This window comes from Nonomuraea muscovyensis (assembly GCF_014207745.1).
Taxonomy (GTDB): domain Bacteria; phylum Actinomycetota; class Actinomycetes; order Streptosporangiales; family Streptosporangiaceae; genus Nonomuraea; species Nonomuraea muscovyensis.
The window spans coordinates 2376087-2432673 of sequence record NZ_JACHJB010000002.1 but is presented as its reverse complement, the minus strand read 5'-3'; the positions used below and the strand labels follow the sequence as shown (position 1 = coordinate 2432673).

54 protein-coding genes (2 of these 54 only partly in view) are annotated in these 56587 nt (G+C 73.0%); 37 read left to right on the top strand and 17 right to left on the bottom strand.

From position 1 onward, the window contains the following. The 4 genes from FHU36_RS28020 to FHU36_RS28005 all read left to right on the top strand — a co-directional run. Positions 1-1740, top strand: the 3' portion of a protein-coding gene (locus FHU36_RS28020) for a hydantoinase B/oxoprolinase family protein (RefSeq protein WP_185086781.1). The gene continues 87 nt to the left of window position 1, outside the view; 1740 of the gene's 1827 nt are visible here — the last part of the coding sequence; its start codon lies off the left edge, out of view; the stop codon is at positions 1738-1740. Positions 1741-1985: 245 nt separating this feature from the next. Beyond that, positions 1986-2870 (top strand): Gfo/Idh/MocA family protein, encoded by an 885-nt coding sequence (locus tag FHU36_RS46545; protein ID WP_185086780.1) that lies wholly within the window; start codon positions 1986-1988, stop codon positions 2868-2870. Between the two features lie 186 nt (positions 2871-3056). Then, a complete protein-coding gene (locus FHU36_RS28010) occupies positions 3057-4073 on the top strand; it encodes an NAD-dependent epimerase/dehydratase family protein (RefSeq protein WP_185086779.1) in 1017 nt (338 codons plus the stop codon). 74 nt (positions 4074-4147) lie between these two features. Further along, positions 4148-5170, top strand: coding sequence for a dihydrodipicolinate synthase family protein (locus FHU36_RS28005; RefSeq protein WP_312891873.1), 1023 nt, complete (start codon positions 4148-4150; stop codon positions 5168-5170). Positions 5171-5204: 34 nt separating this feature from the next. On the opposite strand, the gene FHU36_RS28000 is transcribed toward FHU36_RS28005, so the two are convergent. Then, the gene (locus tag FHU36_RS28000; RefSeq protein ID WP_185086777.1) at positions 5205-6410 is read right to left on the bottom strand and encodes a helix-turn-helix domain-containing protein; all 1206 of its coding nucleotides are present in this window, start codon (positions 6408-6410) and stop codon (positions 5205-5207) included. A gap of 54 nt (positions 6411-6464) precedes the next feature. Between FHU36_RS28000 and FHU36_RS27995 the strand changes: the two genes are divergently transcribed. From FHU36_RS27995 to FHU36_RS27985, 3 genes are all read left to right on the top strand, one after another. Then, positions 6465-7670: a DegT/DnrJ/EryC1/StrS family aminotransferase gene (locus FHU36_RS27995; RefSeq protein ID WP_312891872.1), complete on the top strand. Its 1206-nt coding sequence runs from the start codon at positions 6465-6467 to the stop codon at positions 7668-7670. A gap of 85 nt (positions 7671-7755) precedes the next feature. Continuing rightward, positions 7756-8997: an extracellular solute-binding protein gene (locus tag FHU36_RS27990; RefSeq protein WP_185086776.1), complete on the top strand. Its 1242-nt coding sequence runs from the start codon at positions 7756-7758 to the stop codon at positions 8995-8997. Positions 8998-9043: 46 nt separating this feature from the next. After that, a complete protein-coding gene (locus FHU36_RS27985; RefSeq protein ID WP_185086775.1) occupies positions 9044-9910 on the top strand; it encodes a carbohydrate ABC transporter permease in 867 nt (288 codons plus the stop codon). A gap of 43 nt (positions 9911-9953) precedes the next feature. Here FHU36_RS27985 and FHU36_RS27980 read toward each other — a convergent pair whose 3' ends face one another. Continuing rightward, positions 9954-11138, bottom strand: coding sequence for an RNA-guided endonuclease InsQ/TnpB family protein (locus FHU36_RS27980; protein WP_185086774.1), 1185 nt, complete (start codon positions 11136-11138; stop codon positions 9954-9956). A gap of 146 nt (positions 11139-11284) precedes the next feature. Here FHU36_RS27980 and FHU36_RS27975 point away from each other — a divergent pair, with 146 nt between their 5' ends. Next, positions 11285-12145: a carbohydrate ABC transporter permease gene (locus FHU36_RS27975; protein WP_185086773.1), complete on the top strand. Its 861-nt coding sequence runs from the start codon at positions 11285-11287 to the stop codon at positions 12143-12145. A 27-nt stretch (positions 12146-12172) separates the two neighbouring features. Beyond that, positions 12173-13318, top strand: coding sequence for a dihydrodipicolinate synthase family protein (locus FHU36_RS27970; RefSeq protein WP_185086772.1), 1146 nt, complete (start codon positions 12173-12175; stop codon positions 13316-13318). 57 nt (positions 13319-13375) lie between these two features. Here FHU36_RS27970 and FHU36_RS27965 read toward each other — a convergent pair whose 3' ends face one another. Genes FHU36_RS27965 through FHU36_RS27955 form a run of 3 tightly spaced genes read right to left on the bottom strand, consistent with a single transcriptional unit; the run spans position 13376 to position 16887 of the window. Then, a complete protein-coding gene (locus FHU36_RS27965) occupies positions 13376-15343 on the bottom strand; it encodes an NHL repeat-containing protein (RefSeq protein WP_185086771.1) in 1968 nt (655 codons plus the stop codon). 54 nt (positions 15344-15397) lie between these two features. Continuing rightward, positions 15398-16114 (bottom strand): amidohydrolase family protein, encoded by a 717-nt coding sequence (locus tag FHU36_RS27960; RefSeq protein ID WP_185086770.1) that lies wholly within the window; start codon positions 16112-16114, stop codon positions 15398-15400. Beyond that, on the bottom strand, positions 16111-16887 hold the full coding sequence (locus FHU36_RS27955; protein WP_246502587.1) for an amidohydrolase family protein: 777 nt from the start codon (positions 16885-16887) through the stop codon (positions 16111-16113). The genes FHU36_RS27960 and FHU36_RS27955 overlap by 4 nt, the downstream gene beginning before the upstream one ends. An 86-nt stretch (positions 16888-16973) precedes the next feature. On the opposite strand from FHU36_RS27955, the gene FHU36_RS27950 reads away from it, so the two are divergent. Genes FHU36_RS27950 through FHU36_RS27935 form a run of 4 tightly spaced genes read left to right on the top strand, consistent with a single transcriptional unit; the run spans position 16974 to position 21675 of the window. Then, positions 16974-18950, top strand: coding sequence for an outer membrane protein assembly factor BamB family protein (locus FHU36_RS27950; protein WP_185086768.1), 1977 nt, complete (start codon positions 16974-16976; stop codon positions 18948-18950). 51 nt (positions 18951-19001) lie between these two features. Next, positions 19002-19658, top strand: coding sequence for an amidohydrolase family protein (locus FHU36_RS27945; protein ID WP_185086767.1), 657 nt, complete (start codon positions 19002-19004; stop codon positions 19656-19658). After that, positions 19655-20503 (top strand): amidohydrolase family protein, encoded by an 849-nt coding sequence (locus tag FHU36_RS27940; protein WP_312891871.1) that lies wholly within the window; start codon positions 19655-19657, stop codon positions 20501-20503. The genes FHU36_RS27945 and FHU36_RS27940 overlap by 4 nt, the downstream gene beginning before the upstream one ends. Continuing rightward, positions 20500-21675 (top strand): DegT/DnrJ/EryC1/StrS family aminotransferase, encoded by a 1176-nt coding sequence (locus FHU36_RS27935; RefSeq protein ID WP_185086766.1) that lies wholly within the window; start codon positions 20500-20502, stop codon positions 21673-21675. The genes FHU36_RS27940 and FHU36_RS27935 overlap by 4 nt, the downstream gene beginning before the upstream one ends. A 1-nt stretch (position 21676) precedes the next feature. On the opposite strand, the gene FHU36_RS27930 is transcribed toward FHU36_RS27935, so the two are convergent. Next, entirely contained in the window at positions 21677-22267 is a 591-nt protein-coding gene (locus FHU36_RS27930; RefSeq protein ID WP_312891870.1) for a uridine kinase family protein, read from the bottom strand. Positions 22268-22336: 69 nt separating this feature from the next. Between FHU36_RS27930 and FHU36_RS27925 the strand changes: the two genes are divergently transcribed. After that, positions 22337-23500: a CaiB/BaiF CoA transferase family protein gene (locus FHU36_RS27925; RefSeq protein WP_185086765.1), complete on the top strand. Its 1164-nt coding sequence runs from the start codon at positions 22337-22339 to the stop codon at positions 23498-23500. A 73-nt stretch (positions 23501-23573) separates the two neighbouring features. Then, entirely contained in the window at positions 23574-25067 is a 1494-nt protein-coding gene (locus tag FHU36_RS27920; RefSeq protein ID WP_185086764.1) for a carboxyl transferase domain-containing protein, read from the top strand. 88 nt (positions 25068-25155) lie between these two features. On the opposite strand, the gene FHU36_RS27915 is transcribed toward FHU36_RS27920, so the two are convergent. From FHU36_RS27915 to FHU36_RS46540, 4 genes are all read right to left on the bottom strand, one after another. Then, a complete protein-coding gene (locus FHU36_RS27915; protein ID WP_185086763.1) occupies positions 25156-25551 on the bottom strand; it encodes a UCP033725 family protein in 396 nt (131 codons plus the stop codon). Further along, complete coding sequence (locus tag FHU36_RS27910; RefSeq protein ID WP_312891868.1) at positions 25548-25994, bottom strand: hypothetical protein; 447 nt, start codon at positions 25992-25994, stop codon at positions 25548-25550. Before FHU36_RS27910 ends, FHU36_RS27915 begins: the two co-directional genes overlap by 4 nt. A 133-nt stretch (positions 25995-26127) precedes the next feature. Continuing rightward, entirely contained in the window at positions 26128-26925 is a 798-nt protein-coding gene (locus FHU36_RS27905; RefSeq protein WP_185086762.1) for a carbon-nitrogen hydrolase family protein, read from the bottom strand. Continuing rightward, positions 26885-27838 carry a DUF418 domain-containing protein gene (locus tag FHU36_RS46540; RefSeq protein ID WP_185086761.1) on the bottom strand — a complete coding sequence of 318 codons (954 nt, stop codon included), beginning with the start codon at positions 27836-27838 and terminating at the stop codon, positions 26885-26887. The genes FHU36_RS27905 and FHU36_RS46540 overlap by 41 nt, the downstream gene beginning before the upstream one ends. Positions 27839-27916: 78 nt before the next feature. Here FHU36_RS46540 and FHU36_RS27895 point away from each other — a divergent pair, with 78 nt between their 5' ends. Next, entirely contained in the window at positions 27917-29083 is a 1167-nt protein-coding gene (locus tag FHU36_RS27895; protein WP_185086760.1) for a pyridoxal phosphate-dependent aminotransferase, read from the top strand. A gap of 1 nt (position 29084) precedes the next feature. On the opposite strand, the gene FHU36_RS27890 is transcribed toward FHU36_RS27895, so the two are convergent. Beyond that, a complete protein-coding gene (locus FHU36_RS27890) occupies positions 29085-30194 on the bottom strand; it encodes an FUSC family protein (RefSeq protein ID WP_185086759.1) in 1110 nt (369 codons plus the stop codon). 127 nt (positions 30195-30321) lie between these two features. Here FHU36_RS27890 and FHU36_RS27885 point away from each other — a divergent pair, with 127 nt between their 5' ends. Further along, the gene (locus FHU36_RS27885) at positions 30322-30861 is read left to right on the top strand and encodes a TetR/AcrR family transcriptional regulator (protein ID WP_185086758.1); all 540 of its coding nucleotides are present in this window, start codon (positions 30322-30324) and stop codon (positions 30859-30861) included. On the opposite strand, the gene FHU36_RS27880 is transcribed toward FHU36_RS27885, so the two are convergent. Further along, positions 30854-31618 (bottom strand): alpha/beta fold hydrolase, encoded by a 765-nt coding sequence (locus FHU36_RS27880; RefSeq protein ID WP_246502916.1) that lies wholly within the window; start codon positions 31616-31618, stop codon positions 30854-30856. The two genes, FHU36_RS27885 and FHU36_RS27880, sit on opposite strands and share 8 nt — an antisense overlap. A 249-nt stretch (positions 31619-31867) precedes the next feature. Between FHU36_RS27880 and bar the strand changes: the two genes are divergently transcribed. Next, the gene (gene bar / locus FHU36_RS27875) at positions 31868-32962 is read left to right on the top strand and encodes a barbiturase (protein ID WP_185086756.1); all 1095 of its coding nucleotides are present in this window, start codon (positions 31868-31870) and stop codon (positions 32960-32962) included. A 76-nt stretch (positions 32963-33038) separates the two neighbouring features. Here the strand turns inward: bar and FHU36_RS27870 are convergent, their stop codons facing one another. Next, positions 33039-33749: a B3/B4 domain-containing protein gene (locus FHU36_RS27870; RefSeq protein WP_185086755.1), complete on the bottom strand. Its 711-nt coding sequence runs from the start codon at positions 33747-33749 to the stop codon at positions 33039-33041. Positions 33750-34025: 276 nt separating this feature from the next. Here FHU36_RS27870 and FHU36_RS27865 point away from each other — a divergent pair, with 276 nt between their 5' ends. The 6 genes from FHU36_RS27865 (at position 34026) to FHU36_RS27840 (ending at position 38981) form a co-directional block, all read left to right on the top strand. After that, positions 34026-34556, top strand: a complete 531-nt coding sequence (locus FHU36_RS27865; RefSeq protein WP_185086754.1) for an SseB family protein — start codon at positions 34026-34028, stop codon at positions 34554-34556. Between the two features lie 90 nt (positions 34557-34646). Then, positions 34647-35282: a prepilin peptidase gene (locus tag FHU36_RS27860; RefSeq protein ID WP_185086753.1), complete on the top strand. Its 636-nt coding sequence runs from the start codon at positions 34647-34649 to the stop codon at positions 35280-35282. 59 nt (positions 35283-35341) lie between these two features. After that, positions 35342-36523 carry a chorismate synthase gene (gene aroC, locus FHU36_RS27855; RefSeq protein ID WP_185086752.1) on the top strand — a complete coding sequence of 394 codons (1182 nt, stop codon included), beginning with the start codon at positions 35342-35344 and terminating at the stop codon, positions 36521-36523. Beyond that, positions 36523-37035 carry a shikimate kinase gene (locus FHU36_RS27850; protein WP_312891967.1) on the top strand — a complete coding sequence of 171 codons (513 nt, stop codon included), beginning with the start codon at positions 36523-36525 and terminating at the stop codon, positions 37033-37035. Before aroC ends, FHU36_RS27850 begins: the two co-directional genes overlap by 1 nt. A 49-nt stretch (positions 37036-37084) precedes the next feature. Further along, positions 37085-38164, top strand: coding sequence for a 3-dehydroquinate synthase (gene aroB, locus FHU36_RS27845; protein ID WP_185086751.1), 1080 nt, complete (start codon positions 37085-37087; stop codon positions 38162-38164). Between the two features lie 55 nt (positions 38165-38219). Next, entirely contained in the window at positions 38220-38981 is a 762-nt protein-coding gene (locus tag FHU36_RS27840; protein WP_185086750.1) for an SGNH/GDSL hydrolase family protein, read from the top strand. A 92-nt stretch (positions 38982-39073) separates the two neighbouring features. On the opposite strand, the gene FHU36_RS27835 is transcribed toward FHU36_RS27840, so the two are convergent. After that, the gene (locus FHU36_RS27835) at positions 39074-39772 is read right to left on the bottom strand and encodes an ABC transporter ATP-binding protein (protein ID WP_185086749.1); all 699 of its coding nucleotides are present in this window, start codon (positions 39770-39772) and stop codon (positions 39074-39076) included. Next, positions 39769-40833: an FtsX-like permease family protein gene (locus FHU36_RS27830; protein WP_185086748.1), complete on the bottom strand. Its 1065-nt coding sequence runs from the start codon at positions 40831-40833 to the stop codon at positions 39769-39771. Before FHU36_RS27830 ends, FHU36_RS27835 begins: the two co-directional genes overlap by 4 nt. Before the next feature lie 212 nt (positions 40834-41045). Between FHU36_RS27830 and FHU36_RS27825 the strand changes: the two genes are divergently transcribed. Further along, positions 41046-42245, top strand: coding sequence for a sensor histidine kinase (locus FHU36_RS27825; RefSeq protein ID WP_221496603.1), 1200 nt, complete (start codon positions 41046-41048; stop codon positions 42243-42245). Beyond that, positions 42242-42865 carry a response regulator gene (locus FHU36_RS27820; protein ID WP_185086747.1) on the top strand — a complete coding sequence of 208 codons (624 nt, stop codon included), beginning with the start codon at positions 42242-42244 and terminating at the stop codon, positions 42863-42865. The genes FHU36_RS27825 and FHU36_RS27820 overlap by 4 nt, the downstream gene beginning before the upstream one ends. A 119-nt stretch (positions 42866-42984) precedes the next feature. Here FHU36_RS27820 and FHU36_RS27815 read toward each other — a convergent pair whose 3' ends face one another. Beyond that, the gene (locus tag FHU36_RS27815) at positions 42985-45039 is read right to left on the bottom strand and encodes an ATP-dependent DNA helicase (RefSeq protein ID WP_185086746.1); all 2055 of its coding nucleotides are present in this window, start codon (positions 45037-45039) and stop codon (positions 42985-42987) included. Positions 45040-45333: 294 nt separating this feature from the next. Between FHU36_RS27815 and FHU36_RS27810 the strand changes: the two genes are divergently transcribed. Together FHU36_RS27810 and FHU36_RS27805 are read left to right on the top strand one after the other, a co-directional pair. Then, on the top strand, positions 45334-46674 hold the full coding sequence (locus FHU36_RS27810; RefSeq protein WP_185086745.1) for a hypothetical protein: 1341 nt from the start codon (positions 45334-45336) through the stop codon (positions 46672-46674). A gap of 98 nt (positions 46675-46772) precedes the next feature. Then, positions 46773-48344, top strand: a complete 1572-nt coding sequence (locus FHU36_RS27805; RefSeq protein ID WP_185086744.1) for a Na+/H+ antiporter — start codon at positions 46773-46775, stop codon at positions 48342-48344. 28 nt (positions 48345-48372) lie between these two features. Here the strand turns inward: FHU36_RS27805 and FHU36_RS27800 are convergent, their stop codons facing one another. Continuing rightward, positions 48373-48630: a ubiquitin carboxyl-terminal hydrolase 14 gene (locus FHU36_RS27800; RefSeq protein WP_185086743.1), complete on the bottom strand. Its 258-nt coding sequence runs from the start codon at positions 48628-48630 to the stop codon at positions 48373-48375. A gap of 121 nt (positions 48631-48751) precedes the next feature. Between FHU36_RS27800 and FHU36_RS27795 the strand changes: the two genes are divergently transcribed. The 9 genes from FHU36_RS27795 to FHU36_RS27755 form a co-directional block, all read left to right on the top strand. Next, positions 48752-49513: an ABC transporter ATP-binding protein gene (locus FHU36_RS27795; protein ID WP_185086742.1), complete on the top strand. Its 762-nt coding sequence runs from the start codon at positions 48752-48754 to the stop codon at positions 49511-49513. After that, entirely contained in the window at positions 49501-50283 is a 783-nt protein-coding gene (locus FHU36_RS27790; RefSeq protein ID WP_185086741.1) for an ABC transporter ATP-binding protein, read from the top strand. The genes FHU36_RS27795 and FHU36_RS27790 overlap by 13 nt, the downstream gene beginning before the upstream one ends. Then, positions 50280-52139 carry an AMP-dependent synthetase/ligase gene (locus FHU36_RS27785; protein ID WP_185086740.1) on the top strand — a complete coding sequence of 620 codons (1860 nt, stop codon included), beginning with the start codon at positions 50280-50282 and terminating at the stop codon, positions 52137-52139. The genes FHU36_RS27790 and FHU36_RS27785 overlap by 4 nt, the downstream gene beginning before the upstream one ends. Next, positions 52136-53023, top strand: a complete 888-nt coding sequence (locus tag FHU36_RS27780; protein ID WP_185086739.1) for a branched-chain amino acid ABC transporter permease — start codon at positions 52136-52138, stop codon at positions 53021-53023. The genes FHU36_RS27785 and FHU36_RS27780 overlap by 4 nt, the downstream gene beginning before the upstream one ends. A 62-nt stretch (positions 53024-53085) precedes the next feature. Beyond that, complete coding sequence (locus tag FHU36_RS27775; RefSeq protein ID WP_185086738.1) at positions 53086-54186, top strand: branched-chain amino acid ABC transporter permease; 1101 nt, start codon at positions 53086-53088, stop codon at positions 54184-54186. 13 nt (positions 54187-54199) lie between these two features. Next, positions 54200-55486, top strand: a complete 1287-nt coding sequence (locus FHU36_RS27770) for an ABC transporter substrate-binding protein (protein ID WP_185086737.1) — start codon at positions 54200-54202, stop codon at positions 55484-55486. A 69-nt stretch (positions 55487-55555) separates the two neighbouring features. Next, a complete protein-coding gene (locus FHU36_RS27765) occupies positions 55556-55942 on the top strand; it encodes a DUF8711 family protein (protein ID WP_185086736.1) in 387 nt (128 codons plus the stop codon). A 46-nt stretch (positions 55943-55988) separates the two neighbouring features. After that, positions 55989-56315, top strand: a complete 327-nt coding sequence (locus FHU36_RS27760; RefSeq protein WP_185086735.1) for a YidH family protein — start codon at positions 55989-55991, stop codon at positions 56313-56315. 16 nt (positions 56316-56331) lie between these two features. After that, positions 56332-56587, top strand: the 5' portion of a protein-coding gene (locus tag FHU36_RS27755) for a DUF202 domain-containing protein (RefSeq protein WP_185086734.1). 80 nt of this gene lie beyond the right edge of the window; 256 of the gene's 336 nt are visible here — the first part of the coding sequence; its start codon is at positions 56332-56334; its stop codon lies beyond the right edge, outside the window.

The window sequence follows — 56587 nt, the reverse complement described above, 5'->3', positions numbered from 1 at the left end:
GCCATCGCCCGCACGGCCCGGTCGCCGATGATCCGCGACGCGCACGACTTCCGCGCGGGCATCCACGACGCGCGGCTGCGCAAGCTCACCGGCCGCTCCTACAGCGCGCTGGTCCAGCCGATCGTCCGCGACTTCCCGATCGAGACGATGCGGCCGGGCGACGTCTACTTCCACAACGACGTCTACCTGTCCGAAGGCGGCATCGGCCACCTGCCCGACCTGTGCGTCACGGTGCCGGTCTTCCACGAGGACGAGGTCGTGGCGTTCGTGCAGGCGTTCGGCCACCACGACGACATCGGCGGAGCCGTGCCCGGTTCCATGCCCTCGCACGCGCGCAGCGTCTACGAGGAGGGGCTGATGGTCCCGCCGATCAAGCTGTGGGACCGGGGCGTGCCGAACGAGGCGGCGCTGCGCATCATGACGCGCAACTCCCGCATGCCCGACTCGCTCGCCGGTGACCTCGACGCGGAGTGCTCGGCCTGCCTCATGGGAGCGCGCCGGCTCGGCGAGCTGTTCGACAGGTACGGCAAGGACGCCGTCGTGGCGTGCTTCGACGCGATCATCGACCAGACGACCGAGACGTTCCGCCGCGAGCTGCTGTCCAAGATCCCCGAGGGCTCGTACGTCTGGGAGGACTACGCCGAGCACGACGGCGTGGACGAGCCGCGCCTGCACGCCCAGCGCATCACGCTGACGGTGGACCACGCGGCGGACACTCCGTTGACGATCGACTTCACCGGCACGTCACCGCAGGCCAAGGGGCCGATCAACCACGCGGGCGACTACGCAGACGGGGTGTTCCTGAAGAAGTGGCTCGCCCCCGTGCTGCGCAACCTCGCCGACTCCCCGGAACGCATGGCCGAGCTGGACGTCAACGAGGGCGTGGTGCCCCTCATCGCGATGGTGTTCCCGGACAAGGGCACCCTGCTCACCCCGGTCTTCCCCGCGCCGACGAACGCCCGCACCTTCGTCATCCTGCGCCTGCTCGGCGTGCTGGCCGGCGTCCTGGCCAAGGCCACCGGCGGCCGCATGCCCGCCGACCAGGAGACCATCCGCTACACCGGCGTGCACGGCACCGACGCCGACGGCCTGCCGTACCTGATGCGCGAGGTGCTGGGCGGCGGCTCCGGCGGGCGCTGGTACGCCGACGGCGAGGACACCGTCCACGTGGTGCCCGACTCGCGCAACATCCCCGTCGAGTTCGCCGAGGCCCGCTGGCCGCTGCGCGTCGAACGGCTCGGGCTGGCCTGCGACTCCGGCGGGCCGGGGATGTTCCGGGGCGGGCTCGGCTACGACAAGCACATCCGCATGCTCCGGGACGCCTCGTACATGTCGATCGCCGACCGCTCCATCCTGTCGTGCTGGGGCGTCAACGGCGGCCTGGCCGGCCGGCCCTTCCGCGTCGAGATCGCCGGCAAGGAGATGGAGGGCCTGGTAGACGACCAGCCGGTGCAGGCGGGCGAGCTGATCCGCATCCGCACGACGGGCGGCGGCGGCTGGGGCTCGCCGTACGACCGCGACCCGCGCGCGGTGGCGGCCGACGTGCGCGACGGCAAGGTCTCCATCGCCGGGGCCCTCGGCGACTACGGGGTCGTGCTCGACGGGGACCGCATCGACGAACAGGGCACCGCCGAGCTCCGCGCCCGCCTGCGCCCCCCGGCCGACCGCTTCTTCGACCGCGGCCCGGGCTACCCGAAGCTGTCCGGCGGCCGGACCCACGCGGAGGTGGACGAACTGTAAGCGGAAAGCCTGGACAGCGCAAAGCCCGGGCTCCTGTCGTCCGGCAGTCCACCCGGGCCCACTTCCACTCCCATCTGCGATGGGCGGCATCCCTGGCGTACCCGGGCGCGCACACCCTGTCACCCCGGATCAGGGTCGGCCCGAATCCGGGGTCGTCTCGAATCGGGGGGGCGCCTCGGATCCGGGCGGGCGCGGGCGCGGCTGCCATGATGGTCCCCCACCAGCCGCCGACCCGGAGGAAACCCGTGCGCATCGTTCTCGCCGGTCTCGCCACCAGCCACCCGTTCACCGACGCCCGCACCCTGGCCAGGTACGCCGAGCTGGTGGTGTGGGAGCCGGACCCCGAGCGGCTGCGGCGCTTCACCGGCGAGCATCCCACGGCCGTGGTCGCCTCGTCCCTGGCCGAGGCGCTGGCGACCGGCCCCGACGGGGTGGTGCTGACCGTGCCCAACCCGCAGGTGCCCGAGGCGCTGGCCGCCGTGCTGGCAACGGGGGCGGCCTGCTTCGTCAACAAGCCCGCCGCCGCCACCCGCGACCAGCTGGAACGGCTGGACCGGTTGCCGATCCACGACCGGGTGATGTCGGGCTCGGTGCTGCGCTTCGCCCCGGCGTTCGCGGGGACGACGGTGGACCCGGCCGAGGTGCTGTCCGTGCGGGCCACCGTGCGGCACGACGTGGGGATGTGGGCCACCGGCTACAACGCCTGGCAGGACACGCCGGGCGAGGGCGGAGGCACGATGGTGACCATGGGCGTCCACGGCGTCGAGCTGCTGGTCGCGCTGCTGGGCCCGGACGTGCGGCTGGTCGGCGCGGCCGGCGCGCGGCGGCACTACACGACGCTGCGCTCGGAGGACGCGGGCGTCATGGCGCTGCGGTGGGCGAACGGCGTCACCGGCACGGTGGAGATCATCGGCGTCTCGGAGGAGGAGTCCTACTCCGTCACCCTGCACCGGCGCGACTCGTCCGAGACCGTCGTGATCGAGGGCGGTGACGACCCGATCAAGGGGCTGGGTTACGAGGGGACGATCGCGGCGTTCCTCGGCATGGTCGCCGGCGGGCCCAGCCCGGTGCCGTGGGCGCAGACCCGCGCCATCCTCGACGTCCTGGTCTCGGCACGCGAGAGCGCCTGACGGCGCCTGACAGCGTCCGGCGATCCCGGGAACCGCCTGAGTCCCACCTGCGGGCTGCCTGCCGAATCCGTGTGTGGCGCCGCGGGGTACGACCGCCGGTGCCCGCCCGGCGGTCGTACCCGTTGACAGCCCGAGTCTCGCGCAGTTACGGTCTGGACCGTAACTGACGTACTCAGAGGAGACCGCGTGCGCACGACAGCGGAACTCGAGGAGCGGCTGGCGCGACCCGGCGCCGGGCTCGTCGACGATCTCGGCAGGCTCGACGGCGACATCATGATCATCGGTGCCGGTGGCAAGCTGGGGCCGAGCCTGGTGCGGCTGGCGCTCAACGCCACGGCGAGCGGGGGACACGACCGGCGCATCATCGCCGTGTCCCGCTTCACCGAGGCCGGCCTCGCCGACGCGCTGCGGGACGAGGGTGCCACCGTGGTGAGCGCCGACGTGGCCGACGCGCGGGCGCTGGCCGCCCTGCCCGACGCGCCGAACGTGGTGTTCCTCGTCGGCGCCAAGTTCGGCACCGCGGGCCGCGAGCACGCCACCTGGTTCACCAACGCCTACCTGCCGGGCCGGGTCGCCGACCGGTTCCGCGGCAGCAGGATCGCCGCCCTGTCCACCGGCAACGTCTACCCGCTGGTCCCCGTGACCGGCGGCGGCAGCACCGAGGACTCGGCCACCGGCCCCGTCGGCGACTACGCGATGAGCTGCCTCGGCCGGGAGCGGGTGCTGTCGCACTTCGCCGAGACCTACGGCACCCGCCTGGCGCTGATCCGGCTCAACTACGCGGTCGAGCTCAGGTACGGCGTGCTCGTGGACCTCGCCCAGAAGATCCTCGCCGGAGAGCCCGTCGATCTGACGACCGGCCAGGTGAACGTCGTCTGGCAGGGCTACGCCAACGAGGTGACGCTGCGGTCCCTGCTGCTGGCCGACGTCCCGCCGTACGTGCTGAACGTCACCGGACCCGAGCTGATCTCGGTGCGGCAGGCGGCGCTGGCGCTGGGCGCGGCCCTCGGCAGGGAGCCGGTGTTCGCCGGTGAGGAGGCGCCCACGGCGCTGCTGTCGAACGCCGCCCGCTGCCACCGGCTGTTCGGCTACCCGCAGATCACCCCCGCCGAGCTGATCGAGCACACCGCCCGCTGGGTCGCCGAGGGCGGGCCGCTGCTCGGCAAGCCCACCAAGTTCGAGCGCCGCGACGGCCGTTTCTGACCGCGTCCGCAGGCACCAACCGTCACGAAGGGGGATCCCACGTGCTCAGCACGGCTCCAGAGGCACAGACGTCCGTGCGTCACCTGTTCCGGCGCGGTCTCGTCATCCCGGCGCACCCGCTCGCCCTGACCGAGGACCGCAAGCTGGACGAGCGCCGCCAGCGGGCCCTGACCCGCTACTACGTCGACGCGGGCGCGGGCGGCCTGGCGGTGGGCGTGCACACCACCCAGTTCGCCATCCACGGCACCGACCTGCTGGCCCCCGTCCTGGAGCTGGCCGCCCGCACGGCCGGCGAGGCGGGCCGCGAGGTGGTGCTGGTCGCCGGGGCCACCGGCCCGACCGCGCAGGCGGTGGCGGAGGCCGAGCTGGCCAGGTCGCTCGGCTACCACATGGTGCTGCTCAGCCCCTACCGCGAGCTGGACGAGGACGGCCTGATCGAGCGGGCCAGGGCCGTCGGCGAGGTGCTGCCGGTGATCGGCTTCTACCTGCAGCCGGCGGTCGGCGGGCGTACCCTGTCGCGCGACTTCTGGACCCGGCTGGCGGCCGTCGAATCGGTGGTGGGCATCAAGGTCGCGCCGTTCGACCGCTACCGGACGCTGGACGTCCTGCACGGCGTGGTGCGGGCCGGCCGGGCCGACGACGTCGCGCTCTACACCGGCAACGACGACCACATCCTGGCCGACCTCATCACCACGCACCGCGTGGTGGTGGACGGGCGGGAGGTGGACGTCGAGTTCGTCGGCGGCCTGCTCGGCCAGTGGGCGGTCTGGGTGCGGCGGGCCGTGGAGCTGCTGGAGGAGGCCAAGCTCGCCCGGGCCGGCGACGACGCGGCGGTGCGGCGGCTGCTCACCCTGGACGGCCACCTGACCGACGCGAACGCGGCCATCTTCGACACCGCCAACGGCTTCCACGGCTGCATCCCGGGCATCCACGAGGTGCTGCGCCGGCAGGGACTGCTGGCCGGCCGCTGGTGCCTGGACCCCGCCGAGGAGCTCTCACCCGGGCAGCTCGCGGAGCTCGACCGCGTCTGGGCCGCCTATCCGTGGCTGCGCGACGACGACTTCGTCGCCGACGGCCTGGACCGCTGGCTGTCCTGACATGCCGTCGCGGACGCTCGGCCGGTTCGGTGGGTCACAGGGTGAGGCGGTAGAGGGTCAGGGGCCGGCCGCTGGAGCCGCTGGTGAGGTTGCCGGTGCGTTCGGCCAGCCCGGCCAGCTCCAGCCGGTGCAGCATGCGGCGGGCGGTGCGCTGCTGCACCGCGAGACGGTCGGCGATCTCGCGGGTGGTCAGCGGCGTGTCGCCGGCGGCGGCCCGGGCTTCCAGGAGCTTCTCCAGCGTGGGCACCGACAGGCCCACCCGGCGGGCGATGACCGACAGGTTGTGCTCGGCCGGTGGGGCGGCGGGCGCCGACTCCAGCACGATGTCCGTGTCGGCCCGCAGCGACAGCACGGCGGCCACCTCGCCGATGCGGCGGGCCCTGGCCAGCGCGCGGCGGGCCAGGCTCTCGGCCTCGGCGGCGCTGCGCCCCAGCCCGAAGCCGATGCGGACCACCTCGTTCTGGCCGGCCAGCCGCGCCAGCATGGGCAGGCAGGTGAAGCCGCCGGAGGCGTCGTGCAGCGGGCCCCGGGTGGTCACCAGCAGGTGGGTGCCGCCGCGGAAGGCCGCGATCGTGCCGCCCAGCGCGGTGGCCTCGCGCAGCAGGCCCTCCTCGTTGGCCACCTCGATCAGGCCGAGCGCGATCTGCGCGTCCTCCTGGGCCTGGCCCTCGGCCGTCAGCAGCAGTTGGCGCAGCGCCACCCGTACCGAATGGACCGAGGGGACCAGCCGCAGCACGTCCATCTCCCCCCGCAGCGCCTCGTGGACGCTGCTGAGGCAGGTGATCACCGGGTGGCCGGGGCCGCGGCGGTGGAAGGCGACGGCCTTCGCGGAGGTCATCTCCGGCCGGTAGGGGAGCGTGCGCAGCGAGCCGGTCGGCAGGCCCGCCTCGGCGAACGTCGCCGTCACGTCGGCCGCCGACAGCGTGTCGATGGACAGCCGCGTGACATCCCGGCCCTGGTGCTGGAGTCGCACCAGAGCGCTGAGGAGGGTCGCGCCGGTGTAGTCGACGAACGCGGCGGGACGGGTCAGCACGTCGGCGTCACGGGCCAGCATGTACGGGACGATGCCGGTGAACAACCACCCCTCGACGGACGGGGCGTGCGCCTCGACGATCGCGGGCGCCTGCGACTCGTGGTCGTAGTCGAGCCGCAGCGCGGTGACGCCGGGCTGGTCCTCGCACGTGGCCGCGACGTCGTCGACCAGATCGTGCGGGCCGACGACCCCGATGACGATTCCCACCCGCGTCTCCCTTTCGGCTCATTTCGGTCAAGACCGCAATCATATCGTTGTGAGGTGTCCCAGGTGAAGTTCCCGTCCATGGCAGAGGCCGCGGGCCGCACGCTCGGCGACGAGGAGGTCGCCGCGGCCGAGCGGGTGATCCGTTCGGGCATGCTCAACTCCGTCTGGGGCACCGAGGCCAGGCTGCTGGAGGAGGAGATCGCGCGGATGTACGGCCTGCGCCATGCGATCTCGTGCAGCTCCGGCACCGCGGCCCTTCATCTGTCGGTCGTGGCCGCTGCGCCGGACCCCGGAGACGAGATCATCACGACGCCGATCACGGACTTCGGGACTGTGGCCCCCATCTTGGCGCAGAACGCGGTCCCTGTCTTCGCCGACGTGGATCCCTCGGACGGCAATCTCGACCCCGCCGCCGTCGCCTCGCTCATCGGGCCGCGCACCCGGGCGATCATGGCGGTGCACCTGTTCGGCGCGCCGGCCCGGGTCGACGAGCTGCGCGCGCTCGCGGACGAGCACGGGCTGGCGCTGATCGAGGACTGCGCGCAGGCCTGGCTCACCGAACTGCCCGCCCCGCCCGGAGCCCTGCCCGGAGCCCCGCCCGGCGCCGAGGGTCCGCCCCGCCTGGCCGGGACCGTGGGGGACGTCGGGTGCCTGAGCCTGCAGCAGTGGAAGCACATCACCTGTGGCGACGGCGGGCTGGTCATCACCGGCGACGACGAGCTGGCCAGGCGGATGCGGCTGTTCGCCGACAAGGGCTGGGACCGCGCGGCCGGGCGTTCGCACGCCACCTTCGGCCTCAACTACCGCATGACCGAGTTGCAGGCGGCGGTCGCGCGGGCCCAGCTCGCCAAGCTGCCCGGCGTGGTGCGCGCCCGGCGGCGCACCGCGGCCCTGCTGCTGGACGCGCTGGCGGGCACGCCGGGGGTGAGTCTGCCGCGGCCCGGCGGCCACGCCTGGTGGCTGTTCCCGCTCGTGCTGCCCGGCGGGGGCGCCCCGGAGCTGGCCGCGGGCCTGACGGCCGCCGGGATTCCGGCCCGGGCCGGGTATCTGGCCGAGCCCCTGAACCACGCGCCCGTCTGGGCCGCGCCCGTCTACGGGAGCTCTCACTACCCTCTGGAGGGCTACACGCCGGCGGCCTGTCCCGAGGCCGAGCGGCTGGTGGCGGAGACGCTGGTCGTCATCGACTGGAACGAGCGCTACACCGGCGAGCACGTGGAGGCCGTGGCCCGGGAGATCACCCGGCTGCTGCCCCGTCCGTAGTCACGTTCAGATCTCAGGCGTTGACCCGACCGAGCGCCCTTACTAGATTTCGGTCAGGACCGGTATTAGTCGAAAGGAAGCCGCCATGAGGAAGACAGCGGCAGTCGGCATCGCCGTCGCCCTGGGCGTCGCGGCCGCCGGATGCGGATCCAGCGGCTCGGACAAGAGCACCGTCACCCTCTGGATGTACCCGGTGATCGGGGACCAGGCCAAGAGCCAGGCGTTCTGGGGCAAGGTCGAGAAGGACTTCGAGGCCAAGAATCCCACGATCGACATCAAGATCGACCAGCAGCCCTGGGAGGGCCGTCAGGAGAAGGTGACCACGGCGCTGATCTCCAGGAAGGGCTTCGACCTGGTCGTGCTCGGTCCCGACCAGATCCCCCAGTACGCCCAGCAGGGCACCGTCGAGCCGGTCGACGACGTGGTCGCCCCGGCCAAGTCCGCCTACCTGCCCAGCTCGCTGAGCGCCCTCACCGTGGACGGCAAGCTCTACGGAGTGCCGATCTACCAGACGATCACCGCGCCCATCTACAACAAGAAGCTGTTCGCCGAGGCGGGCCTGGACAAGGCGCCCGAGACGCTGGCCGAGCTGAAGGAGGCCGCGCCCAAGCTGGCCGCCAAGAAGGTCGCGGTGCTCGACTACCCGGGCAAGCCCGAGGTCAGCCTCAACCAGAGCTTCTACCCGCTGCTGTGGGCCAACGGCGGCACCGTCTTCGCCCCCGACGGCAAGCGCGTCGCCTTCAACGGCCCCCAGGGCGTCGAGAGCCTGCAGTTGCTGCTCGACCTGAAGGCGGCCGGCGGCCTGCCGGCCAACACCGCGAGCAAGGGCAACGACATCGAGGGCGGCGCGCTGGCGGCCGGCAAGACCGCGATGTACCACGCCGCCACCGCGGGGCAGGCGACCCAGCTCGGCACCGCCATCGGCGCCGAGAACGTCGGCGTCGGGCTGCCGCTGGAAGGCACGAAGCGGGTGGCGTTCGGCATCCCGGGCGGGCTCGTGCTCGCCAAGCACTCCCCGAACAAGGACGCGGCCAAGAAGTTCGCCGCCCACCTCGCCTCGCCCGAGGTGACGGGGGCGCTCGCCAAGGAGTCGGGCTTCTTCCCCGCGCGCACCGACGTGACCGTGCCCGACCAGTCGGCCGAGGCCAAGGAGTTCGCCCAGTCGCTGCAGTACGCCTTCCCCGGAGACACCCACCCGAAGGCCCGCCAGGTCATGAGCATCCTCGCGCCGCACATCCAGGCGGCGCTGCTCGGCAAGGAGGACGCCAAGACCGCCCTGGACGCCGCCGCCAAGGAGGCCGACACGCTGCTGAGCAGCGGCGGCTGACGGGCTGAAGTGAACCCCGTGCGAGTGCAACACCGAAGGGGGCGCCGTGCGTCATCGGTTGCGTGACCCGGTCACCGGGCTGCTGTTCGTGCTGCCCGTGCTCGTGCTCTTCCTGATCTTCAGGATCTTCCCCACGCTGGGCGCCGCGGGCATGAGCCTGACCAACTGGAACATCGGGGGAGAGTGGAGCTTCGTCGGCGCCGGCAACTACGCCCGGCTGCTCGACGACGTGAACTTCTGGACCAGCCTGCGGGTCACGCTGGTGTACGCGGCGGTCTACGTGCCCCTCACGGTGCTCGTGGCGCTCGGCACGGCGCTGCTGCTCAACCAGGTGGTCTTCCTGCGCGGGCTGTTCCGCGGCATGCTCTTCCTGCCGTACGTGACCAGTTTCGTGCTCGCGGGCATCATCTGGCGCTGGATCTACGAGTTCGACGGCCTGCTCAACGGCCTGCTGGCCAAGGCCGACCTGGGCCCGGTGGCGTTCCTGGAGGAGTCGGCGCTCGTGCTGCCCGCGCTGGCCGTGGTGTCGGTGTGGAAGGGGTTCGGCTACTCGATGCTGATCCTGCTGGCCGGGCTGAAGTCCATCCCGGCCTCCTACCTGGAGGCGGCCATGGTCGACGGGGCGAGCGCCTGGCAGCGGTTCCGCCGGATCACCCTGCCGCTGCTCAAGCCGACCCTCTTCTTCGTGCTGGTGATCGAGACGATCAGCGCCTTCCAGACGTTCGACACCATCTACGTGATGACCGGCGGCGGGCCGGCGCGAGCCACGTACACGCTCATCTACGGCATCTACGAGCACGGCTTCCGATCGTCCGAGTTCGGTTACGCCGCCACGTGGGGGATGGTGCTCTTCGCCATCGTGCTGGTCGTGTCGCTGGTCCAGCGCCGCTTTCTCGACCGGGGGAACACTTGACTTCCAGCCCTCCCTCAAGGGGGAGGGTTCCGACCGTCGCCGGTCAGGCTTCCTGCTTCACCGCCGGTCGCCCCGTCCGAGAGGTCTCTCGTTGAGGTCTTACACCAGCTCCACAGGCGTTTCGCCTCTCCGCCAGCCCGGCGGCGAGGATGTTACGGGCCGCGTTCACGTCCCGGTCGTGGACCGCCCCGCAGGCACAACTCCACCGCCGGACGTTCAGCGGCATCGCATCCTGTTGAGCCCCGCACACAGAGCAGAGCTTGGAAGAGGGGAACCATCGGTCCACGACCAGCAGCTCCCGCCCGTACCACGCCGTCTTGTACTCCAGCATCGAGCGGAGCTCGCGCCAGCTCGCATCACTGATGGCGCGGGCGAGACGGCGGTTGCCGACCAGGTTGCGGACGGTCAGGTCCTCGATCACGACCGTTTGGTTCTCACGGACGAGCCGAGTCGAGAGCTTGTGCAGGAAGTCACGGCGCCGGTCGGTGATCCGCGCGTACACCTTCGCGACCTTGAGCCGGGCCTTGACCCGGTTCGCCGACCCCTTGGCCTTCCTGGCCAGGTTGCGCTGCGCGCGAGCCAGCGCGCGCCGCTCGGCCCGTTCATGCCGAGGGTTGGTGACCTGCTCCCCGGTGGACAGTGTCACCAGGGCAGTGATCCCGGCATCCACCCCGACCATGTTCTCGCTGGGGTCGAGCGGCCGGATCTCCTCCTCCAGCAGGATGGAGACGAACCACCGCCCGGCCGGATCGCGGGACACCGTGACCGTGGACGGCCGCGCGCCCTCGGGAAGCGGACGCGACCAGCGGATGTCGAGCGGGCCGTCCATCTTCGCCAGCCACAGCCGGCCCTCACGCCACCGAAACGCGCTGCGGGTGTACTCCGCCGACGCCCGGGACTTCTTGCGGGACTTGAACGCCGGGTACCCGGCCCGCCTGGCGAAGAAGTTGGCGAATGCCGCTTGCAGGTGCCGCAACGCTTGCTGCAACGGGACCGACGACACCTCCTTCAGGAACGCCGGTTCCTCGGTGCGCTTCCACCGGGTGAGCATCGCCGACGTCTCCCCGTAGGGGACGGGGCGGCCCTCGGCGGCGTGGGCGCGGGTCCGTTCCGCCAGGGCCATGTTGTAAACCAGACGTACGCACCCGAACGTTCGGGCAAGCTCGGCGGCCTGCCCGCAGGTCGGGTAGAAGCGGTACTTGTAGGCCCGCTTGACCGTCCGCGCCATGTCCCACATCGTACGACGCGATCAGCAGAACATCGCACACGTGTTCGTATTGTGTGCCCTGCGGCGAAACGCCTGCCATTGCCCCGCTCTGCGGGGAATCCGATTCCTTCCCTGCCTCAAGGCTGCGGTTTCCTCGGAGGTTTCTGATGACGCTGACCGCATCGAGGCCGCTGTCGCGCGCCGCTGGCACCGTGCGCGCGGGCCGTCCACCGGCCAGGTGGCCGCTCGTCGCGCTGCTGGGCGTGCTGTCGGTGCTGACCGTCAGCCCGTTCGTGGCCATGGTGGTCGTCGCCCTGTCGCCTGCGGGGCGGCCGACCGTGCCGGGGCGGTGGCCGGAGTCGCTCACCCTGGACAACCTCACGCGGGTGCTGTCCTCCAGCGGGTTCGTCTCGTGGACGGTCAACTCGCTGGTCTACTCCGTGGTGTCCGTGGTGGTCATCCTGCTCACCGCCTCCATGGCCGGGTACGCGTTCGCCAAGAAGCGGTTCCCGGGCCGGGACGCGATGTTCTGGACGTTCCTGGCGACCATGATGGTGCCGTTCCAGGCGACGCTCATCCCGACGTTCGTCCTGGTGAACGAGCTGGGCGGGGTGGACACGTTCTGGGGGCTGATCGTGCCGACCCTGGCCAACACCCAGGCCGTCTTCCTGATGCGCCAGTTCATCCTGGGGCTGCCGGACGAGCTGTTCGACGCCGCCAAGGTGGACGGCGCCTCCGAGCTGCGGGTCTACTGGACGATCGTGGTGCCGCTGACCCGGCCCATCCTGGCCACGCTCGGGGTGTTCGTGTTCCTGTGGCACTGGAACGACTTCCTGTGGCCGCTGATCGTGGGGCAGAGCGACACGACCCGGACCCTCACCGTGGGGCTGACCACGCTGCGGACGGAGGAGATGCAGCTGTCGGTGCTGATGGCGTCGGCGACCATCTCGGTCGTGCCGTGCCTGGTGGTGTTCTTCCTGCTCCAGCGCTACCTGGTCAACAGCATCGCGATGACCGGCCTCAAGTAGCGGGCCGGGCTCGCCTAAGCTCTCTGGATGCACATCTCGGCACAGACCCTCCGGGACCGCCTGCGCGGCTCCCTGATCGCCGCCGCGGCCACCCCCATGACGGCGGACGGCGAGGTGGACCTCGACCTCGTCGCACGCTACCTGGCCGGACTGGTCGCCGACGGGGCGGGCGCCCTGGCGGTGCTGGCCCACACGGGCCGGGGGCCGTTCCTGGCGCCGGAGATCCGGGCGGGAGTGATCGAGCGGGCCGTGGCGCTCGGCGTCCCCGTGCTCGTCGGCGTCGGCGGCCACCCCACCCCCCCGAACCGCGCCCACCCGGCCACCGGGCACGAGGCCACTGGGCACGCGGCCGCTGGACACGCGGCCGCTGGGCACGAGGTCACTGGGCACGCGGCCGCTGGACACGCGGCCGCTGGACACGAGGTCACTGGGCACGCGGCCACTGAGCACGCGGCCACCGGGCACGCGGTCACCGAGCCGATGGCCACGGAGCCGATGGTCACCGAGCCGGAGGCGGAGCGCACGGTCGCGGAGGCGCGCGTGGCGGCCGGGCTGGGCGCGGCGGGCGTCCTGGTGTTCCCCTCGGCTGGCGACAGGGCGGCGCTGCACGACGCCGTGTGGCGGGCGTCCGGACTGCCGATGATCGCCTTCGACCTCTACACCCGGCCGTGCCCGCCCGCCGTGCTCGGCGCGCTCCTCGCCCACCCCGGTGTGGCCGGGCTGAAGACGGCCCTGCTCTCCGACGCGATGGGCTGCCAGCAGGCCATCGCGCTCGCCAGGCGGGCCGGACGCCTGGCCATCACCGGGGAGGACCGCATGTTCGGCCCGTCCCTGCTGTGGGGCGCCGAGGCCGCGCTGGTGGGCATCGCCGCCGCCGGCGTGGAGATCACCGCCGCCGTGCTCGACGCCTTCAGGGGCAGCGACCTGCGCGCGTTCGAGGAGGCGTCCGCCCGCCTCGACCGGCTCGCGCAGGCCACCTTCACCGACCCCATGGAGGGCTACGTCCAGCGCATGCTGTGGCTGGCGGCGGCCGAGGGCCGGATCCCCGGCGCGTACGCCCACGACCCGTACGGCCCGCCGCTGCCCGAGGAGGAGCGCGCCGCGGTGGTCCGGCACGCGGGACGGGCCCGGCCCGAGAGCTCGGATCAGGGGGACGCGAAGCTCGCGACGTAGGAGGCGGCCACCAGGTCGAGGCCGAGCGCGGGACTCGGCCACGACACCCGCCACGGGTCAGGGGCGTCCGGTGATGGCGATGCGGACCAGGTTGCGCCGGCGCAGGCCGTAGAGGGCGCGGCGGGAGGGGTCCAGCGCCAGCTTGGGCTCGCCGCCGAACCACTGGCCGGCCAGCCCCTCCACGATGGCCTCGGCCGTGAACGACCCCAAGTCGATCTTGTACACCTTGTCGCCGTCCGTGCAGTAGGCCACCCGCCCGGTGACGAACAGCTCGCCGCCCTTCGCGCCGACCTTGAGCGTCCCGGTCACCTTCCTGGCGCCCAGGTCGAACGCGAACACCTCGCCGGTGTTCGCCATGCCGTACAGCGTGGTCATGGCCGGGCCGAGCGCGAGGGAGGCGATGTAGCGCGCGCCGGGCACCGGTTCGAGCTGCCACAGCAGCCGGCGCTCCGCCAGGTCCCAGGCCGCCAGGCGGGCCGTGGTCGTGACCGGCGGCAGGCCCAGCCCCTCCTGGACGAGGGTGCCGAGGTAGGCCGTGCCGCGCCGGGTGACGACGGAGTAGACCGTCTGCCGCTCGACGGCGGGCCGGTACGTCTCCAGCTTCCCGGTGCGAGGGGAGTAGAGCGACAGGGCGCCGTTGATGTGGCCGGGCTCCGGCTGCGTGGGCATCACGATCAGTCCGGTGCGCGCGTCGTAGGCGAGGTCGCGCGGCCGGTCCTGCTGGTTGCCGGCCCGGGCGAGCAGCTTCGCCTCGGCCTGGCCGGGGCGGTGCGCGTACAGGGCGGCCTGCGTGTAGACGCCGATGTAGGTGGTCTCGCGCACGGTGAGCATGGTCTTCGGCTCGCCGGGGATGGCGAGCCGGGTCACCTTGCCGGTCGCCAGGTCGTGGACGTCGGCGCCGCTCTTGCCGCCGACGTAGACGCGCTCGCCGTCGGAGTGGACGGACATGGGCTCCTCGGGGGCGGCGCGGAAGCCGCGCTGGACCAGGTTGCGGTAGTCGATCGTGCCCGTCGCCGGGTCGTAGACGAAGACCGCGCTGTCCTGCACGCCGTAGACGCGCCCCTGGTAGGCGAGGAGGCGGTGGGTGGCGGCCTCGAAGTACGGCACGCCGAGCACCTCGAGCCGGTCCTCGGCGATCGAGTAGCGGTAGAGCGTGCCGGTGGGGCGGCCGGCGAAGTACACGTACCCGTCGTGGACGAGCACCGAGACGATGTACTTCTCGCCCGGCGCGGTGGCCTTGACGACCTTGTAGCGGGTGGGGTCGGCCTTCTCCAGGACGACGACCTCGGCCAGCGAGTTCATGCCGCCCGCGATGTGGGTGGCGGAGACGCTCATGCTCGACACCCAGTCGCGGTCGGCCAGCTCGGCCGGGAGCAGTTCCGTGCGCGCGCCGGTGACGCGGTCGATCGCGACCAGATGCGCGTTCGCGCCGACGCCCGCGTAGACGTGCGTGTCGTCGGCCTGGATGCTGCGCACGTACGACTCGCCGGGGCTGGCCTCGCCGAGGTCCCGGCTGGCGCCGGTGGCCGGGTCGTACTCGCGGACCCGGCCGGGCTCGGAGGTGCCCAGGTAGACCTTGCCATCGGGGGAGGAGGCCATGGTCCAGATGAAGTGGTCGGGGTATCCGGCCACCTTCGTCACCGTGCCGGACACGGTGTCGATCTTGTAGAGGTCGGAGCGGGCGTGCGTGCCCGCGTAGACGTCGGTGCCCACCCGGCACATCGCCCAGACGCCGATGCCCGTCGGGATGTCGAAATGGGCCGTGACCGAATCCTTGGTCAGGTCGTAGGCGCCCACGACGTTGGGCGACAGGCCACGCGATCCGGCGTAGAGGACGTCGCCCACGATCTCGGCGTTGCCGAGCGGGCTGGCGACGCTGGCGGGGCCCAGGTCGGTGATGGTTCCCTCGGGCTGCGAGCCGTGGGCGGCCGCGGCCTGCGCGGTGGTTCCGGAGAGGGTGGCGGGCAGGGTGGCGGCCACCGTGGTGGTGGCCGCCGCCTGCAGGAAACGACGGCGGGGGATCATGTGCGGCTCCCTGATGAAGTTTGCCGCACGCTATAACGGGCTGGTCCGTAATGTCTAGATCCCGAACAGTCCGGCGGCGTTGCGCCACGCGACCCGCTCGGCCGCCTCGGCGGACAGTCCCGCCGCCGCCACCGCGCCGAAGGCCGAGGACGGGTCGATGAGCGTGGCGTCCGTGCCGAACAGCAGCCGGTGCCCGTCCACGGCCGCCGCCACCTCGGCGATGCGCCCGGCGGGGGCGTGCGACCAGCAGGGTTCGAGGTAGAGCCGGTCGCACCCGGCTGCGGCCTCGATGGCATGCCGGAACCCGTCGGCGCCCATGTGCCCCGCGATCACCCGCAGCCCCGGCGTGTCCAGGCAGACCTGGGCCAGATCCAGCACGGAGGCGCCCCAGGTGTGCACGAGCGCGGGGCAGCCGGCCTCGGCGACGAGCGCCAGGGCCTCCCGGAGCTGCGGCGAGGTGACGGGCGAGCCCGTGTAGTCGGTGTGGATCTTCACGCCGACGAACCTGCCGGTGGGAAGGTAGGCGTCCAGGTCCCGGGCCGCCTCGCGCAGCCGGCGCGGGTTGACCGTGACGTAGCCGAGCAGGCGGTCCTGCCCCTCCAGCAGCCGGGCGAGGGCGCGGTTGCCGGCAGGCGCGTCGTAGATGACCGCCTCGGTGGCCGAGACGATGGCCAGGTCGATGCCGTAGCGGTCCATGGTGGCCAGGTTGGCCTCGGCCACGTCCATGGTGAAGAACCAGGGGCCCCAGTGGGCGTGCACGTCGATGATCACGAGAGCAGCCTCCCGGCGTTGCCGCCGGCCACCGCGGCGACCTCGTCGGGCTTCAGCCCGCCGGTGGCCAGGCGCAGCAGGGGGACGAGCGGCTCGAAGTGCGGGGCGCGCGAGCCGTACAGCAGGCGGTCCGCGCCCACCTCCGCCGCCGCGGCCTCCAGCGCGTCGGGGGAGTTGAGCAGCCGGGTGGAGGTGTGGAACCCCGGCTCGTCGGCGGCCACCACCAGGAAGTCGCCCAGATGGTAGAAGTGCGTGTCGAGGAAGACCACCCGGGCGCCGATCCCCGCGAACGGCCGCCAGAACCTGCGCACGTCGCCGCCGGTGAGCACGGTCAGGTCCAGATCCGTCGCGCGGCGCGCGACGTGCCGGACGGACGGGAAGCCGGCCTCCACGCCCTGCTCCTCGGGGAAGAGCCGGACCGCCCGGACGCCCGCCGCCGCCAGCCGCTCCAACTCGCGCGCCGCCCGGATCGGGTCGCGCAGGTCCACCGCCCCCACCGGGACGAACGTGGACCCCTCCGCCCGGAGCGCGCGCAGCGCCAGCGCCTCGTCGTTGCCGGACCGGACGTCGAACAGGGCGGCGCGCAGGCTCGCCGCCGCGCCCGCCCGGATCCGGTGCCGGGCCAGCGTGCGCAGCACCTCGTCCGGAAGGCCGGGCGGTCCGTCGCGATCCGGATAGGCGCCCACGAGCACGTCCACGTCGAGCGTCACCTCCAGGCCCCCGATCAGCCTCCACGCGTCGAACGCCGTGCCGGTCCCATCCTTGGTCGTCATGCGCGCCATCATGCCATTGACGTACCGCGCTCATAAAGTTACGGTCTGGACCTAAATCGAACAGGTATGAACGCGAGGTGCTCGGCATGCTCCGACGTCTCCTGGCCGCCGTGGCCGGGCTTTTACCCGCTCTCCTCACCGCTCCGGCGGCCCAGGCCGCCGTCACCTGCGCCGAGCCGGCCGTGCGCACGTTCGGCCCGGCCTCGGTCACCGGCGCCATCGTCGGCGCCGCCGTCCACGACGGGCGCGCCTACGTCGTGACCCGTGGGCCGAAGCCGCCGGTGCTCGCCGAGTTGGACCTGAGTACCCGGAAGGTGATCAGGAGCGTCACCCTCCCCGACGGCCCGGCCACGGGCGAGCCCGAGGGCGGCTGGGCCACCGTCGTCTCCGGCGGCAAGGTGTACGTCGGCACCTACCCGGTGCCCGACCTCTACAGCTTCGACATCGCCACCGGTGAGGTGCGGCACCTGCACTCCTTCGGCCGCAACGGCGGCTTCGTGTGGAGCCTGGCCGCCGCCCCCGACGGCACCCTCTACGCGGGGACCTATCCCGGCGGCCGCGTCTTCGAGTACGTGCCCGGCACGGGCGCGGTCCGCGACTTCGGCGTGCTCGCCCAGGGTGAGCGGTACGTGCGCGCGGTCGCCGCCGACGCCGGGCACGTCTACGCGGGCCTGCTGGACAAGGCCAAGCTGGTGCGGATCGACCGGGCGAGCGGCGCCGTCCAGGAGGTGGCGGCCGCCCCCACCGGCGTGGGCGTCGTCACGCTGTACGGCGACCGCGTGCTGGCGGCCGCCGGAGCCGAGCTGATCGACGTGCGCAAGGACGGCTCCGATCCGCGGCGGGTCAAACTGGAGTCGGGCAGCCTCGACGCGCTGACCGTCGCCGCCGACGGCACGGTCTACGCCACCTCCCGCCCGGACGGCGCCGTCCACCGGTACCGGACCGGAGACACCGCGCTCACCAGGGTCGCCGACGCGCCCGCGCCCGGCGACGAGACCCGGCTGATCCACCCGCTCGGCGAGAACGCCCTCGTCGGCTTCGCGGGCAGCGGCGGCGTGTGGTCGCTGGACCCGCGCACCGGCGCGTCGGAGTTCACGGACCTGATCGACGCGGGCCTGCCCGCGGGCACCGAGCGGCCGCAGAGCATGCTGCTCGTCCCCAACCGGGCCGTGTACGTCGGCGGCCACTTCTCGATGGAGGTCCGCGACCTGCGCACCGGTGACAAGCGCCGGTTCAGGCTGCCGGGCGAGCCCAAGGACCTGGTGCGGCGGGGCGACAAGATCTACGCCGCCATGTACCCCAGCGGGCAGATCATCTCCGTCGACCTGCACACCGACGAGGTGCGCGGCGTCGGCTTCCTCGGCCACGGCCAGCAGCGGCCGTGGGACATCGAGTACGACCCGGTGACCGACAAGCTGCTGGTGGCCAGCGCCCCGCTGGGGGCGAACCTCAAGGGCGCCCTGTCCGTGGTGGACCCCCGCACCGGAGCCATCGACGTCTACGTGGACGTCATCCCCGACCAGAGCCTCATGAGCCTGTCGCTCGACGCGAAGCGGGGCGTGGTGTACCTGGGCGGCGACGTGCTCGGCGGCGGCGGTGTCCCGCCGGTGCACGCGACCGCCTCGGTCGCGGCCTTCGACCTGGGGTCCCGCAAGGTGCTCTGGCAGGTGGACCCGGTGCCCGGCCACCGCACGTTCCAGGACGTCAAGGTGCACGACGGCCTGCTGTACGCCGTCTACAAGCGCGACTCCGGCACCTGGATCGCCATGGACCTGGCCACCCGGAAGGTGGTGCGGCAGGGCACGATCGCCGGCTACGGCGAGCTGACCGTGCACCGGGGCAGGGTCTTCACCTCCGTCTTCCGCGGCGGCGGCAACGCCTACGTGCTGGGCGCCGAGGCGAAGCTGCTGGCGACCGGCCTCGGCGACGAGTGGTACACCAACCCCCAGCTCCACTTCGTACCGGGCACCTGGGACGCGTGGGCGCTCGTCGGCCGCGACCTGGCCAAGATCCGGCTGGACCCGGCCTGTCCGCCCTTGACCGTCCCGCCGGCGGCGAACTAGTTTCGGTCTGTGCCGAAATATGTGATCGATGCCCATCGGCTGATCGGACCCGTGCCGTTCGACGATCTGCCCGCCGACCCGCGGGCCGAGATGGACCGGCTGGGCATCGAGCGCGCCTGCGTGACCCACGCGCTCAGCCTCTACTCCGACCCGCAGGCCGGCAACGACGCCCTCCTGCGGCTGGACGACCCCCGGCTCGTGCCGGTGCCCGTGGTGGTGCCGGGCGTGCCGGGGGCCTCCGCCCCCTCGACTCCGGCCGAGGTGCTGGAGTGGGGCGTGCGGCTGGTCAGGCTCTGCCCGGAGCGGCACCGCTTCGACCTCACCGGGCCGGTGGCGCTGCGCTGGCTGGCGGAGCTGGGCCTGCCCGTCGCGATCGACCTGGACGAGACCTCGCCGGCCGCGCTGCGCACGCTCGCCGGGCGGCTGCCCGGCCTGCGGATCCTCGTGCTCAACCCGGGCTACCGCAGGCTGCGCGCGCTCGCCGAGCTGATGGCCGAGGCGCCGGGCGTGTGGGCGGAGATCGGCACCGTCAACACCCAGCGCGGCGTCGAATGGCTCGCCGGGCTGTTCGGCGCCGGGCGGCTCGTGTTCGGCACCGGGGCGCCGGTGGCCGACGACTGCGGCCCGCGCTTCCTGCTCGACCATCTCGACCTGGAGCCGGCCGACGTCGACCTGATCGCCGCCGGCTCCCTGGGGAGGCTGCTGTGACCACCGGCCCCGCCCGTGGCGGCGTGGCGGACGCGCCGCCGGTGCTCGACGCGCACGGCCACCTCGGCACCTGGCCCGACTTCCTCATCCCCGACCCGACCGCCGAGGGCCTGGTGGCCACGATGGACCGGATCGGCGTCACCGCGATGGGCGTCAGCCACCTGCTCGCCGTCGGCCCCGACGCCGAGACGGGCAACCGGCTGGCCAGGGAGGCCGCCGACCGGTTCCCGGGCAGGTTCGGCGTCTGGCAGGTCTACAACCCGCACCACCGCACGCCCCTGACCCGCGACGGGGTGTGGGGGGTCAAGCTGCACCCTGACGTCCACCAGTGCCCGCTCGACGACCCCCGCTACGAGCCCGTCTGGCGGCTCGGCCTGCCGGTGCTCGCCCACGGCCAGACCGACTCGCCGTGGAGCGACCCCGACCGGTTCGCCGCCGTCGCCGCCCGCCACCCGGACGTCCCCCTGCTCATGGGGCACTGCGGGCTCTGGCCGTACGGGTTCGACCGCGCGGCCCGGCTGGCGGCCGGCCACCCGAACCTGTACCTGGAGGTGTGCGGTTCCAGGATGACCGGCCGCTGGATCGCCCGGCTGGTCGCGACGGCCGGCGCCCAGCGGGTGGTGTTCGGCTCCGACGCGTGCTTCCTCGACCTGAGGACCGGCTACGGCCGCGTCGCCCTCGCCCCCCTCTCCGACGCCGACCGGGCGCTCGTCCAGGGCGGCAACCTCGCCCGCGTTCTCGGCCCGCGCGTCCTCGGCCCACGCGTCTCCGGCCGGAGCGTCTCCGGCCCGGACGACTCCGGCCATCCCATCCCCGGCTCCTGCACCCGAAGGGACGTCCCGTGACCCTCGCCCTGCACGGCGGAACCCCCGTTCGCACCGCCCCCTGGCCATCCTGGCCGCCGCCTCTCGACGCCGCGCAGCGCAAGCTGGTCACCGAGGTGCTGGAGAGCGGTCTGTGGGGGGCCACCCAGGGCGGCGGCGTGACCGACGACCTCGCCGCGGCCTTCGCCCGCCGGTCGGCCGTGCCGTACGGGGTGGCCGTCGGCAACGCCACGCTCGGGCTGTTCGCCGCGCTGCGCGGGCTGGGGGTGGGACCGGGCGACGAGGTGATCGTGCCCGCCTACACCTTCGTCGCCTCGGCCACCGCCGTGCTGCTCGCGGGCGCCACCCCCGTGCTCGCCGACGTGGACCCGGCCGACCTGCACCTGTCGCCGGAGGCCGTACGGGCCGCGCTGACCCCGCGGACCGCGGCCCTCATGCCGGTCCACCTGGCGGGCAGCCCCGCCGACATGGACCCGTTGACGGCCCTGGCCGCCGAGCACGGCCTGGCGGTCGTCGAGGACGCCGCCCAGGCGCACGGCGCCGCGTACCGCGACCGGCCCGTCGGCGGCCTCGGCGACGCGGGCGTCTACAGCTTCCAGTCGAGCAAGGCGATGACCGCGGGCGAGGGCGGGCTGATCGTCTGCCGGGAGGCGGCGGCGTACGAGGCGATCTGGTCGGCGTGCAACGTCGGCCGCCGCCTCGGCGGCCAGTGGTACGGCCACCCTTCCGTCGGCTGGAACCTGCGGCTCACCGACGTCCAGGCCGCCCTGCTGCTGCCCTGGCTGGACCGGCTCGACGGGGAGATCGCCCGCCGCGACGCCTTCTGCGCCGCCGTCGAACGCGAGCTCGCGCGTCTGCCGGAGCGGGACTCGGCCCGGCCGGTGACCGTGGTGCCCCCGCCGCCCGGCACCACCCGCGACTCCCGCCACCTGCTCATGCTGCGCGTCGAGGCCCCCGTGGAGCGTGGCTTCCTGCTGGCCGCGATGGCCGCCGAGGGGGTGCCGCTCGACGCCGGATACCCGCCGCTGGGCACGATGGACGCCCTCACCGGTGCCGGAGCCCGCGCCGAGCCGTGCCCGGCCGCCGCCGAGGCCGCCCGGACCGTGGTGTGGGTACGTCAGTCGATGCTCATGGACGACCCCGCCCGCGCCGCGGACATCGCCGAGGCCTTCGCCAAGGTCCTCGCTACCTGATCTACTTTGTAAAGGCCCTGGCCCTGGTCCACTCGGCCCAGCCGGCGCAGGTGGCGGGCCGGCGGCCGTCGACGAGGAGGTCGGCCCGCTCCCGGGTGCCGTCCTCGGCGAACCAGGCGCGCTCCGCCTCGAACCAGAGCCGCCAGCGGTCCACCAGGCCCGGTCCGTCGCGCCCGGTCACCCGCCGCAGGCGCACCGTCTCGGGCGCCTCCACCCAGACGGTGAACGCCGTCAGCCCGGCGGCCGACCTGCGGGCCGTGCCGACGCCCTCGACGATCAGCACCGGCGCGACGGGGACCGGCACGAGCTCCGCGTAGGCGCCGCGTGTCCAGTCGTAGCGGCGGAACGCCCCCGGCCGGCCGCGCCGCAGCGGCCGGAGCACCTGCTCCTCCAGCGCGCCGAACCATGGCCCCGGCCCCTCCTCCCACGGAACCGGGAAGTCGTCGCTGTGCACCACCTGGCAGCTCAGCGCCGCCGCCAGCCGGCCCGCGAACGTGGTCTTGCCCGACCCGGCCGGGCCGTCGACGGCGACGAGACGGACCGGCCCACAGGAGGGCGGGAGCGCCATGAGGTGGTGGGCCAGTGCTTGCACGCACCCAGGCTAGGGGACATGCGGGGGGAGGGGAGAGAATGTCCTTCCTTCGCGATCACAGTCTGGAGGATGACCGTGCCCGGACCTCTCGGTGACATCGTCGTGCTGGACCTGTCCCGGGCCCTCGCCGGCCCTCACGCGGCGCAGATGCTGGGTGATCTCGGGGCGCGGGTGATCAAGGTGGAGCATCCGGACAAGGGGGACGAATCTCGCGGGTGGGGGCCGCCCTTCGTCGGGCCGGATCACGATATATCCACCTATTTTCTGGCGGCCAATCGCAACAAGCAGTCCATCGCTGTCGACCTCAAGTCCTCCGAGGGCAGGCGGCTCGTCGAGCGCCTGGTCCGGCAGAGCGACGTGCTGATCGAGAACTTCCGCACCGGTGTCCTCGACCGGCTCGGCTTCCCCGTCGAGCGCCTGCACGAGCTCAACCCCCGCCTGGTCATCCTGTCGATCACCGGGTTCGGTCACGACGGCCCCGAGGGCGGCCGGCCCGGCTACGACCAGATCGCCCAGGGCGAGGCCGGCCTGATGTCGCTGACCGGCCCCTCCCGCGACGAGCCGTACCGGGTGGGCGCCTCGATCGCCGACCTGCTCGCCGGCATCCACGGCGCGTACGGCGTCGCCGCCGCCCTCTACGAGCGCGAGCGCACGGGCACGGGCCGGGTGGTGCGCACCTCGCTGCTGGCCGCGGTGACCGGCGTGCACTCCTACCACGGCACCGCCTGGACCGTGGCCGGCCACGTGCCCGGGGCCAACGGCAACCACCACGCCTCGATCGCCCCCTACGGGGCGTTCCGCTGCGCCGACGGCATGCTGCAGATCGCCGTGGCCAACGAGGGCCAGTGGCGCAAGGTCGCCGCGCTGCTCGGCCTCGACCCCGGTACCCCGAAGTACGCGACCAACCGCGACCGGTTCGCCCACCGCGACGAGCTGATCGCCGACATGGAGAAGGCGCTGGCCGCCCACGACCGCGCCCACTGGCTGGCGCGGCTGGGCGAGGCCGGAGTGCCGGCGGGGGCGATCCGCTCGCTGGACGAGGTCTACTCCTGGGAGCAGACGCGCTCGCAGGGGCTCGTGGTGGAGGTGGACCATCCGGTGCTGGGCCGGATCGAGCTGCCGGGCCCGCCGCTGCGCTTCGACGGGGCGGCCGTGGTCGAGCACACCGCCCCACCGGCACTGGGCCAGGACGGCGACGCGGTGCTCGCCTGGCTCGAAGAGCGGGAGAGATGATCGGCATTTCATGGCACCGGCCGGTGCGTTCGTGCGTCAACATTGCAGCACCGCTTGACAGTAAGGAGCCCTGGTGAGCCGACCGGACGCGCGCACACTGATCGACACGGTCCTCGACAGGGGGTCGTGGACGTCGTGGGACGCGCCGCCCGCCGACCCGGCGGTGCCCGGTTCCTCCTACGCCGAGGAGCTGGCGGTGGCCCGGGCCAAGTCGGGCTACGACGAGGCGGTCGTCACCGGCGAGGGGCTGCTCGACGGGCGCAGGGTCGCGGTGGTCGCCAGCGAGTTCTCGTTCATGGCCGGGTCGATCGGGGTGGCGGCGGCCGAGCGGATCACCCTGGCGGTCGAACGGGCGGCCCGCGAGCGGCTGCCGCTGCTGGCCGCGCCCGCCTCCGGCGGCACCCGCATGCAGGAGGGCGCGACGGCGTTCGTGCAGATGGTGAAGATCACCGCGGCGGTGCAGGAGCACCGCGCGGCGGGCCTGCCGCACGTGGTGTACCTGCGCCATCCCACGACCGGCGGGGTGCTCGCGTCGTGGGGGTCGCTCGGGCACGTCACGGCCGCCGAGCCGGGGGCGCTCATCGGGTTCCTGGGACCCCGGGTGTTCGAGTCGCTGCACGGTTACCCGTTCCCCGAGGGGGTGCAGGTGGCGGAGAATCTCTACCGGCACGGCCTGATCGACGCGGTCGTGTCGGCCGCCGACGCGCGGGACGTGGCGATCCGGGCCCTGTCGGTGCTGAGCGCCGACACGGCCGGCCTGGTGCGGGGGGCGGCGCCCGAGGAGGACCTGCGGCCGGTCGAGGCGTGGGAGGCGATCACCCGCTCGCGGCGGGACGACCGGCCGGGGGTGCGCAGCCTGCTCAAGCTGGCCGCCACCGATGTCACCCCGCTGAACGGCACCGGCGTGGGCGAGAACGAGCCGGGGCTGCTGCTGGCTCTGGCCAGGTTCGGCGACGCTCCGGCGGTGGTGCTGGGGCAGGACCGGCACCGGCAGCGGTCCAGCTCGCCGCTGGGCCCGGCGGGGCTGCGGGTGGCCCGGCGCGGCATGCGGCTGGCAGCCGAGCTGGGGCTGCCGCTCGTCACGGTGATCGACACGGCGGGCGCGGCGCTGTCCAAGGCGGCCGAGGAGGGCGGGCTGGCGGGCGAGATCGCCCGTTGCCTGGCCGACCTGGTGACGCTGCCGGCGCCGACCGTCTGCCTGCTGCTGGGGGAGGGCGCCGGGGGCGCGGCGCTGGCGCTGCTGCCGGCCGACCGGGTGCTGTGCGCCCAGCACGCCTGGCTGTCGCCGCTGCCGCCGGAGGGCGCCTCGGCGATCCTCTACCGGTCCACCGACTTCGCGCCGGAGATCGCCCAGGCGCAGCGGGTGCGCGCCACCGACCTGAGGCGGTCCGGGGTGGTCGACCGGATCGTGCCGGAGGTGCCCGACGCCGCCTACGAGCACCGGGCGTTCTGCGAGCGGGTCGGGCGGGCGCTGGAGTACGAGATCGTCGGGCTGCTCGCGCAGGACCGCGACACCCGCCTGGCCGCGCGCCGGGCTCGCTTCCGCAACCTCGGCCTCCCGTCCTGAGAGCGTCCCGTCCTGGGAGCGTCCCGTCCTGAGGGCCTCCCGTCCTGGGAGTCTTCGGCCCGAGAGCCTTCGCCCGAGCCGGGGCCCGTCAGGGGACGGGGACGCGTTCGACGCGGATGGAGACGACCTCCTCGCGCGGCACGACGACCTCGTAGGCGCCGTGGTCGACCATCCAGTAGCCGAGTGCCTCGGCCTTCATGCCGCTGTGGCCGAGATAGGCGATGTGCAGGCCGTCCTCGTCCTCGTCGAGCACGACGCACGGCTCGCCGCCGAACGCGCCGACGGTGCGGACCAGCACCAGCGACTCCAGCTCGGCGCGGCGCACCGTGCGCCGCCAGTAGCCGGACGCCTGCTCGAACCCGTCGAGCTCCTCCTCGCTGAACAGCACCACCTGGTCGCCGTCGGGGCCGAGGGCGGCGGGCAGGGTGCGTTCGCCGAAGCGGGCGACGAAGCCGGAGGCCACGGGGGTGAGGTCGGTGCTCATGCGGCCTGCCGCCAGGTGAGCCCGTCGTAGGCGGCGAACGGTCGTTCGCCCGCGTCGGTGACGTGCACGATCTCGGCTCCCGCGGGGATGGGCGTGGGGACGGTGTGGAACTGCGGCACCGCGTGCTGGGCGGAGCTGGTGAACCCGTTGCCGGCGAACGGCGCCACGTCGCTCCAGTCGCCGCCCATGTGCGGCCCGTACGGCACCACGTAGGTGTCGACGTCGCGGGCGTGCCAGCGCATGACGTAGAGCTCCGGCACGTCGGCCGTCAGCTCCGAGCCGTCGAACGACAGGTCGAGCCCGAAGTAGAGGTCGCGGGGTGTGGTCAGACGCTCGCAGTCCTGCACCCGGTAGACGTAACCGGAGATGACCGTGCGTTTGCCCGAGAGATAGGGCACGAGCAGACGCGGCGGGACCACTTTCTGCATCTGCGTTCTGCTCACGGCTCCCACTTTACCGAAGGTCCGGAGAACGCCCGGGCCGTCAGGACGCGGGTGGCTGCGGCCAGGGGGTGGTCCGCCGGTCCGCGGTCCGCCGGCATCCGGCCACGAAGAGCACCCCCATGGCGGGGAGACGTCAAGATCTGTTGACCCCGAGTACGCGATGTTCGAGGCAGGGCAGGGTGGCCCGGGCCGCGGCTGTCGCCTCGGGGTCGAGCTCGACGACCTGCACGCCCGGGGCGGTGCCGAGGTCGGCGCGGACCACGCCGAGGGGGTCGACCAGCATGCTGCGGCCGACGCCGAACCCGTCGGAGGACTCGGCCGGGTTGGGCGCCTGGCCGACGGCGGCGGTCCACATGGTGTTCTCCAGCGCGCGGGCCCGCACCAGGGTGACCCAGTGGTCCTCCTTGAGCGGCCCGGAGCCCCATGCGGCGATCACCGCGAACAGCTCGGCCCCCTGGTCGACCAGGGCCCGGGTCAGCTCGGGGAAGCGGACGTCGTAGCAGGTCACCAGGCCGACGCGCAGCCCGGCCAGCTCCACCACGACGGGCTCGGAGCCGGGCGCGACGAGCTCCGACTCCTTCGCGCCGAACGAGTCGAACAGGTGGATCTTGTGGTACGCCGCCCGCAGCTCGCCGGAGGCGTCGAGGGCCACGGCGGTGTTGTGCACGCGGCCGGGCCGGTCACCGGGCTCGAACACTCCGGCGATCACCGCCGTGCCGTGCTCGCGGGCGGCCTCGGCCACGCCGGACAGGAACGGCCCGTCCAGCGGCTCGGCCAGGTCGGCGATGCGGCGGCCGTAGCGGGTGAGCGTCGCCTCGGGGAAGATCGCCAGGTCGGCGTCCGCGGCCTTGGCGAGCGCCTCGCGGACCCGCTGGAGGTTGGCCGCCGGGTCAGGAGAGACCGCGATCTGGCAGAGGGCGATGGTGGTCACGGCCCGACTCTAGCCGGTTGGGCACCGGCCTGAACCAGGTCAGGCACCGCCAGACCCACTCCAGCGGGCCGTACCGGTATCGGGCCAGCCACCACCGGCCGGCCTCGGCCTGCGCCGCCAGGGTGACGGCCGCGATGGCGAGGGCGGAAAGGCGGGTGGGGTCGGCGTGCAGGAGCGCCCCGGTGAGGGTGATGACGACCGTGCCGGTGACGTAGTTGGTCAGCGCCATCTTGCCGAGCGGCTCCAGCACCGCCGAGATCGGCCGTGACCAGCGGGAGCGCAGCAGGAGCAGCATCCCGGTGGTGAGCGCGGCGGCTCCGGTGAGCGCGGCGAGGCGGTAGAGGAGGCCGGCGTCCGTCATCTCCCAGGCGGCGGTGAGCACCGCGGTGGCCACCGCGCTCACGGCGAAGCCCGGCCACAGCAGCCGCGGGGACGGCCGCATCTGCATCAGGGCCATGCCGATCAGGAACAGGCCGGGAATGATGAGCAGCGCGGAGTTCGCCTGTCCCAGTGCCCAGCCGAGCACCGCCAGCCCCAGGAGCAGGACGGGTGGCCCGCTCGACAGGAACGAGGCGGGCAGCAGCACCAGCAGACCGTAGAAGGCGTAGTCGGTCAGCACCTCGCCCTCGTAGAAGGAGTGCTGCACGATGCCGATCCAGAACAGCCAGAACAGCCGTGGGAGCAGGCGCCACCGGCCCGCCCGGTCCAGGAACAGCACGAAGCTGATCCCGAAGAGCAGCGAGAAGATCGGGTAGAACCGGCCCTGGAACACCGCCTGCATCGTCCAGTCGAGGCTGTTGCGCGCGTCGGCCGGCACTCCGTTCACCGCGTGCTGCCAGGTGTTGACCAGCATGATGCCGCCCACCGCGAAACCGCGGAGGGCGTCCAGTTCGTGAATGCGTGTCTGGGCCACCAGGCGAACCACCCTACGGCGAAACGTCCCCGGCGGGCGGCCGGGTCAACAGGGGACGAGCCTAATAGTCTGGGGCTCGTGAACGATGCACTTGTGGCGCGCATGCGCGTGTTCGGCACCACGATCTTCGCGGAGATGAGCGCGCTGGCCGTCCGCACCGGTGCCATCAATCTCGGCCAGGGCTTCCCCGACACCGACGGGCCGCGGGCGATGCTCGACGAGGCGGTGCGGGCCATCCGGGCGGGCGCCAACCAGTATCCGCCGGGCCCCGGCGTCCCGGAGCTGCGCCAGGCCGTCTCCGAGCACCGCCGGGCCCACTACGGGCTCGACTACGCGCCCGACGGCGAGGTCCTGGTGACGGTGGGCGCCACCGAGGCGATCGCGACCAGTGTGCTGGCGCTGTGCGAGCCGGGTGACGAGGTGATCGCGTTCGAGCCGTACTACGACTCCTACGCCGCCTCGATCGCGCTGGCCCAGGCCAAGCTGGTGGCGGTGACGTTGCGGCCGGTGGCGGGGCGGTTCACGTTCGACCCGGACGAGCTGCGGGCGGCTGTGACGCCGCGGACCCGGGCGATCCTGGTCAACTCGCCGCACAACCCGACGGGCACGGTCTTCACCCGCGAGGAGCTGGGGGTCATCGCGGAGCTGTGCCGCGAGCGCGAGCTGATCGCGATCACCGACGAGGTGTACGAGCACCTGACGTTCGACGGGACGGAGCACGTCCCGCTGGCCACGCTGCCCGGCATGCGCGAGCGCACGGTCGGGATCTCCTCGGCGGGCAAGACGTTCTCCGTCACCGGCTGGAAGACCGGCTGGGTGTGCGCGCCTGCGGAGCTGGTCGGCGCGGTGGCCACGGTCAAGCAGTTCACGACGTTCACCTCGGGCGCGCCCTGGCAGCTCGCCGTCGCCCACGGCCTGCGCCACGAGCTGGGCTGGGTCGCCCGGCTGCGGGCGGAGCTGCAGGACAAGCGTGACCGGCTGATGGAGGGGCTGGCGGCGGCCGGGTTCGACGTCCTGCGGCCGGCCGGCACCTACTTCGTGCAGACCGACATCCGGCCGCTCGGCTTCACCGACGGGCTGGAGCTGACCCGCCGGCTGCCGGAGCTGGCGGGGGTGGTGGCCATCCCGACGCAGGTGTTCTACAGCCACGCCGAGCGGGGCAGCCACTTCGTCAGGTTCGCGTTCTGCAAGAAGGACGAGGTCATCGACGAGGCCGTGGCCCGGCTGAAGCGGCTGTCCGCCTAGCTCATCCGGCCTGCTCCGGCCGCCTGCGGTCGCGGGTGGGGGAGTCGAGCGGGGCGAGGGCGGCTCCCGCCTCCTCGGGGGCGGCGCCCGTGGCCAGCAGCAGGTCCACCACGATGGAGCGAAGCTGCGCCACGATCACGTCGGCCGAGAAACCGAGCCGTTCGGGCCGCTGCCGTGCCGCGACGGCGGTGAGCGCCTGCCGGGCCAGTTCGGGCTCGCGGCCCGCGGCCAGTTCGAGCTGCAGCAGCAGCGCGGCCTCCGACACCTCGCGCAGCGAGTCGGCGAGCGAGGCGGACGGCGGGTCGGCCTCGCCCAGCGCCGCCAGCGTGCGGCGGGCCAGCACCCGCGCGTTGCGCAGCGCGTGGTCCATCGGCTCGGCGGCCCGTTGGTAGAGGGCCAGCCGGCCGCGGCGGTGCCAGTGCAGGGGCGAGATGGTGGCGATCTCCTTGCCGGTGGCCAGCGCCTGCTGGAACTCCTCGATGGCGCCCTGTGTGCCGCGCGCCTCCTCCAGCGCCTCGGCGGCCAGGTCGGCATCGCGCGTCTCGATGGCCTGCGCGGCCCGTTCGAGCACCGTGGAGAGCGCGTCGAGCACCGTGGAGGCGTGCCGGGCGGCGAGGAAGAACGGGCTGGCGGGCAGCAGCGCCACGGCCGCGATGGCGATGACTCCGCCGGTGAGCGCGTCGAGCATCCGGTCGAGCCCGCCGGAGCCGTCGCCGGGCAGCAGCGCGGCGACGAGCACCGCCGACGACCCGGCCTGCCCCACGAACAGCGCGCCGCCGTCCAGGAGCACGGCCGTGGTCATGGCCAGGGCCACGACGAGCGCGATCTGCCACGGGCCGGACCCGATCCAGGCCACCAGCAGGTCGCCGACGCCGACGCCGAGGCTGACGCCGACCACCAGCTCGGCCACCCGGCGCAGCCGCTGCCCGAGACCCACGCCGAGGCCGATCAGCACCGCGATGGGGGCGAAGAACGGGTGCGGGTGACCGAGCAGGTTCACCGCGACGGTCCAGGCGAGGCCCGCGCCCACGGCGGCCTGGGCGATCGACGGCGCGACCACCGCGAACGCCGCCAGCCGCTCCCGTACGTGCTCGCCGAGCCTCGTCCTCACCCCTCCACTCTTACCGATCTAGGTGACATTACGGTCACACCGCGCATCCGGGATCTGCCCGCCGAAAGCGGTGGGGCGGTCCGCTCGCCGGCCGGCCGTACCCCCTCCTGACCTTATTGTCGTGTGCGTGGAGACAAGGAGCCGGGAGGGCACCAGGCGGCGCATCCTCGACACGGCGTGCCGGTTGTTCGCGGAGCACGGCTACGACGAGGTGACGATGCGGATGCTCGGCGCCGAGGCGAACGCGAACATCGCCCTCATCAACCGCTATTTCGGTTCCAAGCGTGAGCTGTTCGCCGAGGTGCTGGCGCAGCAGGGGCGCTTCCCCGGCGTCCTCGACGAGGGTGACGACCTCGCCGTGACGCTGGCCGAGTACGTCGCCGACCGGCTGGCCGCCGAGGAGGACAGCCGCGTCCTGGCCACCCTCGACCGGTCCGCGCCCAGCACCGAGGTGCGCGAACTGGCCAGGGAGCGGGTCAGGAGCGCGATCCTGGAGCCGCTGGCGCGACGGCTGCCGGGGGAGGACGCCGAGCTGCGGGCGTCGATCGCGACGGTGGTGATCCTCGGCAGCGGCCGGTTCCGGCACCTGTTCGGCCCGGGGACGCCGGTCGCGCGGCGAGAGGTCGTCGACCGGCTGACCGCGGTGTTCCGCGCCTGCCTCAGCTGACGTCCGCGCGGGGCGCGCCGGCGCCGGGCCCGTCCGCGGCGGGTGCGTCCGGCCCGGTGCGGGTGCCGGTGCCTGTGACGGTGCCGGTGCCGGTGGCCGCCAGGAAGTCGTCGACCGCGCGCAGGAACGCCTTGCGGTCGCCGACGTGGATGAGGTGGCCGACGCCGATCGTGACCAGCCGGGCGCCGGGGATCAGCTCGGCCAGCCGTTCGGACCGGAACGGGCTCGCCGGCCCGCCCGACAGCACCAGCGCCGGCACGGCCAGCCGCCGCAGCGCCTCGGCCCAGGCCGGGTCCGGCCGGACGAGCTGCCGTTCGGTCTCGTGCACCATCCGCCAGTCGAAGCCGGTCGAGCCGTCCTCCACCACGGGCGGGCGTCCCTCCAGCGGGTACGGCGGCGGCGCGTCCTCCAGCACCAGCCGCTCGACGCGGTCCGGACGGCGGACGGCCAGCACGTAGGCGACCACGCCGCCCAGGGAGTGGCCCACCACCGTGGCCCGCGCGATGCCGAGATGGTCGAGCAGGGCGGCGATGTCCTCGGCCAGCTCCGGCAGCGGGTAGTCGCCCGGATGCGCGCTGGCGCCGTGGCCGCGCAGGTCCGGGACGATCACGTGGTGGCGGGCGGCGAAGTGCTGGGTGATGCCGTTCCAGTCGTTGTGGTCGGCGGTGCGGCCGTGCACCAGCACCATCGGGGGAGCCGCCGGATCCCCCTCCTCGCGAAAGGTGATCCTGATCCCGTTGACGATCGCCGTGCGCATCACGTCCGCACCCTACCCGCCCGCGTCTCACAGGCGGCGGGCGCGTCGTTGGGCAGACATTGCCCATGAAAGCGGACACCGGACGTGAGTAGCGTCGTGGTTCTGCGGCGCTCTTCCCGGGTCTTTGCGCGTCCTTCGCGCGGTGGCCCGCGTGGAGTGGCCGCGTGCCGGGCACGTGGTGGGGTATCCCGCCGGACCTCGCGACATGACGCCGCAGGGGTGGACGTACAGGTGCAGAAAGGGCGAGCGATGCCGGATCCGATTGAAGTGCGCAAGGTGCCGATCGAGAGCGTGACCGACGCCTCCGGACTGGAACGGCTCATCGACGACGGGGTGATCGAGGCGCACCGCGTCCTGGCGGTCGTCGGCAAGACCGAGGGCAACGGCGGCGTGAACGACTACACGCGCATCCTGGCCGACCGGGCCTTCCGCGAGGTGCTGGCCAGGAAGGGCCACCCCGCCCCCGACAGCGTGCCGCTGGTCTGGTCGGGCGGCACCGACGGCGTCCTCAGCCCGCACGCCACCGTCTTCGCGAGCCTGGACCCCGCCACGGCCGAGCCGTCGGACGAGCCGCGCGTGTCCGTCGGCGTCGCGATGAGCGAGGTGATCCTGCCGGAGGACATCGGCCGGCCCGCCATGGTGGAGAAGGTCGCGGCAGGCGTCCGCGAGGCCATGAAGATCGCCGGCATCGACGACCCGCGCGACGTCCACTACGTCCAGACCAAGACCCCGCTGCTCACCCTGGCCACCATCACCGACGCCAAGAGCCGGGGCAAGGACACCGCGATCGAGGAGACGGGCCCCTCGATGGACCTGTCGAACTCCACCACGGCCCTCGGCATCGCCGTCGCCCTGGGCGAGATCGAGATGCCGGGCGCCGACCGGATCCACAAGGACCTGTCCCTCTACTCGTCGGTGGCCTCGTGCTCGTCCGGGGTGGAGCTCGACCGGGCGCAGATCGTGCTCGTCGGCAACGTCCGGGGCATCGGCGGCCGCTACCGGATCGGCCACAGCGTCATGAAGGACGCCCTGGACGCCGACGGCATCTGGGAGGCCATCCGCGACTCGGGCCTCGACCTGCCCGACCGCCCCCACCCGTCCGACCTGGGCGATCGCCTGGTGAACGTCTTCATGAAGTGCGAGGCCGACCCCTCGGGCCGGGTACGGGGCAGGCGCAACATCATGCTGGACGACTCCGACGTCCACTGGCACCGGCAGATCAAGGCCGCGGTGGGCGGCGTGGCGGCCTCGGTCACGGGCGACCCGGCCGTGTTCGTGTCGGTCGCCGCCGTTCACCAGGGACCCTCGGGCGGCGGCCCGGTGGCGGCCATCTCCGCCCCCTGACCCGCGCGGCCGTCCGGGACGGCGCACCGCACCGCGTCCGGCCGTGACCGCGACACCGCGCCCGCGCGGTGGGTGCTCAGCTGTCGAAGCGCGGGGCGGAGGCGGTCAGGACCGTGTGCTCGGGGCGGGCCTGCCAGAGGTCGTCCAGCACGCCGGCGAGGGCCGCCATGAGCTTGCCGACGTCGGCGGGCGCCGACTCGTGCAGCGCCTCCGCGACGACCAGCACGTCGCCCGTGCTGTCGCGGACGGCGGACAGGCCGCTCTGCCGGTTGGTCCAGCGCCGCGCGTGCGCCCGCCCGGCCCCGTCGGCGAAGATCACCTCGCCGGGCGCGGGGTGCTCCGTCTCCCCGGAGAACGTCAGGTACGTCTCGTCCCCGCCCGCGTACCGCACCTCCAGCCCGTCCGTGACGGCGGAGACGTCGAAGACGGCCACCGGGATCGCGTACGCGACCGACAGCGCGTTGCACACGTCGATCAGCGGATGGATACGCGGCAGCGACCCCTCCTTGCGCAGCCGCCGCAGCAGCGACTCCGAGGCGCACCGGTACTGCGTGGGCTTGAGCCCCATCCGCGAGAACGCCCGCCGCCAGGCCCGCACCTCCGGCAGCTCGCCCTCGGGCGAGGCCGCCAGGCGCGCCCGGGCCGCCCGCTCGTGCTCGGCCACGAAGGCCTCCACGGTCGCCACGGCGTCCCCGCGCACCTCCGCCGTGATCCCGCCGGCGGACAGCACGCCGGGGACCAGTTCCGGGAAGTCGCGCCAGATCTCGCTCGCGTGCCGCACGTACATCAGCTCACCTCTCTCGGATCACGGATCACGGGCCGTCGGCGATCCGCGCAAGCGCCCGCCGACGTCCGGCGCCTCCAGTTCAGCACCCGCGGCCCGGAGACGGCGCGCCGCCGCACCGCCGCGGCGAAGACCCCGTACGCCACGAGGACGACAGCCCCTTCTCAGGCGAAGATCCGGTAAGTAGTCAAAGGATGGTTGGCGACTGTACACCCTCGGGTGGCGCGCCGTCAGCCGCCCGATGCGGGACCGGGGCCGGCCGAAGGTAGTCTCGGGCCTGTGCCGACGATCCCACAGCCTCTCGACCCCGACGACGACGGCAGCGCCGCTCCCGCCGTGGCCGCCGCGCTCGCCGCCTACCAGGACGGCATGGCCGGTCCCGCCGAGGTCCTGGGCGCCCTGACCGGCGCCCGGCTCCTGGTGCCCGTGGTCGCGCTGCTCACCTCGTCCGAGGTGGGGGAGCACGGGCTGCGGCAGGAGAAGGAGAGCGAGATGGCGCTGCCCAAGCTCGTCGGCAAGGACGGCAGGCAGGCGGTGCTCGCGTTCACCAGCACCCAGGCGCTGACCCTGTGGCGGCCCGACGCCCGGCCCATCCAGGCGGGCACGCTGCAGGTCTGCCGGGCCGCCGTCGGCGAGGAGGCCGCCGCCGTCGTCATCGACGTGGCCGGGCCGGTCTCCTTCGTGATCGAGGGGGAGGTGCTGCGGGCGCTGGCCGCCGCCGAGTCGGGCACGCTCGCCACGCTGCCCGGCGTCACCGTGGCCCGCGTCGAGCCGGTACGCAGACGGCGCTGGTTCTCCCGCCGGCGCTGACCCTCTCCCGGCGGGCCCGAACCCCCTGTTGAGGAGGCCCGCAACGGCCGAACTCCCGCGGCCGGCCCGCCGCCGCACTAGGGTCGCCCCGTGGTAGCACTGGTGGCGCTGCTCGGCCTCCTCGCCGGCCCCTACGTCAGGACCCTGGCCGGCGCCTTCCGGGAGGACCCCGGCGACACCCGCGCCGAGGCGCGGGCCGCCCTCGCCCGCACCCTGCGCACCGTGCCCGTCCCCGCCTGGCCGCCGGTCGTCGAACTGGCCACCGCGGCCGTGGCCGCCCTGGTCGCCTGGCGGGCCGGCCCGCCGTACGTCTTCTTCGCGCTCGCCGGCACGGCCCTGGCGCTCATCGACTGGCGCACCGGCCGGCTGCCCGACGTGATCACGCTCCCGTCGTACCCGCTGCTGGCCCTCAGCCTGCTGCCCACGGGAGAGCTGCCGCGCGCGCTGCTGGGCGCGGCGGCGCTGGCCGCCGTCTACGGCGTGCTGTGGTTCGCCAGGCCCGCCGCCATGGGGCTGGGCGACGTCAAGCTGGCCGGGCTGATCGGCATGGCCGCCGCCTCGCTCGGCTGGCCCGCGTGGGTCCTCGCCGCCGTGGCCGGTCAGCTCTGCGGCGCCCTGTACGCCGTGGCGCTGCTGGCCACCGGCCGGGCGAGCCGCGACACCGAGTTCCCCCTCGGCCCCTTCATGCTGCTCGGCGCGCTCGTCGCGCTGTGTTCCGGGCGCTGACGTCTCGGCTGGTGAACGTCCGGCCCTCCCACTGGGCGGCACGTGGAAGACTTGTATGCATGTTGCGCTGGTTGACCGCCGGAGAGTCTCACGGCCCGGAGCTCGTTGCCATCATGGAAGGCCTGCCGGCCGGGGTCGAGGTGACCACGGCCGCCATCGACGAGGCCCTGCGCCGCCGCCGCCTCGGCTACGGCCGCGGCGCCCGGATGAAGTTCGAGCAGGACGAGGTGACGATCGTGGGCGGCGTCCGCCACGGCCGCACCATGGGCAGCCCGGTCGCCATCCGCATCGGCAACACCGAGTGGCCGAAGTGGGAGAAGGTCATGGCCGCCGACCCGGTCGACGCCGCCGAGCTGGAGGGGCTGGCCCGCAACGCCCCGCGCTCGCGGCCCCGGCCCGGCCACGCCGACCTGGCCGGCATGCAGAAGTACGGCTTCGACGACGCCCGCCAGGTCCTCGACCGCGCCAGCGCCCGCGAGACCGCCGCCCGGGTGGCGCTCGGCGAGGTGGCCAGGCGCTTCCTCAAGCAGGCGCTCGGTGTCGACGTCGTCAGCCACGTGGTCTCCATCGGCGAGGCCCGCACGCCCACCGACGCCCTGCCCGGCCCCGGCGACCTGGGTCGCATCGACGCCGACCCGGTCAGGTGCGCCGACCCCGAGGGCAGCGCCGCCATGGTCGAGGTCATCGACAGGGCGCACAAGGACGGCGACACGCTCGGCGGCGTCGTCGAGGTGCTCGCCTTCGGCCTGCCGCCCGGCCTGGGCAGCTACACCCACTGGGATCGCCGTCTCGACTCCCGCCTGGCCGGGGCCCTGATGGGCATCCAGGCCATCAAGGGCGTGGCCGTCGGCGACGGGTTCGAGACCGCCCGCCGGCCCGGCTCGCGCGCGCACGACGAGATCGAGTACACCGCAGGCGACGGCGTGCGCCGCATGACCAACCGCGCGGGCGGCGTCGAGGGCGGGATGACCAACGGCGAGATCCTGCGGGTCAGTGCCGCCATGAAGCCCATCTCGACCGTGCCGCGGGCCCTCGCCACGATCGACGTCAAGACCGGCGAGGCCGCCAAGGCCCACCACGAGCGCTCCGACGTCTGCGCCGTCCCCGCCGCCGGCATCGTCGCCGAGGCGATGGTCGCGCTGGTGCTGGCCGACGCGGCGCTGGAGAAGTTCGGCGGCGACTCGGTCGAGGAAGTCGCCCGCAACCTGTCCGGCTACCTCTCCTCCATGGTGATCAAGTGATCGGCGACGCGCTGCCCAGGGTCGTGCTCATCGGCCCGCCCGGATCCGGCAAGACGACCCTCGGCCGGCTGCTGGCCGAGCGGCTCGGCGTCGGCTTCCGCGACACCGACGCCGACGTGGAGGCCGTCGCCGGCAAACCCGTCGCCGACATCTTCGTCGACGAGGGCGAGGCCCACTTCCGCGAGCTGGAGCGGCAGGCCGTGCGGGCGGCGCTGGCCGAGCACGACGGCGTGCTGTCCCTCGGCGGCGGCGCGGTGCTCCACGAGGAGACGCAGGCGCTGCTCGCCGGCCACCGCGTGGTCTACCTGCAGGTCGGCCTGGCCGCCGCCGTGCAGCGGGTCGGCCTCGCCTCGGCCCGCCCGCTCCTGGTGCTCAACCCGCGCAGCCGGCTCAAGCAGCTCATGGAGGAGCGCCGCCCCGTCTACGAGCGGCTGGCGGTCCTCACGGTGGTCACCGACGACCGCGAGCCCGCCGAGCTGGCCGACGAGATCGTGAAAGGGCTGCCGGCATGACGGTGCCGACCGCAGGGGCACCGGCGCGACGACGGAGGAGACGCACACCATGACGACCGCGACCAGGATCACCGTCCGGGGCGACAACCCCTACGACGTAGTCGTCGGCACGGGCGTGCTCGGCGAGCTGCCCGGACTGCTCAAGCCGGGCGTCCGCACGGTCGCCGTGATCCACCCGGCGAGCCTGCCCGAGATGTCCCGGCCGGTGTGCGAGGCGCTGTCCGACGCCGGCCACGACGTGGTGGCGCTGCCGGTGCCCGACGGGGAGCAGGCCAAGACGGTCGAGGTGGCCGCCCAGCTGTGGTCGGCGTTCGGCCGTTACGGGGTCACCCGGTCCGACGCCGTGGTCGGCGTCGGCGGCGGGGCCACCACCGACCTGGCGGGGTTCGTGGCGGCCACGTGGCTGCGCGGCGTCCAGGTGGTGCTCGTGCCCACCACGCTGCTCGCCATGGTCGACGCCGCGGTCGGCGGCAAGAACGGCATCGACACGCCCGAGGGCAAGAACCTCGTCGGCACGTTCCTGCCGCCGGCCGGAGTGCTGTGCGAGCTGGCCACGCTGCCCACCCTGCCGCGCGCCGACTACGTCGCCGGGCTCGCCGAGGTCATCAAGGGCGGCTTCATCGCCGACCCGGAGATCCTCGCGCTCGTCGAGGCCGACCCCGACGCCGCCACCCGGCCCGACGGCCCGCACTCCCGCGAGCTCATCGAGCGCAAAATCCGCGTCAAGGCCGACGTCGTCGGCGCCGACCTGCGCGAGGCGGGGCTGCGCGAGATCCTCAACTACGGCCACACGCTCGCCCACGCCATCGAACGCGCCGAGCACTACCAGATGCGCCACGGCGAGGCCGTCGCCATCGGCATGGTCTACGCCGCCGAGCTGTCCCGCCTCGACGGGCGCGTCGGCGCCGACCTGGTCCAGCGCACCCGGGCGATCCTCACCTCGGTCGGCCTGCCCACCACCTACCACGCCGACGCCTGGCCCCGGCTGCGCGACCACATGCGGCTCGACAAGAAGAACCGCGGGGCCAAGCAGCGTTTCGTCGTCCTCGACGGCGTCGCCCGGCCGAGCCGTCTCGAAGACCCCGCCGAGGAGCTGCTGGAGGCGGCCTACCGGGAGATCTCCCGATGACCCCCGCCCCGCCCCGGCCGGCGAGCACCCGTCACGCGGACAGGAGAGGCGGCTCATGACCCGTCACCACCGTTCCTTCGTGGCCCTCGGCGACAGCTTCACCGAAGGCCTGAACGACCCCGGCGAGGGCGACCACTACCGCGGCTGGGCAGACCGGGTGGCCGAGCGTCTGGCGGCCGACGAGCCCGCGTTCCGCTACGCCAACCTGGCCGTGCGCGGCAGGCTGCTCGACCAGATCGTCACCGAGCAGGTGCCGCTCGCCGTCCAGATGGCGCCCGACCTGGTGAGCCTCTGCGCCGGCGGCAACGACCTGCTCCGGCCCGGCAGCGACCCCGACGTGATGGCCAAGACGCTCGCCCGGGCCGTGCGCGAGGTGCGCGCCTGCGGGGCCGACGTGCTGCTGTTCACCGGCGTCGACCCGCGTGACACCCCGCTCATGCGCCGGCTGCGCGGCCGCTTCGCCATCTACTACCTGCACATCCGCTCGATCGCCGACCTGTACGGCTGCCACCTGATCGACCTGTGGTCGATGCAGCCGCTGCGCGACTGGCGCGCCTGGAGCGACGACCGGCTGCACATGAACGAGGACGGCCACCGCCTCGTCGCCGCCCGCGTCCTCGACGTGCTGGGGGTGCCGTTCGACGACTGGCGCGAGGAGTGGCCGCAGCGCGTGGTCGACCCGCGTGCCAGGCGCCGCGAGGACACCCAGTGGCTCCGCGAGCACCTGGTGCCCTGGGTGGCCCGCCGCCTGCGCGGCACCTCCTCCGGCGACGGCCTCGACCCCAAGCGCCCCGATCTCGCCCCCTGGACCTCCTGAGCGCTCCGGCCTAGCCGAGACCCTCGACGCGGCCCGCGCCACCGGCCCGGCGACGAGCACGGTGGCACACTCCGGCGTTCGCGTGTCCGCGGTCAGCGACTCGATGGGGCGGAGGCGACGGCGCCGTCAGTGAGCTTGCCGTCCGTCATGGTCAGCACCGTGTCGACCATGGCCAAGGTCGCCAGATCATGCGTCACCATGACGGTCGCCAGCTTGTGACGTCTGGTCAGATCGGCCAGCAGGGAGACGATCCGGGAGCCGCGTTCGTGGTCGAGCGCGCTGGTGGGCTCGTCGATCAGCAGCACGTCGGGCGCGTTCATCAGTGCGCGGGCGATGTTGACCCGCTGGCGTTCGCCGCCGGAGAGCTGGTGCGGGCGTTTGCCTTCCTTGTCCCCGAGGTCCACGGCCAGCAGCAGCTCGCGGGCGCGGGCGCTCGCGGCCCGTGGAGAGCTCCCGGCGAGGTGCGCCATGACCAGCAGCTGGTCGAGGACGGTGAGGGAGGGGAGCAGGTTGGGCTGCTGGAAGACGATGCCGATGTGGTCGCGGCGGATCCTGGTCCGGGTCGCCTGGCCGGCCTGGGAGACGTCCTGCCCGGCGACGCGGACGGAGCCGGAGGCGGGCCTGATGAGCGTGGCGGCGACGGCGAGCAGGCTCGACTTGCCCGAGCCCGAGGGGCCCACGACAGAGGCGAACTCCCCCGGGCCGACGGTGAGGTCGACGTGGTCGAGAGCGGTCAGGGTGCGCTCCCCGTCGGGGTAGGTCAACACGACGTCGGTGAGTTCGAGGCTCATCGGGCGGCTCCCAGAGCGGTCAGCGGGTCGACAGAGGTGATCTTCCGTACGGCCAGCGCGGCACCGCCGGCGCCGAGCAGGATCATCACGGTCACCGGAACGAGGGTGGTGGCCGGCGACAACACGAACGGGACGGTGCCCCGGGCCAGCGCACCGAGCCCGGCGCCCAGCGCGCCACCGATGCCCGATCCCGCGAGCAGCACGATGACGGCCCCGGCGAGCGCGTCGCGCAGCAGGTAACCGGTGCTCGCGCCGAGGGCCTTCAGCACGGCGACATCGCCGCGGCGCTGGATCGTCCAGACGGTGAAGAAGGCGCCGATGACGAGCGCGGAGATCGCGAACAGCAGACCGCGCATGAGCTGGAGAGAGCCGTTCTCGGAGGAGAAGGAGCCGATCGCGGCGGGCGCCTCCGACAGCGGCACCACCATGGTGCCCGACCGGGCACCGGCCGCGGCGAGATCGGGCGTGCCGCCGGTGCGCAGCGCGAGGACGGTCGCCACGGTGTCGGCGCCGCCCTGGCGCCCCATCGGCTCCCAGTCGCCGATGCTGATCCACGCGACCGGGGTGTGGCTGTAGGAAGCCTCGCCACCGGTCGCGGCGACGGTGAACTCGCGGCCGGCGATCCGCACGATGGCGCCGGTCGTGAGGCCGGTGTCGGCGGCGAGCGCCGCCGACAGCACCACCTTGCCCGTGGCGGCCGGCTCCGGGGCGAGGGTGCCGCCCGGCTGGACGCCGAACAGGGCGACCGCCGCACTGTCGTCGTCACCGTAGGCGAGCCGCCCCATGGACACCCCGAGCCGCTCGGCGGTGACTCCGTCGACCTGCCGCCATTCCCGCCAGGTCTGTGCGGTGATGCGGCTGTCGGAGAAGGCGGGCTTGTCCCCGCTGTCGAAGACGATGTGGTCGGCGGGCAGGTTCTCCACCGCCGAGACGTTCTCCCGGGCCAGTCCGGCGGTCAGACCGGACAACATGGTCACCAGCAGGGTGATGAGGAGGACGACGGCGCCCATGAGGGCGAAGCGTCCTTTCGCGAAGCGCAGGTCTCTCAGCGCCACGAACACGGCGCAACCCCCTTGTGTACGAAGCCGACACAGACAGTCGACACAGACAGCCGACACAGACAGCCGACACCGATGGCTGAAACGGACGGCCGAAACGGACGGCTCCAGCCTGGGTGCCCCCGGCCTGCCCGCGCATCGTGCGAGCGGGCCGCCCCGAATACACCTTTTGAACGACGCGACCGCCCAACGCCGTCACATACGGTGAGCGAGACATGATGAACTACCCGTTCCCGCCCGCGCTTCTGCTGCTCCGCTGGGCCATTCACGGCACGTTCGCCATCCTGCTGGTGATCGCGGTCGCCGGCGTCGTCAGGCAGGAGCACGTCGGTCTCGCACTGGGCGGCCTGCTCCTGGGCGTCCTCTACGCGGCCGGAATCCTCATCGAGGGATGGCTGACGCGCCTGCGGCCGGCACACCTGTGGCCGGCGCGCCTGTGGCTGCTGGCGATCACGCTCGGCTGGGCGGCGCTCGCCCTGTCCGGACCGCAGTTCGTCTGGCTGGCCTTCCCTCTCTTCTTCGCCTGCCTGCACCTGCTGCCGTTGGCGATCGCGCTGCCCGGGGTGGCCGTGCTGACCGTGGCCGCCATCGCGGCGGCGGGCTGGCACGCGGGCGGCATATCCGCCGCCCAGATCATCGGCCCGACCATCGGCGCGGCCGTGGCCACGCTCATGGCGCTGGTCTACAAGGCGCTCCACGCCGAGAGCGAGGAACGCCGCCGGCTCATCGACGATCTGGTCAGCACCCGGGGCAGACTCGTGTCAGCCGAACGCGACGCGGCCCGGCTGGCCGAGCGCGAGCGCCTGGCCCGCGAGATCCACGACACCCTGGCCCAGGGCATGTCCAGCATCATCCTGCTGCTGCGCGCCGCCCGCCGTGACCTGGCCGGCGAGCCGGAAGCGGCCGGGCGACGCATCGCCGAGGCCGAACGCGCCGCGCAGGAGAACCTGGAGGAGGCGCGCAACTTCGTCCGGGCACTGGCCCCGCCCGCCCTGCGGCAGTCCTCGCTGGCCGCCGCGCTGCGCATGATCGGTGACTCGATCTCGGCCGCCGCCGCCACCCAGGTGCGCTTCGAGGTGTCGGGCACGCCGGTCGCGCTGCCCGCCGATTACGACGTGGCGTTGCTGCGCATCGCACAGGGCGCCCTGGGCAATGTCAGCCGCCATGCGGGAGCCGAACACGCCGGCGTCACGCTCACCTTTCTGGACGACATGGTCGTGCTGGACGTCTACGACGACGGCCGCGGGTTCGACCCCCGGTGTCCCTCCGGTCCGACGGCGGGAACCGGATACGGTCTGCTGGCCATGCGCGACCGCGTGTCCGCGCTGGGCGGCACCCTCACCGTCGAGTCGGTCCCCGGTGAAGGCACCGCCATCGCGGCCACGCTGCCGTTGCCCGCCCGGGAGGTGCGATGATCCGCATCGTCCTGGTGGACGACCACCCCGTGGTGCGCTCCGGCCTTCGTGCCATGCTCGCCGGCCAGCCCGACTTCCACCTGGTCGGCGAAGCCGCCACCGGGGAGGAGGGTGTCGAGCTGGCCCGCGAGGTCTCGGCCGACGTGGTCCTGATGGACCTCCAGCTCGGACCGGGCATCCACGGCAGCGAGGCGACGCGCCGGATCGTCGCTCTCGGCGGCCCCCGGGTGCTGGTGCTGACCACGTTCGACACGGACGCCGACATCGTGGCCGCGATCGAGGCGGGCGCCACGGGCTATCTCCTCAAGGACGCCCCGTCAGGCGATCTGCACGCCGCCATCCGCTCGGCCGCGATCGGCGACAGCGCGCTTGCGCCCAGCGTCGCCACGCGGTTGCTGGGCCGCGTCCGGACACCTGAGACGACCCTGACGCCTCGCGAGCTGGAGGTGCTCGGCCACGTCGCCGCGGGCCTGTCCAACCGGCAGATCAGCAAGGAGCTCTTCCTCAGCGAGACCACGGTGAAAACCCACCTCGTCCGCATCTACGCCAAACTCGGCGTCGACTCGCGCACCGCCGCCACCGCGGCCGCCACCAAAAAGGGCCTCATCCGCCCCTCGTGACCTCGCCTCGGCCCTGTCGCCGGAGCGTACGGGCGCGGCGATCACGGGCGCGGCGATCACGGGCAGGGCGGCCGAGCGGACCGGCGGGAGGTGCGACACGGAAGGTCGCGGCGTGCGGCTCAGCCCTCGGTGGCCAGCCGGTTGAGCGCGGCGCGGGGGATGGCCGGGTCGGTGGTGCGCCAGAACGGCGGCAGCGAGCCCAGCAGGAAGCCGCTGTAGCGGGCGGTGGCCAGGCGGGGGTCGAGGACCGCGATGACGCCCTTGTCGTGCTGGGAGCGCAGCAGGCGGCCGGTGCCCTGGGCGAGCAGGAGCGCGGCGTGGGTGGCGGCGACCGTCATGAAGCCGTTGCCGCCCTTGGCCGCCACGTGGCGCTGCCGGGCCGAGGTGAGCGGGTCGTCGGGGCGCGGGAACGGGACCCGGTCGATGATGACGAGCCGCAGCGACGGGCCGGGCACGTCGACGCCCTGCCACAGCGACAGCGTGCCGAACAGGCAGGTCGGCTCGTCCTCGGCGAACTGCTTGACCAGCAGCATGGTCGAGTCGTCGCCCTGGCACAGCAGCGGCACGTCGAGGCGGTCGCGCAGGGCTTCGGTGGCGGCCTTGGCCGCCCGCATGGAGGAGAACAGGCCGAGCGTGCGCCCGCCGGCCGCCTCGATCAGCTCGGCGATCTCGTCGACGTACTGCTCGGGCAGCCCGTCACGGCCCGGCTGGGGCAGGTGCTTGGCGACGTAGAGGATGCCGGCGCGGGGATGGTCGAACGGGGAGCCGACGTCGATGCCCTGCCAGCCCTTGGCGCGCGGGCGGTCGCCGGAGCGTGCCCTGCCGTCGTCCGCCGGTGCGGCGGCCTGGTCGGGGCCGGACAGGCCCCACTGGCGGGCCATGCCGTCGAAGGTGCCGCCGAGGGCGAGCGTGGCGGAGGTGAGCACGACCGTGCGGTCGCCGAAGAGCCGGTCGCGGAGCATGCCGCCGACGTTGAGCGGGGCGACGCGCAGGAGGGGCGGGCGACGGTCGGTGCCGGCGTCGAGCCACACCACCTCGGCCCGGTCGGCCTCCGAGGCGTGACCGTAGGCCTCCAGCATGCGCACCGCGGTGTCGTGGACCTCGTCCAGCGCGGTGAACGCCGCCTTGCGCTGCCCGGCCTTGTCGGGGTCGTCGCGGTCGGCGCCGCGCGGCCCGAGGGCGGTGACGCAGCGGGCCGCGGAGTCGCGGACCAGCGCCAGCGTGAGCGCGAGCACCTCGGGCAGCTCGTCCACGCGGCCCGCCGGGGCGGCGGCCAGCAGCGCCTTGAGGTCCTCGCCGGCCTCCTGCAACTGGTCGGCGATCGGCTGCTCGATCAGGCGGGCCACCCGGCGCACGGCGAGCGAGACGGTGGTCTCCGACAGCTCGCCGGTCACCACCGAGGTCACCCGGTCGACCAGCTCGTGGGCCTCGTCCACGACCACCATGTCGTGCTCGGGCAGCACCGGCAGGTCGCCCATGGCGTCGATGGCGAGCAGCGCGTGGTTGGTGACGACCACGTCGACCTCGCCGGCCTTCGCCCGGGCCAGCTCGGCGAAGCACTCGGCGCCGCTCGGGCAGCGGCTGGCGCCCAGGCACTCCTGGGCGCTCACCGAGAACTGCCGCCAGGCCTGCTCGCTCACCCCCGGCACCAGCTCGTCGCGGTCGCCGGTCTCGGTCTCCTCGGCCCACTCCTGGATGCGCTGGACCATCCGGCCGGTGGCGCTGACCTCGCGCGGGTCGAACAGCTGGTCCTGCTCGTCGTCCTCCGGCCAGCCCGCCGTCGCCTTGTAGCGGCACAGGTAGTTGCGCCGGCCCTTGAGGATCGCGTACGTGGGCTCGTGCGGCAGCTCCTTGGCCAGGGCCTCCGACAGCCGGGGCAGGTCGCGGTCGACGAGCTGGCGCTGCAGGGCGATCGTGGCCGTGGAGACCACCACGGGCGTGTCGGAGTCCATCGCGTGCCGGATCGAGGGCACGAGGTAGGCGAGCGACTTGCCCGTGCCCGTGCCCGCCTGGACGGCGAGGTGCTCCTCGGCGTCGATGGCCCGCTGCACGGCCTGGACCATCGTGATCTGGCCCTGCCGCTCGCTCCCTCCGAGGGCGTTGACCGCGATGCTGAGCAGTTCGTCTACTGGCGGAAGATGGGAGTCCGGCACGGAGGTAAACGGTACCCGCATCCGGGGGCTCGCCGCGCCCGACATCCACAGCCCGCGTGTTCACGGCCCCGGTCGTCCACAGCCCCGGCTCGTCCCTCGCCCAGGCTCGTCAGCAGCGCGGTGTGATCGGGCGGACGCATCCCGTCGTTCGCCGAGTCGTCCGGCTGCGCGCGTGGCACACTGAACGACCGGGACGCCGATTGTCATCGCATAGAGTGACGGTTGGGGTTCCCGATGGGGGTGGGAAGTCCGGTTAGGTAGGGTTTTCCGGGGTTGAGTGGACGAATAAAGGCTGGTTAAAGCAGTATGTCTGCCATGTCGGAAGTTGTCCCGTTGCCGTCGTTCGGTGAAGTGTTCTTCGATGCCCGAGGTCAGGAGCGGTGCCTCCGGGTGACGTGGCACGAGGGCACTCTGGTCCTGAGTCTGTGGCGGGGCGAGATGTGCACCGCCAGCTTCCGCATGCCGATGGACGATGTCGGCCGCCTGCTCGACACCCTCGACGACGGCTACGCGGAGGCCACCGGCGAGCAGCCCGCCGTGCCCGCGCACGATCCGGGCACCGAGGTCATCCCGGGCACCGGCCAGTACCAACGCCCGCAGCAGCCGATGCCCCCGCCCATGCCACAGCCCATCTCGCAGCAGCAGCCCGACGAGCGCCCGACGGCCGCGCTGTCACCCAGCGACGTGCTGGTGGCCAGGGGCACGCCCGCCCAGGACAAGCCGGCCCCCCAGGACAAACTGGTGGCCTCCTACGGTGAGACCACGCCGCCGCGCGGGACACCGACCTCCCAGCCCGCCCCCCAGTACGGCGAGCCCTTCGCCGGCCCGCAGTACACCGACCCGGGCACCGGCCAGTCCTACGGCGCTCCTTCCTACCGCGACCCGGGTCGTGCCGAGCCGTTCACCGGCCCCCAGTACGTCGACGAGTCCACCCCGACCGGCCCGCAGTACAGCCTGGACCCCGACCCCTTCTCGGGCCCTCACCAGGTGGCGGCCTCCGGCGAGCGCGGCTACCAGATGCGCCCGGCGCCGCTGTCGACCGACCCGCTCGGCTTCCCGTCGCAGGCCGCCGACCCGCTCGGCACACCGCGTCATGAGCCCCGTCATGAGCCGCGCCAGAACCACTACGCCCCGGCCGACTCCGGCTACCATCAGCCGGTCGACCAGGGGACGGCCGGGCTGGGCACCCCCATGCACGGCATCCCCGGCGCGGGCCGCCGCCGCTCCGCCGCGCCGCCGCCCCCGGTCCACGACCGCTACCCGAGCCAGGACGGCTACTCCGGCCAGGACACCCCGTACCCCGACGCCTACCGCGACGGCTACTCCGGTCAGGGCTCGTACTCCGGCCAGGACGCCTTCCCGCCACCCCGCCAGAACGCGCCCAACCCGGTGGACCCCCTCCTCGCCCTGGGCGACCCGGGCCCGCGGCAGGCCCAGCCGGACGCCGCGCCACTGTCGCGCCCGTACGTGAGCGGCGACTCGATGTTCTCCACCGGCGAGCGGCTGCACCCCGAGGAGCCGTACGACGAGCGCCGCCACGACGGGCAGAGCTACGGCGAGCAGGGCTACGGCGAGCAGGGCTACGGCGACGGGCGGCACGACCGCCGCTACGACGACCGCGCGTACGACGACAGGGGCGAGCGCCGCGACTGGTGACCCGGTCGGGCCGGAGACCACCGGCCTGTGACGGCCTGCCGTGAACCGGGCGGCATGATGGAACCCATCGTGCCGTCCGCAAATCGGGAGGAACACCGGTGAATCCGACAACCGGCCTGCAGTTGCTGCTGGTCGCGGGTGGAGCGATCGCCGTCGCCGCCGTGGCCCGCCGCCGGGGCTGGCCCGCCCCGCTGCTGCTCGTCGCCGCCGGACTCCTGGTCTCGCCCCTGGTGCCGCCCGTGCCGCTCGACCCCGAGCTGGTGCTGTACGTCTTCCTGCCGCCGCTGCTCTACTCGGCGGCGCTGGACAGCTCCTACCTGCGGCTGCGCGAGGTCACACGGCACGTGGCGCTGCTGTCGGTGGGGCTGGTGCTGGTCACCATGCTCGCCGTCGGCTACGTCGTGCACCTGATGCTGCCCGAGCTGCCCCTGGCGGCGGCGTTCGCGCTCGGCGCCATCATCGCGCCGCCCGACGCGGTGGCGGCCGTGGCGGTCGGGCGCAGGCTCGGCCTGCCGCGCCGGCCGCTGACCATCCTCATCGGCGAGAGCCTGTTCAACGACGCGACCGCCCTGACCGCCTACCGGGTGGCGATCGGGGCGGCCGTCGGCGGCACGGTGGACCTGCTCGACGCGGTCGGCGAGTTCGTCTACGCGGCGGCCGTCGGCGTGGCCATCGGGCTGGCGCTGGCGTTCGTGTCCGCCTGGCTGTTCCGGCACACGCGTGACTCGCTCGTCGAGAACACGCTCATGCTGCTGATCCCGTTCGCCGCCTACCTGGCGGCGGAGTCGGTGCACGCCTCGGGCGTGATCTCGGTGGTCATCGTCGGCCTGTACCTGGGGCACCAGATGCACCTGCGAGGGTTCGGCACGCGGCTGTTGTCGACCTCGGTGTGGAAGGTCGCCGACTTCTTCCTGGAGACGATCGTCTTCGCGCTGATCGGGTTGCAGCTCGTCACCGTGATCCAGGGGGTCGAGGGGTACGGCGCGGGGGAGGTGGCGCTCTACGCGCTGGTGGTGTTCCTGGTCACCGTGCTGGTGAGGTTCGCCTGGGTGTTCCCGACGGCGTACCTGCTGCGGCTGCTCGGGCGGGGCCGGCCGGCCGCGGCGCCCGCCCACATCACGGTCGTGAGCTGGGCCGGCATGCGCGGCGTGGTGTCGCTGGCCGCCGCGTTCGCCATCCCCGAGAGCGTCGAGGGCCGGTCGATGCTGCTCCTTCTCACCTTCACGACCGTGATCGGCACGCTCCTCGTCCAGGGGCTGTCGTTCCCGGTGCTGATCAAGCGGCTCGGCGTCTCCAGCGAGCGCGAACGCTACGAGGACACGCTCGCCGAGGCCAACGCCCAGCATGCCGCGCTCGGCGCCGGCCTGGAGGTGCTGGAGCGCCTGACCGAGAAGGAGGGCGAGCCGGACGAGATCCGCAAGCAGGTCATCGACCAGCTCCGCGAGAAGTCCTGGCGCCGCACTCTGGCGGCGTGGGAACGGCTGGGCGGCGGCACCGGCCGCGACGGCGCCGAGACGCCCAGCTCGCTCTACCGGCGGCTGCGCCGCGAGATGCTGCAGGCCGAGCGCGAGGTGTTCGTCCGGCTGCGCGACGAGCGCCGCCTGGACGACGAGGTGATGCGCGAGGTGATGGCCCAGCTCGACTTCGAGGAGGCCATCCTCGAACGCTGAGGACCTCGCACCCGCGCGACCCCGGTGGTCAGGCCATCGCGTTGTCGACGTAGCACCAGCGCCACTGCTCGCCCGGCTCGTACGACTGGACGACCGGGTGGGCCACCTCGTGGAAGTGCCGGGTGGCGTGCTTGTTGGGCGAGGAGTCACAGCATCCGATGTGCCCGCAGGTGAGGCAGCGGCGCAGGTGCACCCAGGGGCTTCCGGCGGCCAGACACTCCTCGCAGCCGTCGGGCGTGCGAGGAGACGGGTCCGCTGCGCTGGAAAGATGCTCACAAATTGCCATAGGGGAAATCCTAGGACTAGAACACCATTCCAATTTGGCCGGGCCTCTTGCTGAGCGACGTGGTGGCAGAGCAGATTGTGAGCACACGGGGGTGACGTACACCACAATCCCGGGAGCCGGCTTGCTGGAGGTTCGCAATCTCGAGGTGGTCTACGACGACGTGATGCTCGTGCTGCGGGGCGTGAGCCTGGTGGTCCGCCCCGGCTCGATCGTCGCGCTGCTCGGCGCCAACGGCGCGGGCAAGACCACATTGTTACGTGCCCTGTCGGGCCTGCTCGACGTGCACGACGGCAAGATCACCAAAGGCTCGATCACCCTTGAGGGCGAGCCCGTCCACCATCTCAGGCCCGCGCAGATCGTCCGGCGCGGCATCAGCCAGGTCATGGAGGGCCGCCGCATCCTGGCCGAGCTGACCGTCGAGGAGAACCTCAAGGTCGGCGGCCACACCGAGCGCGTCTCCCATCTCGATCGCGTCTACGACCTGTTCCCCCTCCTGCGTGAGCGGCGGGCGAACGTGTCCGGCTACCTGTCGGGAGGCGAGCAGCAGATGCTCGCCGTCGGCCGCGCCCTCATGGCAGGCCCCCGCTACCTGCTGCTCGACGAGCCCAGCCTGGGGCTCGCGCCCGCGCTGGTGTCGCAGATCCGCGACCTCATCGTCGAGATCAACCGGCAGGGCACCACCGTTCTGCTCGTGGAGCAGAACGCCACGATGGCGCTGTCCATCGCCGACCACGGCTACGTCATGGAGACCGGCAAGATCGTCATGGACCGGCCGTCGGGCGAGCTGCTGGCCGACGAGGACATCAAGGAGTTCTACCTCGGGACGGTCCGGTCCTTCCGCGAGGTCAAGCACTACAAGCGGAGGAAGCGGTGGCTGTCGTGAGCACCGAGCCGGTCCTGCGGGTGCAGGACGTGCACCTGAGCTTCGCCGGTGTCAAGGCCATCGGCGGCGTCACCTTCGACGTGGGCCCCGCCGAGCTGCTGGCGATCATCGGCCCCAACGGCGCCGGCAAGACGTCTGTCTTCAACGTGCTGTCGGGCGTCTACCGGCCGCAGCGCGGCCGGGTCACCTTCCTCGGCGAGGACCTGCTCGCCAGGCGGCCGCCCGAGATCGCCGCGATGGGCCTGGCCAGGACCTTCCAGAACGTGGAGCTGTTCCACAACCTGACCGTCCTGGACAACCTCATGCTCGGCCGCCACCACCACTTCCGCTACGGCGCGCTCGCCGCCGTCCTGTGGTACGGCCGGGCCAGGCGGGCCGAGCTGGCCGCCCGCGCCCGGGTCGAGGAGATCGTCGACTTCCTGGAGCTGGAACCCTGGCGGAGCCACCCCGTGCGGCTGCTGCCGTACGGGATCCAGAAGCGCGTCGAGCTGGGCCGGGCGCTGGCGATGGAGCCCCGCCTGCTCCTGCTGGACGAGCCGGTGGCCGGGATGAACCTGGAGGAGACCGAGGACATGGCCAGGTTCGTCCTGGACATCCGCGACGAGCTGGGCATCCCGATGGTGCTCGTCGAACACGACATGGGCCTGGTCATGGACCTGGCCGACCGGGTGCTGGTGCTGGACTTCGGCCGGCCCGTCGCGTGCGGCGCCCCGGCCGAGGTGCAGCGCGACCCCGAGGTGATCAGGGCGTACCTGGGAGGCGCGGCATGACGGCGACCATCGGTGAGCGGAACGCGGCCGGTCTGACCACCATCGTCACCCGGGTGCGCGAGCGCGCCCGCGCGGCCCCCGGCGCCGTCGCCATGCGGCACAAGGATCTCGGCATCTGGCGGGAGGTCACCTGGGCCGCCTACTGGGCGCGGGCCGAGCTGGTCGCGCACGCGCTGCTCGCGCTCGGCGTCGAGCCCGGCGACCGGATCGCGGTCCACTCCGAGAACCGGCCCGAGTGGCTCTACACCGACCTCGGCGCCGTCGCGGTCCGCGCCGTCACGGTCGGGCTCTACCCGACCAGCCCGGCCGCCGAGGTCGCCCACCTGCTCACCGACTCCGGCGCGACGATCCTGCTCGCCGAGGACCAGGAGCAGGTGGACAAGGCGCTGGCCGTCGCCGCCGAGTGCCCCGAACTGCGGCACATCGTCTACCTGGAGCCGCGCGGCGTCCGCGGCCGCTACACCGACCCGCGGCTGCTGGCCTGGCCCGACCTGCTCGCCCTCGGCGAGCGGCACCGCGCCGAGCACCCCGACGCCGTCGAACGGCGGATGGCCGCCGCCGAGCCCGGCGACGTGATGACGCTCATCTACACCTCGGGCACCACCGGGCCGCCCAAGGGCGTGATGCTCACCGTCCGCAACGTCGAGTTCGCCGTCGAGACGCTGGTGACCGGGGGCGGGTTCACCTCGCCGCCGCCGTCCGAGCGCGACCTGGCGCTGTCGTACCTGCCGCTGTGCCACGTCGCCGAGCGGGCGTTCACCGTCTGGTTCAACGCGGCGGCCGGCGTGCAGGTGAACTTCGCCGAGTCTCTCGACACCGTGCAGGCCAACCTGCGCGAGGTGCAGCCGACGATCCTGTTCGGCGTGCCGCGCATCTGGGAGAAGGTGCTCGCCCAGGTGGACATCAGGCGTGACTCCGCCACCCCGGTCAAGCGGGCGACCACCCGGTTCTGGCTGCGGGTGGCCGACCGCGTCGGCGACACGCTGGTGCGCACCGGCGGCCGGCACACGCCGGCCACCCGCCTGCTCTACGCCGCCGGCTGGCTCCTGTGCTACCGGGCGCTGCGCGAGCGGCTCGGCATGCGCCGGGTGCGCTACGCGGCCTCCGGCGCCGCCCCCATCGCCCCCGACGTCCTCAAGTTCTACATGGGGATCGGCATCCCCATGCACGAGGTGTACGGCATGAGCGAGAACACCGCCGTCGCCACCGCCAACCGTCCCGGCCGGGTGCGGCTGGGCACCGTCGGCGAGCCGCACCCCGGCGTCGAGCTGCGGATCGACGAGGCCACCGGCGAGATCATGACCAGGCACCCGGGCACGTTCGCCGGCTACTGGCGCAACCCGCACGCCACCGCGGACGTCCTCGACCCGGACGGCTGGCTGCACACCGGCGACGTCGGGGAGTGGGTGGAGGGCACCCACGTCCGCATCACCGACCGGATGAAGGACATCATCATCACCGCCGGCGGCAAGAACGTCGCCCCCAGCGAGATCGAGAACGCGCTCAAGGCGTCGCCGTACGTCAAGGAGGCCGTCGTCATCGGCGACCAGCGGCCCCACCTCGTCGCGCTCATCGGCGTCGAACGCGACACGGTGGGGGAGTGGGCCCGCCGGCGCGGCGTCACCTACACCACCTACCGCGACCTGTCGGGCAAGGCGGAGGTCCGCGAGCTCGTCCAGGGCGTCGTCGACGAGGTGAACGCCCGTCTCGCCCGCGTCGAGCAGATCAAGCGCTTCGCGTTCCTGCCCAAGGAACTCGACCACGAGGACGGCGAGCTGACCGCCACCCAGAAGGTCAAGCGCTCCGCCGTCGCCAAGCTGTTCGAGGACCTCGTCGAAGGGATGTACGCGCGGTGAAGGCGCTGCTGGAAACGGTCATCAGGGGGCTGGGCAACGGCTCGGTCTACGCGCTGCTGGCACTCGGATTCGTGATCATCTACAAGGCGACCCGGGTGATCAGCTTCGCCCAGCCCGCCCTCATGCTGGCCGGCGCGGTCGCGGTCAGCTACCTGGCGGAGGTGACCGGGTTCTACGCCGCCGTGCTGCTGGCCGGGCTGCTCATCGCCGGCGTGGCCCTGGCCGTCGAGCGCGTCGCGATCCGGCCCATGGTGGGGCGGCCGGTGTTCGTGGTGGCGATCATCACGCTGGGCGTCGACATCGTCGTGCGCGTCGTGGTCAACGCCTTCATCGGCAGGGACGTGCGGCAGGTGGGCGACCCGTGGGGGTTCGACCAGGTCGCGCTCGGACCGCTGGTCGTGCAGCAGCGCTGGCTGGCCATGCTCGCGGTGACGGCGGTGCTCGTCGCGCTGCTGTTCGCGTTCTTCCGGTACACGCGATACGGGCTGGCGATGCGGGCGGCGGCGTTCGACCAGGAGACGGCGCTGGCCCAGGGCGTGTCGGTGGGCATGGTGTTCGCGCTGTCGTGGGGGCTGGCCGGGTTCCTGGCCGCCGTCGCCGGGACGTTCGTCGGCACCGGGCAGGGCATCGAGCAGGGCACCTGGGTCATCGCGCTCAAGGCGCTGCCCGCGATCATCGTGGGCGGGCTCGACTCGCTCGGCGGCGCCGTCGCCGGCGGGCTGGTCGTGGGGGTGGTCGAGTCGCTGTTCCAGTCCTACCAGGGCGAGTACGCGCCGTGGCTGGGCCAGAACTTCGCCGTCGTCACGCCGTACGTGGTGATGTTGGTCGTCCTGCTGGTCAGGCCGTACGGCCTGTTCGGCACCCGGGAGGTCGAGCGGGTATGACAGACGTGAAATCCGGGCCGGCTCCGTCCGCCCCGGACATACCGACCGGACGGTCTCGCCGGGTGCGCGGGCGGCCGCTGCTCCACACCTCCTACGCCCAGGACATGGCGCTGCTCGACACCCCCGCCAAGCGGGTCTCGACCGGGCTGCTCGTCCTGCTGGCCCTCGGGCTGTCCGTGGTGCTCGCCGACCGTTCCCTGGAGGTGCTGGCCGGGGCGTACGTGCTGGCCATCGGGGCGATCGGGCTGAACATCGTCACCGGGTACGCGGGGCAGGTGTCGCTCGGGCACGCCTTCTTCGTCGCGATCGGCGCCTACACCGCGGCCGCCCTGTCGGGGCCCACCGGCCAGGACGTCATCGGCTACGGCGTGGCCGAGATCTGGATCTGGCTGCCCGCGGCCGGGCTCGTCGCCGCCGCGGCCGGGGTGCTGGTCGCGCCGCTCGCCACCCGGCTGCGCGGCCTCTACCTGGCCATCGTCACGCTCGGCCTGGTCTTCCTCGGCGAGCACGTGCTCAAGGAGTGGAAGGCGCTCACCGGCGGGCCCGGCGTCGGGCGGGAGGCGGCGGTTCCCCAGCTCCTCGGCTACCGGCTCGACCAGGACGGGCCGCTCGGGACCCGGGAGCAGGTGCTCTACCTGCTGATGCTGGTGCTGCTCGTCGCCTTCGCCGTGGCGGCCCGCAACCTCGCCCGCTCGCGGGTCGGCCGGGCGTTCGCGGCGATCCGCGACCGTGACATCGCCGCCGCCGTCATGGGCGTGCCCCTCACTCGCTACAAGGTGCTGGCGTTCGGCATCTCCTCCTTCTACGCCGGCTGCGCCGGCGGCCTGCTCTACAGCGTCTCCGGGTACGTGGAGCCGGGCTCGTTCAGCCTGCTGATGTCGGTGCAGTTCATCGCGATGGTGCTGATCGGCGGGGTCGCCACCGTGTCCGGCGCGATCGCGGGCGCGCTGTTCATCTCGCTGCTGCAGCCGCTGACCCGGGCGCTGCCGTCGCTGCTGCCGGTGATCAGCGCCGACACGACGCAGACGCCCAACGTGTTCCAGGTCGAGACCGTGCTCTACGGGCTGCTCATCGTGCTGTTCCTCGTCTTCGAGCCGCGCGGGCTGTTCGGCCTGTGGGTCCGCGCCCGCAACTACTGGAAGTCCTGGCCGTTCTCCTACTAGAGAGGGAGTTTTCATGAAGAGTCGCTATGTGGTGGTCTCTGCCGCGTTGGTGGCCCTTCTGTCCGCGTGCGGCGTCATCCGGGGGGACGACGAGGGCAGCAAGGGCGCCCAGGCGGCAGGGGTCACCAGCGAACCCTGTCCGGCCGCGGTGGACAAGAACAAGGGCTGCATCTACCTCGGCACGGTCTCCGACCTGACCGCCGGGCCGTTCGCGGCGCTGGCCGTGCCGATCACCGACGCGCAGAAGGCGTTCTGGGCGCGGGTCAACAAGGCGGGCGGCATCGGCGGCACGTACGAGGTGGACGTCACCAAGTTCGTCCGCGACAACAAGTACAACCCCGAGGTGCACCGGCAGGTCTACAACGAGATGAAGGACCAGGTGCTCGGCCTGGCCCAGACGCTCGGCTCGCCCACCACCGCGGCCATCCTCGGCGACCTCAAGGCCAACAGCGTCGTGGCGGCCCCGGCGTCGTGGACCTCGGCGTGGGAGTTCGAGGACGTCATCCTCGAGACCGGCGCCAACTACTGCGTGGAGGCGATGAACTCCGTCGACTACGCGATGGAGACCTACAAGCCCAAGAGCGTCATGGCCGTCCACCTGGCCGGAGACTACGGAGCCGACGCCGCCGCCGGAGCCAAGATCGCCGCCGAGCGCAACGGCCTGACGTTCACCAGCGTCGAGACGCCCTCCGGCGCCACCGAGCAGGGCCGCGCCATCACCGAGATCACCAAGAACAAGCCCGACCTGGTCATCCTCACCACCGGGCCCGCCGACGCCGCCACCATCGTCGGCCAGGCGGCCGCGGCCGGCTTCAAGGGCCGGTTCATCGGTACCGGCCCCACCTGGAACCCCGCCCTGCTCAAGTCACCCGCCGCCCCCGCCCTGAAGGCCCTGTACGAGCAGTCGGCGCCGGGCAAGCCGTGGGACTCCGACACGCCCGGCCACCAGGCCATGCGCGAGGCGCTGCCCGGCGTGACCCCCAACGACGGCTACACCTCCGGCTGGGCGTGGGCGTACCCGATGAAGGCGGCGCTGGAGAAGATGGTCGCGAGCGGCGACGTCAGCCGCAAGGGCCTGCTCGCGGCGGTCAAGAGCCTGCAGACCGTCGACTACGAGGGCATGCTGCCGCCCGAGGCGGGCAACTTCGCCGGTGACCCCAACGCGGCGACGTTCCGCCAGACCCTCGTCAACAAGCTCGACGACAAGGCCCCGACCGGGGTCACCACGGTGAAGGACTTCTTCGTCGGGCCGACCGCCCAGGGCCACACCTTCGACGGGCCCTGCTACGCCAAGCTCTAGCTCGCCCCGGGGCGCGGACCGGTTGGCCGGCTGCCGACGATCTGACGAGATCATGGGTAGTGTCGAGGCATGCGACGTATCCAGAGCCGGTTCGTGCCCCTCGCCGCATCCGCCCTCCTCGTGCTCGCCGCAGGGTGCGCCGAGGTCAACACCACGATCGACAAGGCCCAGGCCTGCCTCGAAGCCCCCAAGATCATCACTGAGCTGGGCGCCGAGATCGCGAAGTACAAGGACGACCCCCAGGCCATGGACAAGGCCATCGACAACGCCGCCGGCAAGCTCAACGAGGTGGCCGACAAGGCGTCCAACACCACACTCAAGGAGGCCACCGACGAGCTCGCGACCACCCTCGGCGGCATCAACGTCCAGAACGTCAACGACGCCGTCGACGCCGCCCAGAAGGTCACCGGTGACACGGCCGCCTACCTCGACCGGATCCGCCAGGCCTGTAGCTGAACCCCGGCTTCTCTAGGGGAAATGGGGACCAATTAGCGTCGAAGGCATGGAGCCGGATCCGCGTTTCACCCTCGCGAACGAACGCACCTTCCTGACGTGGCTCAGCACCGCGCTGGCGCTCAGCGCCGGCGGCGTGGCCATCGCGGCGGTGCCGGAAGGCGTGTTCGTCCCGTGGGCCCGCACCGCTCTGGCCGTCATCCTGGTCACCCTCTCCGCGCTGGCGGCCGGCATGGCCTACCCGCGCTGGCGCAACATCCAGCGCGCGCTGCGCGAGCAGGCGCCCCTCCCGCCCCCCGCCCTCGCGGCCGTGTTCGGCTACGGGGTGGCGGCCGTCGCCGTCATCGCCCTGGTGCTCATCCTGCTCGCGGCCTGAGAGGTCACGGCCGGAGATGTCACGCGAGATCTGGGACCCGGGACTACAGAGCGAACGCACCAGGCTGGCCTGGGTCCGCACCGCCGTGATGCTGGCCACCGGCGGGATCGCCGGCGCGGGACTCGTGCTGCGGCACGGCCCGCCGCCCGCCACCGGCGTGTCCGCCGTGGCGTTCGCGCTCGCCGCCCTGTCCGGCGCCGTGCTGCTGACGCGGACCGGCGTCAGGTTCCGACGGGTGCAGGGGGCGCTGCACGGCGGCCGGCCCGTCGACA

Excerpts from the sequence above, each read along its gene's own strand:
- FHU36_RS27990 (WP_185086776.1), top strand. The coding sequence starts at position 7,756 with ATGAGGAAGACAGCGGCAGTCGGCATCGCCGTCGCCCTGGGCGTCGCG.
- FHU36_RS27980 (WP_185086774.1), bottom strand. The coding sequence starts at position 11,138 with ATGGCGCGGACGGTCAAGCGGGCCTACAAGTACCGCTTCTACCCGACC.
- FHU36_RS27975 (WP_185086773.1), top strand. The coding sequence starts at position 11,285 with ATGACGCTGACCGCATCGAGGCCGCTGTCGCGCGCCGCTGGCACCGTG.
- FHU36_RS27970 (WP_185086772.1), top strand. The coding sequence starts at position 12,173 with ATGCACATCTCGGCACAGACCCTCCGGGACCGCCTGCGCGGCTCCCTG.
- FHU36_RS27965 (WP_185086771.1), bottom strand. The coding sequence starts at position 15,343 with ATGATCCCCCGCCGTCGTTTCCTGCAGGCGGCGGCCACCACCACGGTG.
- FHU36_RS27955 (WP_246502587.1), bottom strand. The coding sequence starts at position 16,887 with ATGACGACCAAGGATGGGACCGGCACGGCGTTCGACGCGTGGAGGCTG.
- FHU36_RS27950 (WP_185086768.1), top strand. The coding sequence starts at position 16,974 with ATGCTCCGACGTCTCCTGGCCGCCGTGGCCGGGCTTTTACCCGCTCTC.
- FHU36_RS27925 (WP_185086765.1), top strand. The coding sequence starts at position 22,337 with ATGACCGTGCCCGGACCTCTCGGTGACATCGTCGTGCTGGACCTGTCC.
- FHU36_RS27915 (WP_185086763.1), bottom strand. The coding sequence starts at position 25,551 with ATGAGCACCGACCTCACCCCCGTGGCCTCCGGCTTCGTCGCCCGCTTC.
- FHU36_RS27880 (WP_246502916.1), bottom strand. The coding sequence starts at position 31,618 with ATGCGCACGGCGATCGTCAACGGGATCAGGATCACCTTTCGCGAGGAG.
- bar (WP_185086756.1), top strand. The coding sequence starts at position 31,868 with ATGCCGGATCCGATTGAAGTGCGCAAGGTGCCGATCGAGAGCGTGACC.
- FHU36_RS27870 (WP_185086755.1), bottom strand. The coding sequence starts at position 33,749 with ATGTACGTGCGGCACGCGAGCGAGATCTGGCGCGACTTCCCGGAACTG.
- aroC (WP_185086752.1), top strand. The coding sequence starts at position 35,342 with ATGTTGCGCTGGTTGACCGCCGGAGAGTCTCACGGCCCGGAGCTCGTT.
- aroB (WP_185086751.1), top strand. The coding sequence starts at position 37,085 with ATGACGACCGCGACCAGGATCACCGTCCGGGGCGACAACCCCTACGAC.
- FHU36_RS27840 (WP_185086750.1), top strand. The coding sequence starts at position 38,220 with ATGACCCGTCACCACCGTTCCTTCGTGGCCCTCGGCGACAGCTTCACC.
- FHU36_RS27835 (WP_185086749.1), bottom strand. The coding sequence starts at position 39,772 with ATGAGCCTCGAACTCACCGACGTCGTGTTGACCTACCCCGACGGGGAG.
- FHU36_RS27825 (WP_221496603.1), top strand. The coding sequence starts at position 41,046 with ATGATGAACTACCCGTTCCCGCCCGCGCTTCTGCTGCTCCGCTGGGCC.
- FHU36_RS27820 (WP_185086747.1), top strand. The coding sequence starts at position 42,242 with ATGATCCGCATCGTCCTGGTGGACGACCACCCCGTGGTGCGCTCCGGC.
- FHU36_RS27815 (WP_185086746.1), bottom strand. The coding sequence starts at position 45,039 with ATGCGGGTACCGTTTACCTCCGTGCCGGACTCCCATCTTCCGCCAGTA.
- FHU36_RS27810 (WP_185086745.1), top strand. The coding sequence starts at position 45,334 with ATGTCGGAAGTTGTCCCGTTGCCGTCGTTCGGTGAAGTGTTCTTCGAT.
- FHU36_RS27800 (WP_185086743.1), bottom strand. The coding sequence starts at position 48,630 with ATGGCAATTTGTGAGCATCTTTCCAGCGCAGCGGACCCGTCTCCTCGC.
- FHU36_RS27785 (WP_185086740.1), top strand. The coding sequence starts at position 50,280 with ATGACGGCGACCATCGGTGAGCGGAACGCGGCCGGTCTGACCACCATC.
- FHU36_RS27770 (WP_185086737.1), top strand. The coding sequence starts at position 54,200 with ATGAAGAGTCGCTATGTGGTGGTCTCTGCCGCGTTGGTGGCCCTTCTG.
- FHU36_RS27765 (WP_185086736.1), top strand. The coding sequence starts at position 55,556 with ATGCGACGTATCCAGAGCCGGTTCGTGCCCCTCGCCGCATCCGCCCTC.
- FHU36_RS27760 (WP_185086735.1), top strand. The coding sequence starts at position 55,989 with ATGGAGCCGGATCCGCGTTTCACCCTCGCGAACGAACGCACCTTCCTG.